Below are 57,671 nucleotides of genomic sequence, written 5' to 3' on the forward strand. Positions count from 1 at the left end.
AAATATTTATATACTTATAGTCTATATATACTTTTTCAAAACTATGATTTTTTATATATTCTATGTTTGAAATTATAGTATTTATATTATCTTTTAATATTTTTTCTATGTCTTTTGTTATGAGTTCTTTATTTATAGATAGGTAATTTGGTTTATAATTTACGTCTTCATTAAATGCTTTAACTAAAAATTTATTAAATAAATTTTCTAGTTTATCTTCTTTTGCTTTATCTTTTAATTGTTTTTGAATTGGTACCTGGATTTTATCTAAATTTATATTAGTATCTATTTTTTGATAAATGACATCTTTATTGAAATTTGATTTTTTATAAATTATATCATATATATTACTAAAATCATTATTGCATTTATTTTGCAAACTTATTATATGGTCCTTTATTTCTATATCTATATCTTTTATATAACTTAGAGCATCCTTTTTTATATTATCTAAGGTGTATTTTAATTCATAATCTATTTCATTATATATAGATAAGTCTTTGTATAATTCTCTCTTATGTGAGTATATAGATTGTAGTATATTACTTTTAGTTATATATAAATTTTTGTATTTGGATTCTATTTGCTTATTTTCACAAAGTTTTTTAAAATTAACATCTATACTTTTATATAATTTTTCTATATTGCTTTTCTGTATATAATAATAATCTTCATTTAATATTCCTTTTATAGCATCCTTAGCTGATATGTATACAATGTCTTTAAACTTATCTTTAAATAATTCTTCACATTTATCTTTAACTTTATCTAGATCTTTTTCTTTTATTATATCAATCTTATTTACAACAGCTATTATATTTTTGTTAGTGTAATTTTTATCTATATCATTAATTTCATTTATAAGCTTTGTATTTTCACTAGATACTATATTTTGAGCATCTATTACCCATATAATTCCATCTGCTATCTCATAATATCGCTCTACTTTTTTATCAGTATTTAATAGACTTTGGTTAAGTCCCGGTGTATCTACTATAGTAAAATCATTTATTAAATTTCCTTCTTTTAAGTAATATTTAACCTTACATATTTGAGGTTTATATAAATATTTCTCTTCTAATTCTCTTTTGTATTCTTTAAGTTCTTTTTTTGTTTTTGTATTTTCTTTTTTAAGCTCTTGAACTAATCTATATATTTTTTCTTTAGATTTTTTGTACTTATCTTCTTCATCTTTCAGTAATCTATATCCACCTTGTATACTTTTTAAAATTTTTTCTTCGTTGTCATATATTATCTCTATTTTTTCTAAATTACTCTTTAAAAAAACATCAACCTTCCAAGTACTTGGTATATCTTTTGTAGCTACTACCTCCCTTTTTATTAATGAGTTTATAAGAGTTGATTTTCCGTAGTTCCCACAACCCACTATACAAAGTACAAATGGATTTTCTAGCTCTTTTACATTGTTTTTTAATTTATTTATCTCTTTTTGTATATAATCTATAATATATATTGATTTTGTTTTATCTTTGGTATATATATACTTTGTAATATTATTTATTTCATTTTCTATAGGTGTAATAATTTTCATAATATTGTTTAATTCTTCATATCTTGAATTATACATAATATCATCCTTTTTTGGTAAATTAATTTAATTATATTTTTACTTTAATAAGTGTAGTGTATATAAATTTAATATATAGACAAAATTAAAAACAAAACCATATTTAAAGTATATGATCTAATTATCTTAAATATTATACTAACTTGAAATATTATTGTATATATGATTTAATATTTGTATAAATTTGTAATATTTTGAAAGGAGATTTACTATGAGAAAAGCATCATTATTTATAGTCGTTAATGCTATATCCTTATATATAGTATCTTTACTTTTAAATAGCGTATATATAAGTTCTTTTAAGTCATTAATAATACTTACATTAATATTTGGATTACTTAATTTAACTATAAAGCCTATACTTAAGTTCTTTTCATTCCCTATAACAGTTTTAACTTTAGGGTTATTTTCACTAATTATAAATGGATTAGTTTTAAAGCTAGCATTCTCATTTGTTAATGGAGTTTATATAAATAGTACTTTAAGTGCAATAGGTGCATCTATATTGCTATCTATTGTAAATAGTGTTTTATATAGTATATTAGACTAATTAATAATATAAAAAGGGACTAAAAGCCAACTTTAGTCCCTTTTTATATTATTTTAATTGTTTATATAAAATAAATACAAGTATCAAATTATTTTTGTATATTTATATTTTTTGATTTTATCTTATTATTTATATACCCACCACATAAAGTATATATCATACTAAAAAGAGGTACTCCTATTAGAATTCCTAATACTCCAAACATTGATGAACCTATTATTATAGGAACTAATATCCAAAATGATGATAATCCTATGGAATTTCCTACTATAAATGGATATATAAAATTCCCTTCTACTTGCTGAATTATAACTATCATTATTATAAAGTAAAGTGCTGTTACAGGTTTTATCATAAATAATATCAAAGCAGAAAGAGCTGCTCCTAAAAATGTACCAAATATAGGTATTAAATCTGTAATTCCTATTAATGTACTTATTAATATAGCATAAGGCATATTAAATATGGTCATACCTATAAAGCATAAACTTCCCATAACTATACCATCTGTACATTGTCCTACTATAAATTTTGAAAATTTAACATCGCCTAATCTAATAATGCTCATTATTTTATCTGCCATATTTTCACTTAAAAGACCATATATCACCTTTTTAAATTGAACTATAAGCTTGTCTTTGCTAAGTAACATATATATGGCTATAACAAAACCTAATAATAAGTTAGTTATTATAGATGTTATTGAAAAAGTAATTCCAACTATATTAGATATAAAATAATTTAAAGTTTTTATCATAAAGTCTGACATCTTATCAACCCCTGATAATAAACTGTGATGTAAATTATCTGATATATTTATATGAGACATATAAGTTGTTATATAAGACTGTAATGAGTCTATATCCTGCGGAATACTACTTATTAAACTTGAAGTACTTTTTACTAATTGTGGTATTACTAAGTTTATAAATGCACTTAATAATAGCCCTATTGTTATAAGTGTTAATATTAATGATATTATCCTTATAATAATTTTTGAATTCTTTATATTATATTTTTTAACAATTTTTCCTATTAATCTATTTTCAAAAGATTTCATAGGTACATTTAGTAAAAATGCTATAGCTAATCCTATTATAAAAGGTTTTAATATAGATAATGTAGTGTTTAAAACATTTCCTACAGTTTTTATATTTAATAATAAAAAGGATAATATAATTATATAAGTTGCTAGTATAAATTGATTTTTCAGTTTAAAATCCCTCATAAATTTTGACTCTCCTTTTGTTGATTGTTTATTATTAAATTATACAACAAACAAGTTTAAATTAGTATGTTTTCAAACAAGATATAATATTTTATTATTTTTTATATAATTTTTTATTGCATTTAAATATTTATTGACTATATAAGATTTATAAAGTATTATTTTAGTTATTGATATTTATTTTCATTTATTTTTAATTAACATCTAATATTGATTCGCAAGGAGGTTTTATGAGTAATTGGTTATTTTATGCACTTTTAGCGGCTATCAGTGCAAGTTTTGTAACAGTTTTTTCTAAGGTGGGAGTAACTAACTTGTCTCCTTCACTAGCTACTAGTGTTAGAGCAGTTATAATGGGAGTATTTTTAGTATTAGTATCTTTTATAAAAGGGGATTTTTCTAATCTATCTTCTCTTTTAAGTCATAAAAAAGACTTACTATTCTTAATATTTGCTGGCGTATCTGGTGCTTTGTCTTGGTTATTTTTAAATATAGCACTAAAGACGGGAAAAACTTGGCAAGTAGCTCCTATTGATAAGTTATCTGTAGTTTTAACTGTAATTTTTTCTATTTTAATATTTAAAGAACAAATAAGTGTAAAAGGTATAATAGGCGTTTTATTTATAGCTATTGGTACTATATTTGTTGCCTTAGGATAAATTTTATATTACATATCAAGACAATAAAAATATTAACTATATATTTCATAGTACATAGTAATTAATTTTTTATTTACTATATACTATGAATTTGTTATTTTCTGTAGAAACAAATTAACTTCTTTTGCTTTTTTCAAAACTACTATTTTATTCTTAAAATTTTTTTCTATTTGTTTATAATGATTGCGTATTTTTTTAGTGCGACCTTTATAAAGAATCCACCAAATAAATTCTAAATCGATTTTCTCTATACATCCTTTAGCCATATCTTCACGAGTTGTGTTTTTGTATCTAAAATATCTCTTTAATGCTCTATAAATACAAATTCTACGTGGAAATTTCAAAAAAATTATTTTATCAGCTTGTTCTAATCTTTCTTTTTGAAAAAAATCACTATAATTTCCATCTATTATCCAAGAATCATTTTTCATAAAGTCACATACTATTAAACGCCCCTCATCTCTATCACGTTCAATCCAATTTGGCAAAAAATTAACTGTGTCGAGAAATAAAACAGGTGCCTTATAATATTTTGCAAGCTTCCTAGCAAGTGTGGATTTTCCACTTCCACTATAACCAATTATTGCAATTTTCATTTTATCCCCCCAATATTAATAAATTAAAATAATAGTAAATACATTAAAAACCTATTGCTAGTTATTTATAGCCATAGGTTTTTAATGTATTTTTATAGCAAAATATTCTTGTTTATTTTATAAATTCTTTGTTTACTATACTAACCATTTTGTCTAAAGCTTCATTTACTATTAGTTCTCCTTTTTCTTTAGAACTAGTTCTTCCTATGGCTAATAATCCTGATTTTGGAACTAAATTCTTTGGTATTGGATATACATGATAAGTTGGTACTTCTTCTATTTTTTCATCTATTAATCTATCCATATGAACTAGTTGTGGAGCAAATTTAAGTATTAATGAAGTCTCTGTTATAGCTGCATGTTCTAATGCCCACCCTGGAAACTCTATTTCATCAAATACTTTATCAATAGTATCTTGGCTTATTAAGTCCCACCAGCTCATCATTATTATTTTAGTATCATTTGGCATAAATTTGCTTACTAAATCTATGGCTTCTAGTAAAAATGCTTGATTTTCAAAATGAGAGTTTACTATAGCTATTTTTCTTACACCATCTCTTATTAACTCTTCTAAAATATCTTTTACTAACTCTATTAAAGTAGTTCCATTTAAATCTATAGTACCTGGAAATAATGGACCTCCACCTGATGCCGGTTGAGATTTATATCCATAATTTATAGAAGGCATTACTATAGAATTTGTTTTTTCTCCTAATAATTTAGAGAATCCCTCAGATATTATAGTATCTGTAGATAATGGTAAGTGTGGTCCATGTTGTTCAACAGACCCTATAGGTAATATTACTACATCTTTGTCTTTTCTTTCATTAAACTCATACCATGTCATTTCTGCCATTAGTGTCATAAAAATCACTCCTTTATTAATACTACTGTATAAATTATATCATATAAAAAAATGTATTTAACAAGTTTAAATAATTAAATTTACCAATAATAAAAATTTAATTTTTATACTTTAATAAGAGAGGGCATATACCCTCTCTTATATTTATCTTATTATAATTTTAAATATAGCTTTCTTTACATATTCTTTTTCATTTACTTTTATAGCTGTCATGTGAGCATCTTCTGGATAGCAAATCAAGAAATTTCCTTTTCTTAATTCTACATATCCATTATTTTCACCTTCTAGAGGTAAAAAGTCCGATTCTTCTTCATAATCTTTTTGAGTTAATTGTTCTATGAAATTTAAGTCAATTCTTTCGCATCCATCTATCATTAAATGAATATCTATGTACTTTTTATGAGCTTCCCAAAATCTTTCTTCTTTCTCATAAGTTTCATATTCTACTATATTTACAAATATATCTTTTCCATCTATAGTGTATGTCCCTTTTTCATAGCTTTTTAAATCATTTTCATTAGCATATTCAAAACACCTAAGTAGGTCTTTACTTAAATTAGGATAATTTTTTATATGCTCTATATTGCCAAATATCATAAATCTTCCCCCTATCTTAAAAGTCTTTACTTAAATTTATACCTTGATAGCTACTCATTAATTATTGTTCCTACAAAAGTTCTTTCTGTTCTAACACCTGGTTTTACTTCCCCATTTATTGAATATATCTTATTTCCATTAAGTATTAGACCTGCTCCACAAGGTGCATTAAATGGAATTTCTCCTACAGTTTTCCAGCTATCTTCTTCTGCATTATATATTAATATATTTTCATTCCAATTAAATTCCTGAGGATCTGCACCAAAATATTTTTGTCTAAAGGCTTGTAATTCTTCTCCTTTTAAGTTATCTAGATTATAAACTGCATCATCATATATTTCTTTATTAAATCCACCTATAACTAACATTTCTTCTTCATTAAGTTTCACTGAGCTTGCTCCTAATAAAGATATTTTATTATCATTTATTTTAATATCAGAAACCTTTTCCCATTTATTATTTTTTATGTTATATTTATATCCATCTGTATATGCTACTTTATCTCCACCACTAAATACATATATATCATCACCTAATATTTGAGCTACAGCTTGGTTTCTAGTTGCTTCTCCTGGCATAGGTGCTAACTCTTTAGTCTCACCTTTTTTTATGTCAAATCTATACATCTTATTACTAGGTGTTCCATTTTGCTTTCCTAAACCAATATATATATATCTATCTTTTTTAACTGCTATTCCATCGCTAAGTGTAAATGGTAAATCTCCTATGTGCTTTTCTTTAAGTTTTCCTTTTTTATTAACTGTAAATAAAGTTACATTATCAGCTTCTTTTTCATTACTACTTCCACCTATATAGTAAACTCCATCTTTATCAGTAATTGAGCTCCCATATCCAATTTCATAATTTAGTTTTTCATGGCTAACTTGCTTCAGTCTTCCATCTTCTTCCTTTAGTACATACACATCTGGATAAAGCTTTTTAGCCCCTCCATCTAAAACTGGTTTATCTGGGAAATTTGCTCCTCCACCAGCTATTATATATTCGCCATCTTTACCCGCAAGTAAACCTGCAGTACCTATATTTTTATCTTGTCCAAATTGTGCCTCTAAGTCACCACCATGTTCCCAGAGTATTCTATCTACATCATTTCCACCTGCATTTCCAGTATAATTCATAGTACTTGCACCTAGTATAAACGTAGATGAAATTGCAATTGCCATAGCCTTTGTTAGCTTTCTCATTACTTACCTCCAATAAATAATATATTTTTAAAACTAAAAATTATAGATATAATTTGTAGAGGTATTTATTTTAGTCAAAAACTATTTATCAATTTTATATACTTTAAGATTTATATATACTGTTATTTATAAAAATGACATAACTATATTTTTAGTTTTTTTACTTTTACAATTAGATTGTACTAATAAAAAATATTCTTATCAATAAGATTTTTATATAACTTCTATATAAAATTAATTTTATGTTTAATGTAATAAATACATAAACTATAATAGAATTTTTTATGTATTTTTTAACTAAAATTTAATATTATATATATAGAAAAAGTTATGAAAATAAATATTCTCATAACTTTATATATTTAAATTTTATATACTATCTTTTTGAATATCTTAATATGACAATCCCATTGTCTGAAATATACTCATCTAAGTGTAAATCTATTTTAGGGTTATTACCCAAGAATAATGGTCTACCTTTTCCAAGTATTGTAGGTATTATTCCTATTATATATTCATCTATAATATCTGCTTTTATAAAGTTGTCTACTAATTTCCCTCCTCCAAATAAAAATATGTTCTTTCCTTCTTTTTTTCTTTCTTCTTCTATTACTTTACATATATCGCCATTTATAAAATGTATATTTTCATAATCTTCTAGCTCCTTTGATGTAGCTACATACACCTTTTTGCTTTTGTAGTCATTATGAAAATTTTGGTCATAACATTTTTTTCCCATTACTACAGTATCTACTTCACTTAGAAATTCATTAAAATCCCACTTTTTATCACTATTTAAAGAATTATCTCCATCTCCAACTATCCAGTCAAATCCTCCATCTTCACTTGCTATATATCCATCTATGCTAATTGCTAAGTTTAATATTATTTTTCTTTTCATATTTATGTCTCTCTTTCTTACTGATTTTTTTAGTTTAATTTACATTTTATCATAAAATATTTTAAATTATAAATATATTATAGTACATAGTTTCTTATATTCTATTAAAAATAGATATTATATTAAATTATCAACTTAAAATCATTAATTGTTAGTATTACTATATAAAAAGAGCACCTCTTTTTTAGAGGTGCTCTTTTTTAGCTTATATTAATTTATTTTACATAGCTAATTCAAGATATCCACTTGGGTGGAAGTAGTATATATTTGATGTATTTTTATCTACAAAGAAACCTAAGTCAGTATCATAGTCTGGGAAAAATACATATCCACTTAATCCTTTTTCTTTTAATGCACTAAAGTTATTTTCATCACCTTGGTATGTATAGTTTGCATCTTGATTATACATTTTTAATAAATCTTTAGCTTGTTCTTGATTTAATACTTTTATAACTTCAACTTTACTTTCTTCTTTTATGTCTGGTTGTACTTTATCATTTGAAACTACTACATTTTCTTCTTGTACTTTATCATCTTCAGTTTTTTGTTTATTTTCAACTTTTGCATTTTCATTAGTAGTTGTATTTTCTTCTTTAGCTACTTGATTATTTTCTTGTTTGTTTTCTTCTTTATTTATTTTATTATCATCTTTTTTAACTTCTTCTTTATTTTCAACTTTTACTGATTCATTATGTACTTTATTATTGCTTTCATTTTTTATTACTTGTTTATCTATGTTGTTATTTTCTTCTTTATTTACTTCTTCTTTTGTATTAGTGTTTATACCTTCAACTGCTTCTACTTTAGGTTTGTTATTAGAATTTTGTGCAAATATTATGTTGTTTATTGGACTTACAAATAACATCCCTCCACATAATACTGATAATGCTGTTATAGCTCTTTTCATTTTAATCACGTCCTTTTAATTTATGTAAATTTATGTAAGTTTTTATTTTATTTCCTTCTATGTATTTATATTAACATATTAAAATTATATATAACAGTTACACGGCTGTTACCTTAGATTACAAGTTCGTAATTAAAGTAACAAGGATGTAACTTTTATATTTATACTTTTTGGGTACAACAAAAATTCGCTTTGCTTGAGCGACGTGTCGGCAAAACACTTCATGTCGCCCACGACTTCGTCTGTTGCTCAAAATATCTTTTTTTGCATTTTAATCTTATTGATATATGTTGTCTATGTAAGCTATCAACAGCTTTATGCTTAATATAAAGTACTGGTATATAAAAAAGATAGCATAAGCTATCTTTTTAATAAATATCTACTGTTTTAGCACTAACTACATCAATACCTGTGTCTAGTATGTTTTTAACTATAACATCTCCTACACTTATTGGTGCACTTACCTTTATAGTATCTAATTCTCTCATTATTTCAAACATCATATCTTTTGGTATAGATTCTTTTGTTTTTACTGGCAGTAGGTTTAAATATGAATTTTCAAGTCTTACAGTAGTAGTTATAACTCTTTTAGGATTAGTTAACTCTTCTACTCCATACTTTTCTCCTCTTTTACAAGTATTTCCTTCTACTTTATATCCATCATCAGTCTTAGTTACTACTAATGGACATCCCATAGGACATACTATACAAGTTATATTTGCCATATTTAAGCCTCCTTAACACTTACAGTTATATTTTCTTTTATATCTTTAAATAAATCTTTAGATAATTTTATATTTTCCATTTCAGATGGTATCATATGTTTTCTTTTCTTTTCTAATATTACTTTACCATTACTTTCTACTACTAATTTTTTGTTACTGTATATATTTCTAACTCTCATAAATAAATTTATATCTTCATCACAAGTTGTGTCTATATTTTGTGGTACTATATAAGAAATTCCTTCACTTGCTAAAGTTTTTACACTTTCATTATTTTTTAATTTATTTAATGAGTATAGAGCTGCATTTTTACCAGCTATTCTACTTTCTTTTGTAACAAAATCTACTAAGTCATGTACATGAACTACATTACCACAAGCAAATACACCATCTATATTAGTTTCCATGCTATTTCTAACTATTGGTCCACTAGTTTTACTATCTAGACTTACTCCTAAATCAACACTTAACTCATTTTCTGGTATAAGTCCTACTGATAAAAGTACTGTATCACATGGTATATATTCTTCTGTTCCTTTTATAGGCTTTCTGTTTTCATCAAGTTTTGAAAGTGTAACTCCTTTAACTCTTTCTTTTCCATGAATATAACTTATACCTGTGCTTAACATTAAAGGTATATTAAAATCATCTAAACACTGTACTATATTTCTAGTAAGCCCACTACTGTGAGGATTAACTTCTACTACTGCCTTAACTTTAGCGCCTTCTAATGTCATACGTCTTGCCATTATAAGACCAATGTCTCCTGATCCATATATAACTATTTCTTTACCTACCATATACCCTTCCATATTTGATAGTCTTTGAGCTGCTCCTGCGTTGTATACTCCTGCACATCTATATCCTGGTATATCGATTGCACCTCTAGTTCTTTCTCTACATCCCATAGCAAGAACGATTGAATCTGCACTTATATTTATAAGTCCATCTTCTCCAAGTGCTTCTATAGTTTTATCTTTAGTTATATTAAGTACCATAGTATTTAGCATATAATCTATATTTTCTTCTTTTATCATTTCTATAAATCTATGAGCATACTCAGGCCCTGTTAGTTCTTCTTTAAATTCATGAAGTCCAAATCCATTGTGTATACATTGATTAAGTATTCCACCTAATTCTCTATCTCTTTCTATTATAAGTACATCTTTTGCACCATTTTTCTTAGCTTCATAAGCTGCTCCAAGACCTGCTGGTCCTCCTCCAACAACAACAACATTATATTTCAACTAACTCACCCCTCATTTCCTTAACTTTACCTACTACCATGTTTGATTTGTCATAATCTTTTAATACATCTTCAACGTTTATATTAAGTTCTCTAGCTATTATTTCTATAACTTTAGGACCACAAAAACCACCTTGGCATCTTCCCATTCCTGGTCTTACTCTTCTTTTAACTCCATCTACAGTTTTAGCTCCACATGGTGATTTTATAGCATCTATTATTTCCCCTTCTGTTACCATTTCACATCTGCATATTATCTTTTTATATCTTTCATCTTTTTTTGCTATTTCTTCTTTTTCTTTGCTACTCATATGTGAAAATGGCTTATTTTTTCTTCTTATTGGGTTAAAATCTGTGTTTTTCTCTAAGTTTAATCCCTCTTCTTTTAGAATTTCTACTACATATTTTGCAATAGCTGGTGATGAGGCTAACCCAGGTGATTCTATTCCACCTACATTTATAAAGTTTTTGCATTTATCTGATGCAAATATCATAAAGTCTCCTGTATTTGGTGTTGCTCTAAGTCCTGCAAAAGATGTTATTGTCTTTCTAAAATCTATATTTTCTATACTTTTTCTTGAGGCATTAACTACTTCTTCTATACCTTCTCTACTTGTAGATATATCTTCTTTGTCATCTACAACATTTGCATTTGGACCAACTAATAAGTTTCCATGAACTGTTTGAGTTACTAATACACCTTTACCTTTTTTTGTTGGGCATTGGAATAATGTATGATTTGCTATTTTCCCTTCAGATTTATCTAGTATTTTGTACTCTCCTTTTCTAGGTATGATATAATACTCATCTCCGCCTATCATATTGTTTATTTTGTCACTGTATACTCCAGCTGCGTTTATTACATATTTTGATTTTATTATTTTGCCATTTTTTAGTTTTATATTAAATTCATCATCTATTTTATTAATATCTACTACTTCACTTTCTAATTTTAAATCTACTCCATTTGTTATAGCATTTTCCATAAGAGCTATATTTAAATTAAATGGGCAAACTATACCTGCTACTTCACAAAGTAGTGCACTTACTACGTTTTTATTTACACTAGGCTCAAGTTTTAATACTTCTTCTTTGTTTAGTATTTTTAGACCTTCTACACCATTTTTTATTCCTCTATCATAAAGTTGTTGTATATGTTTTTTATCTTCTTCATCAAAAGCTAAAACTAAAGAACCATTTTGTTTAAATTCTACATTTAGCTCCTCACAAAGTTTAGGATACAACTTGTTACCTTCTACATTTAATCTTGCCTTTAAACTTCCTTCATTTGCATCATATCCACCATGTACTATAGCACTATTTGCTTTAGTAGTTCCTTGACAAACTTCAACTCCCTTTTCTAGTACTACTGTTTTTAAATTATATTTAGATAATTCACGAGCTATAGAGCTTCCCACAATTCCAGCTCCTATTATTGCTATATCATACATAACTTTCCCTCCAACTTATGTTTTTTCTAAAAAAAGACAGAGAGCCCCCTATACGTTGTATAGAAGGCTCTCTCATCTCTTAGCCAAAAATATTTAAATATTGTACTTAATAAAATTCACTTTGTTATAATTTGTAAATTATAGATATTACTTTAAAATTGTAAACATTTTCCTCGATATATTAATTATATACTATAAAATATTTTTTGTCACTAATTTTATATTAACTCTCAACTGATGCTAATTCAGATTTAAATTCTTCATCTTCTCTTGCCCAATCAAGACTTCTTTGTACTGCTTTTTTCCATCCTTTATATAATAAGTTTCTCTTTGCATCACTCATACTAGGAGTAAACTCTTTATCTATTATCCAAGATTTCTTAATATCTTCTTTGCTATCATAAAATCCTACAGCCAATCCTGCTAGGTAAGCTGCTCCTAGCGCAGTAGTTTCTACTACCTTTGGTCTATTTATATTTGCATCTAATATATCTGACTGGAACTGCATTAAGAAATTATTTGCACTTGCTCCTCCATCTACTTTAAGCCCATTTAGCTTTAGTCCTGAATCTTCTTGCATAGCATTTAATACATCTTTAACTTGGTATGCTATTGATTCAAGTGTTGCACGAACTAAATGTGCTCTATTAGCACCACGAGTAAGTCCCATTACACTACCTCTTGCATACATATCCCAATATGGTGCTCCAAGCCCTGCAAATGCCGGTACTACATATACTCCATTAGTATCATCTACACTTTGAGCATAAAATTCACTTTGGCTAGCATCATATAATATTCTAAGCTCATCTCTTAGCCATTGTATAGATGCACCACCTATAAATATACTTCCTTCTAATGCATATTCAACTTTCCCATCTACACCCCAAGCTATTGTTGTTAATAATCCATTTTTAGATTCTACCATATTTTCTCCAGTATTCATTAACATAAAGCAACCTGTTCCATAAGTGTTTTTTGCACTTCCTTCTTCAAAACAAGTTTGCCCAAATAGTGCTGCTTGTTGGTCTCCTGCACATCCTGCTATTGGAATTTCAGCTCCTGCTAACATTTCTTTGTCTGTGTGTCCATATACACAACTAGATGGTTTTACTTCTGGTAACATACTCTTTGGTATGTTTAACATTTCAAGTATTTCATCATCCCATTTTAACTCTTTTATATTATAAAGCATAGTTCTAGCAGCATTTGAGTAATCAGTTACGTGTACCTTTCCACGAGTTAAATTCCATATTAACCAAGTATCTACTGTACCAAATAATAGATCTCCATTTTCTGCTTTTTCTCTTGCACCTTCTACATTATCAAGTATCCATTTTATTTTAGTTGCTGAAAAATATGCATCTAGTATAAGTCCTGTTTTTTCTTTTATAGTATCTTTGTATCCTTTAGCTTCTAATTCATCACATATCCCTGATGTTCTTCTACATTGCCAAACTATCGCATTGTATATTGGCTTTCCTGTATTTTTATCCCAAACTATTGTAGTTTCTCTTTGGTTAGTTATACCTATTGCACAAACTTCATCTGGTCTTATAGAATTAGTTTCTAGAACTTCTCTCATAACTCCACTTTGGCTTCCCCATATTTCCATAGGGTTATGTTCTACCCATCCTGCATTTGGATAAAATTGAGTAAATTCTTTTTGGGAAGTTGCTATTATGTTTCCACTCTTATCAAATAATATTGCTCTTGAACTTGTTGTTCCTTGATCTAGCGCCATTATATACTTTCTTTCCATACAAATCCCTCCCGGAAATTTTAAAATTTATATTTATAATTATTGTTGTATTTAATGTTTCTACTTAGATGCTTCTGTAACCTCTTCATCATCTAAATATCTTTTTACACCTTTGTCATATACAAATCCTGCAAGTAAACCACCTATAATTGGACCTACTATTGGAACTAAGAAATACATATTTTCTCCTAATGCATTAGTTCCCCATCCTGCTATCATTGCAAATAATTTTGGTCCAAGATCTCTTGATGGATTCATTGCAAATCCTGTTAATACTCCAAAACTTGCACCTATTATAGCTATTGTTAAACCTATCATAACTGGTGCTAAATTAGCATGAGGCTTGTTTGAGTTTTTAGCTTCTCCAACTGCAAGTATAACCATAACTAAAAGCATTGTTATTATTATTTCTGTAAATAAAGCTGTCATTATACTTATATCAGCATGTGGGTATGTTGAGAATATTCCCGCTGTAGCCATACCACTTGCACTTGCTCTTACTATATTATTAGCATTTTCAAAAGATATGAATAAGTTCTTAAATAAAAAGTAAACTGTAGCAGCTCCTACAAAACATCCTAGTATTTGAGCTATTATGTACGGTAAGACCTTTTTCTTTGGAAAATCCCTATACACCATTAAAGCTATAGTAACTGCTGGGTTTATATGTGTACCCGACACTGCTCCTGTAACATATATTGCCATGGTAACAGCAAGGCCCCATATTATACCGATTTCCCACTGTGAAATACTAGCTCCATTTAATACAAGTGATGCAACTGATCCACAACCTATAAATATTAGTATCCAGGATCCTATAAATTCAGAGATACACTCTCCCATCAATGTTTTTTTCAACTTAATTCCCCCTTAATTTTTATAAAATCAATTTTTTGTAAAAAAACAGAGAGAGCTCATAGTAAAAAAACTATTAGCTCTCTCGTCTCCAGCCTAGTATTGATTTAATTAAATAATAATAAAAAAACTTTTTCCCGTCAATATTTTTTAAGGTTAAGTTTTTAACATTGCAGTTAAGTTTTTAACAGCCTTTTTTTAATCCTTACCATATACTTTTATCTGTAGTTGAAACTGCCATAGCACCACAAGATAATATATTTATAACTTCTTCTTTTTCATCTATAAGTCCACCACATATTATTGGTATATTAGGATAAGTTTTATTTATCCTTTTTACTATCTTTGGCATTATTCCAGGCATTATTTCTATAGCTTGAGGCTTTACTTTCCTTAAGCTTTCTATAGCATTTTCAAGTGACATTGAGTCTATAAAGAAAAACCTTTGCACAACATCTAGGTTTAGCTCTAATGCCCTTTTTACAATATTAGTTTTAGTAGTTATTATTCCATCTAATTTTACTTCTCTTTTTATATAATCAACAATAACCGGATTTGATGCTATTCCAGATATCATATCTATATGAACAAATACCTTTTTATCATATTTATGAAGATATTCGATTATTTTTTTTAAATTAAGTATATCTCCATTTAATAAAAATACAATATCACAATCTGATTTTGCTACAGCTTCTAAGTTTTCGTCATTTTTAATTGCACCTATTATAGGATTTACTTCTAAAATTTCTCTCATTTTTTCCCTCCAAATTTGTATGCGTCTATATTTATTATACATTAATAAAAAAAAGTGCAATATTAATTATTTTTTTAACAAATTTTAAAATATAAAAGAGGAACGATTCGTTCCCCTTTTATATTTAGCCCATTTAATTATTTATAGTCATTTTGATTTCGTAAATCATCCCAAAAATTTTCTACATTAACTACTTCTTTATTTATCCCTTTATAACCATCCTAATAAAATTTTTGATTAATATGTATTCGACTTTTAGTTACATTAGCTTTATATAATAAAAAAGTTGGTCTATAAATTAGCCCAACTTTTATTTATTCTTAATATTAGTATATTTTTATAAATTCTTCTAATAATGAACTAGCATTTTTAGCTGCTATTGGTAAGAATTCCTCATATGATAAATCAGCTTCTCCATTTGCTTTATCAGATATTGAACGAAGTATAACAAATGGTATATCATTTAAGTAAGCTACTTGTGCCATAGCTGCTCCTTCCATTTCTACTGCCTCTACATCTTTAAAATTATCTTTTATTTTTTTAGCAATATCTCCACCTGCTACAAATTGGTCTCCTGTAGCTACCATTCCATCTACTATATTTACACCTTTTACATTCTTAGCAGCTTCTTTTGCTTTATTTATCATATTTTTATCTGCATCAAAGAATCTTTTATTTAATCTTGATATTTCTCCAAGTGGATCTCCAAATGCTGTTGTATCAAAATCATGCTGAACTGTAGTTGTTGATATAACTACATCTCCTTGATTTAAATCTTCATTCATAGTCCCAGCAACTCCAGAATTTACAAGAGCTGATACATTAAATTTATCAATTAAAACTTGAGTACACATAGCCATATTAACTTTTCCTACACCAGAACGAACTAACACTATATTTTTATCATGTAATGTTCCTTTGTAAAATTTTATACCTGCTATAGTCGTAGTTTCTTTTATATCCATCTTTTCTTTTAATATTTCTACTTCTTCTTCCATAGCCCCTATTATACCTAATACATTTTCATTTCCTGTTTCTGATTGTGATGTGCATCCTACCATTAAAAATATTGATAATAATATTGTTGGTAGTAAAACTAATATTTTTTTCATTTTCTAATTACTCCTTAATTTTATGTCAAAATCATTTTACAATATTATTTATATCATTATTTTCATACATTTTCAATATTTTTTTATATTTTTTATGTATTATTATGAATTTTTATATATTTAAATTAAATAAAGTTCGTTTTTTTACTTTATAATATATCTATTAGACACTTTAATTTTTATAAAAAAATAGATATAATAAGTTATTGAAAAACTTACTATATCTATACTTTTATCATATATTTTTTATGTTTTGATTATATGTACTTAAAATAACTGACTAAATATATGTGTATGTTCATTAAATATATTTATACCTATGCCTATAAGTATAATTCCACCTATAAGTTCTGCATATCCATTAAATACGTTTCCTATTTTTTTACCTATAAAAACTCCAAATAAACACATTATAAATGTTATAACACCTATAGCTATTGATACCTCTACTATGTTTATACTTAAAAAAGCAAAACTTATTCCCACTGCTAAAGCATCTATGCTAGTAGCTACAGATAACACTAAAATATCCTTTGTAGAAAGTTCTTCTTCAGATGTAGCAGCTAACAAAGTATCTACTTCATTTGCTTCTTTTCTTTCATCTATGAATCCTTTTATCATTTTATATCCTAAGTAACTTAATAATATAAGTGCTATCCAATGATCTATAGATTTTATGTACTTTTCAAATCCAATACCCATAACCCACCCTAAAAGTGGCATTCCACCTTGAAATATTCCAAAGAATAAGGCTATTTTTATACCTAAAGATTTTGTTAAATGTTTAATAGTCATTCCTTTTGTTACCGATACAGCAAAAGCATCCATTGAAAGTGCTAAAGCTGTAAATAATACTGCTGTAATACTCATAATTTCCTCCTAATTTTTTATTTTTGCAAAAAAATAACGAGACTCTAGGTATGCAAAATAAGCATACCTGAGTCTCGTTTTTTAAGATTAGACCAGACTATTTAGTCATTATGTTGACCTAATCACACAATACGTGCAAACTACTCCCTCAGTATGATAGGATATACATCTTATTATAATACAAATTTATATATAAATAAAGTTTTTAATCATTTAGTATATAAAAAATAGATAGACTTATTTTTATATAAGTCTATCTATTTTTAACTAAGTATATATTATTCATTTATAGGCTTTTTTAAAGCTGCTAATGCTATCATACCTACTACTGAACCTATTGCTATTGCAGCTAAGTATCCTAAAGGGTTACCAACAACTGGAACAACAAATATTCCTCCATGTGGTGCTCTTAGTGTTGCGTTAAACATCATACTAAGTGCTCCTGCTGTTGCTGAACCTAATACACAAGCTGGTATAACTTTAAGTGGGTCTGCTGCTGCAAATGGTATTGCCCCTTCTGTTATAAATGATAATCCCATTACATAATTAACCTTACCTGATTCTCTTTCTTCTTTTGTAAATCTATTTTTAAAGAAAGTTGTAGCAAGTGCTATTGCTAAAGGAGGTACCATACCACCTGCCATAACTGCTGCCATTATTTCAAATTGGCCTGATTGTAGTGATGCAACTCCAAATACATAAGCTGCCTTGTTTATTGGTCCACCCATGTCTATTGCCATCATACCCCCAAGTATTAATCCAAGTATTAATTTAGAACTAGTTCCAAGTCCATTTAAGAAGTTAGTTATACCTAAATTAAGTGCTGCTACTGGAGGTATTATTAAAAATGTCATTATAATACCCATTAAAAGTGTCCCAAATAAAGGATATAAAAGTACTGGCTTTATTCCATCTAATGAATCTGGTAACACACTAAATACTTTCTTAAGCCCTACTACTAAGTATCCTGCTATAAAACCAGCAAGTAATGCTCCTAAGAAACCTGAACCACCAGTATTTGCTAGTGCTCCTCCTACAAATCCTACTACTAAAGCTGGTCTATCAGCTATACTATATGCAATATATCCTGCTAGTACTGGTAACATAAATTTAAAAGCAGTATCTCCTATTGATTTAAAGAATGCTGCAAGCGGTGTGTTTGAACCAAAAGTATCTGGATTTATTGAGTAATCATCAAGTAAAAATGCTAAAGCTATTAGTATACCTCCACTTACTACAAATGGTAGCATGTTTGATACACCATTCATTAAATGTTTATATACTTTTCTAAATGTACTTTCGTCACTACTTTCTTCTTTTATTTCTACATTGCCGCCGTGATTATATATAGGTGCATCTCCATTTTCTGCTTTAGTTATTAACTCTTCAGCTTTGTGTATTCCATCAGCAACTTTAGTTATTATAACTTTCTTTCCATTAAATCTAGCCATATCAACTTTTTTATCTGCTGCTACTATTATAGCTGTTGCATTTGCTATTTCTTCTTTAGTTAATACATTTTTAGCACCAGATGAACCATTAGTTTCTACTTTTATGCTAACTCCCATTTTCTCAGCTTGTTTATTTAAGCTTTCTGCTGCCATAAAAGTATGTGCTATACCTGTCGGGCAAGCTGTAACTGCTAATACTTTTGGGTATTTTGAAGTTTTTTCTTTAACCACTTCTATTTTTTCTTCTTTTTCTTCTGGGAATTTCTCTTTTTCCTTTTTATCTATTAAACTTAAAAACTCATCTTCGCTTTTAGCATTTATAAGTTTTTCTCTAAATTCTTCATCCATAAGTATTGTAGATAATCTTGATAACACCTCTAAGTGAGTGTTATTAGCTCCTTCTGGTGCTGCTATCATAAAGAATAAGTGTGATAGGCTCCCATCAAAAGATTCATAGTCTACACCATCTTTGCAAATAGCTGCAGCTAAACATGCATTTTTAACTGAACTAGTTTTAGCATGAGGTATTGCTATTCCTTCACCTATTCCTGTTGTACTTTGATTTTCACGAGCTATTATTGCTTTTTTATATTCTTCTTTATTATTTAAATTGCCACTATTATTTACTAAATCTACTAGCTTGTCTATAGCATCACTTTTATCAGTTGCTTTTAAGTTAAGGCTTATAGACTTTTTATTTATTAAATCTACTATCTTCATAGCTTATCTCCTCTCTACATTTATTTCATCTATTAAACTATATATATGTTCTTTATCTGCTAAATCATTAGAAAATGCTGTTGCACCTCCACTAGCTGCCCCTAGTTTTAAAGCTTCTTTGTAGTCTTTTGAATTTAGATATCCAGCTATAAATCCAGCTACCATAGAATCTCCTGCACCTACTGAATTTTTAACTTTTCCTTTTGCTACGTTACTTATAAATATTTCTCCATTTTCTGTTATAAGTAATGCTCCATCTTTCCCTCTTGATATTAATACATTTTTAGCTCCCATATCTTTTAACTTTCTAGCATAAGTTATTATTTCATCAGTAGTTTCTAATTTAACATTAAATAATTCTTCTAATTCATGGTTGTTTGGCTTTATTAAAAATGGTTTGTGCTTTAATACATTAATTAATAAATTTTTAGTTGCATCTACTACTATTTTTATATTTTTATTTTCTAGCCTTTTCATTATATTTTCATAAAGAGAAGAATCTAAAGTATTAGGTATACTTCCTGCTAGTACTAATATATCGTTTTCCGTAAGGGTGTCTAATTTTTCATATAATTTATTTAAATCTTTTTCATTTATATTTGGTCCTTGACCATTTATTTCTGTTTCTTCACTGCTTTTAACCTTAACATTTATTCTTGTAAATCCATTTTCTATATTTATAAAATCTTCATTTAGTCCTTTATCTTTTAATACATCTTTTATATAATTACCTGTAAACCCACTAACAAATCCTAGAGCTCTACTTTCATATCCTAGTTCTTTTAATATTAAAGATACATTTATACCTTTACCACCTGGATATACATACTCTTCTTTAGTTCTATTTACCTCTCCATTTTTTAGATTATCTAGCTTTATTACATAATCTATAGATGGATTAAGTGTAACTGTATAAATCATTTTATCACCTCATTGTGTTATCTTATATACTTATAATAAGCTAGAATACCTTTTCCTAAAAGACAAAAAATTTCTCTTAGTTAAAAGAGAAATTTATCTATTAAATATAAAGGTGTATTTTCACCTTTATTATATTAAATTTTTTTAGATTATAAATTAAATATATTTATTTAAACATAGCTATAAATTTATCATAATTTTTAGATTCACATATACTTATAACTTTAGCTATAGAATCTATTCTTTTATATATGCTTGAAAGTAAATCTTCATAGTTTAATATACTATCTTTTTGTATACAAAGCATTACTATAAGCCTTACATCCCCTACTTCCCACTTTATGCTTTTTTTAAGTATTCCTATTGCTATAGTATTTTTATATACCTTTCCTTTAGCACCATGAGGAATAGCTACCATATTTCCAATTTCTGTTGTAGCTATCTTTTCTCTATCAATATAAGATAGTTTCATTTCTTCATCTATATAATTCTTTTTAAGTAATTTATCAGACATATAATCTATTGCATCATATTTATTATCAAAATCTAAGCCTGTAAAGAATAAATCCTTATCAAATATTTCAGATAAATTTATATTATAATAAATTTTACCTGTATCTATAAACTTTTCTATTATCATTATTTCCTTTTCATCTAAAAATGGTGATACATTTATAACAGGAATATTTTTAATATCTATAGGTACCGTAGATATTATAAAATCTACATCAAGTACTCCTATAAAATCTATTAAGTAAGAAGGAATTACTTTTAGTATTTCAATTCTTTTATCAAATTTAGCTTCAAGCTTTGCCTTTATGAGCATAGATGTTCCAATGCCTGATGCACATACTATTATAGCTTTTAATACTTTTTTGTTTTCTTTATGAGAAATTCTTTGTAATGCTCCTCCTATATGAATTGCAATATTTGCAATCTCATTTTCATCTATTTTAATATCTAAATCTTTTTCTAATGTATTTTTTGCAATAGTTGCTAGTTCAAATGCAAATGGATACTTAGCCTTTATATCGCTTGCTATTATACTTTGAGTATTTATGTTTAGTTCTTTGTTAGTATAAAAGCTAAGTATATGCTTATATAAATACTTTTTAAATATATTATCATTACTTAAATCTATAGATGTAGCTAATTTTAAATTTTTAATAAACTCATCTATAGAGCTTAGTACTTTTTCTTCATATTCTTTATTGTAATTACTGTTTATTTTTTCTTGGTAGTTATTAATATATATTTTTATAAATTCTTTATAATTATTATTATCTTCTAATGATAGTGATAGTAGTATATAATTGAATATATTATTAAATTCATAATCAGTAAATATTATATGTTTTTTATGTATATTGTATAATATTTCACTTCTTATTGAAGATATATTTGAAGCTACAATGTCACTAAAAAAGTCTTCAATATTTATGTTTTTGTACTTTAAGCTACTTTCTATTATACACTTTATTATATTTTTAGTATCTCCTGAAATACTAATACCTAGCTTATGTTTTGATATAGTTTTTAAATTATAATTTTCAAGTATAACTTTAACTTCTTTTAAGTCATTTTTTATGGTAGATAGACTAACATACATTTCATCTGCTAAACTTTCTATTTTCAATGTTTTATCTTTATAAAGTAGTAGTATCTTTTTTAATATATATCCTACTCTATCTATATTAACGTTAGTTTGTTCATCATCTTTATCAATAATAGAATCTACATTTCCAACTAATATATATCCTTTTCCTCTTATAGAATCTATTTTTACATTTTCTAAAGTAGAGTTTATCTCTTTTATTTCTCCTTGAACTGTTTTTGTAGAACAATCTAGTTCATATGCTAAAGCCTTACTAGTTATAGGTTGTGTACTTTTGTTTAATATATTAATTATCTTAACTTGTCTACTGTTTAAAATATATGTCAATATCATCAATCCTTATTATAATTTTTTATCTATTATTTTATTCTACTATAAGTGTAATTATAGTTTCAAATAAAATTAGTTTTCCTTTACTAATTATTTATCATTTATTTTAAAGTAAAGTAACCTATACATAAGCATCTTTAAAGCTTATATACAGATTACTTATTAATATACATCAGACATTTCTAAATCTACTATTTTATTTATATCTTTTATACTTGAACCTTCATTTTGCATTTCATTTACTTTCAAATGTCTAGGAAGGCATATCTTAAAAGTAGAACCTTTATTTATTTCACTTTCTATTTGTATTTTTCCATCATGAATATCTATTATTTCCTTTACTATACAAAGTCCTATTCCACTACCTTCATTGTGTCTAGTATATAAGTTGTCCACTTGATAAAATCTATGAAATATATAATCAACCTTTTCTTTTGATATACCTACTCCATTATCTTTTACTTCAATAACTACATTTTCTTTTTCTTTATAAATATACACACTTATAACTCCATTTTCAGGTGTAAACTTTATAGCATTTGATAACAAATTTAATATAACTCTTTGAATTTGAAATATATCTATAGCTACTTTTACCTCTTCACATTCTGTGTCAAATACCATATCAATATTTTTTCTTCTTGCAAAATCTATACTAGACTCAAATATATCTTCTACAACACATACTATATTGCAATTTTCTAAGTTTAATTTTAACATTCCAGATTCAGCTTTAGTCATATCTATTATATTATTTGATATTTTAAGCAGTCTATAGGCATTTTTATCTACATTTTCTAGCTTACTTAATATATAATCTTTATCTAGATTTCCTTTTTCAAGACTTTTTTCTAATACTTTAGTTGTTCCTAATATTATATTTATAGGTGTTCTTAATTCATGGCTTAGATTAACTATAAAATCTGATTTTAATTTCTCTCTTTCTTTTGCTCTTTTTTGTATTTCTATTCTTTTTAATTTATCATTTCTAAATCTAATAAAAATTATGATTATACCTATAATAATTATTATTGATATGATTTGTAAAAATATTAAAACTCCTTTCATCCATGTAGGAATTAGTAATTCAAAAGGATCTTTATTTAAAACAACTACATCCTTTATTACAGAAAAAGGATTAATATTATACTCATATATACTGTTATAATCTACGTATGATTTTACTTTAGGTTCTGGAACACTTTTAATATTTTCTATTTTTTCTCCATTTTTTAATTTAATTATCATCTCTCCAATTATACTACCTTGTTCTTGACCTATATCTATACTACCTCCTAATATACCAGCATTCATATAGGTTTGATCGTTAGAGTATATTGGTGCACTGCTATAATTTTTTATCGTATTTATAACTTCTATAGGAGTTTTATACTTTCCTAAATTTTTACACTGAAATTCTCCTCCAATTATATTAATAGTACTTTCTGAATTTTTAATCTCACTTAATTCTTTTGTTATATCTTCTAAATAATTACTTTTTATATGTCTTATTTTTACTTGATCTTTTAAGTATCTATCTACTATCCTTGTTACTTCCTTATAAATAGAATATCCATATCCTGATTCTTCCGTTATTATATTTATATATCTTACTTTAGGAGTTAAGTCTTGCATTAAAATCATTAAATCTAATGTATCATCACGGTGATATACACCTGTCATGTTTTCTTTTTCTTTGTTGGTTTCTTCTAAATTATTATCTACACCACTAAACAAAAGAGGTAATTTATAAAAATTGCTATTTATATTTTTTACTTCCTTTTTAAAAACTTCATAAGATTCATCATTTACTGCGTATATAAGATCTATACTTCCCTTTGGGTACTTTTTACTTAACATATCTTTTAATGATTTTATATATTCTTTATCGTGATTAACTCTAAAATCTAAATATTCAACTTTAAAGTTTATATTTGGCTCATTATTATTTGATATATAATTTTTAAGCCCCATTGCTATATTTGATTCCCAGTAATGTCCTTGATGATAAGAGTTTAGTACTAAAACGTTAAATGACGCATCTTTTGTACTTTTTGCATGTATTTTAGATATAAACATCTGTGTCATTAATATAACAGTTAATATGTATATTATTTTCTTAAATTTTGTCATTTATTAAATCTCCCTGTCCCAAAATATACTCAAGATTTAATAATTCTACATTATTTGTTTTTTTCCTTTATTATTTTTATTTAAAATAAATAAACCTAAGGAAATAATCCTTAGGTTATATATTAATATTTATATTTATTCCATAGATAATTTAAGTATTTCTTTTATTTCTTCATGAGTAGCAGTTATTGGATTAGTTAAACCACAAGCATCTTTTAATGCATTAGCTGCTAAAGTGTCAAAATCTTTTTCTTTCACTCCAAGTTCTTTAAGTCCTGTTGGTATATTTACAGCTTTTGATAATTTTTCTATAGCATTTATACAAGCATTAGCTCCTTCTTCATCATTCATATTAGATACCTCTATACCCATAAACTTAGCAACATCTTTTAATCTATTTGCACATACTTTAGCATTAAACTTCTCAACTCTTGGAAGTAATACTGCATTACATACTCCATGAGGTGAATCATAAAATCCACCTAATTGATGAGCTATAACATGAACATACCCTAATGATGTATTGCTAAATGCAACTCCTGCTAAACACTCAGCATATGCCATATTTTCACGAGCGATTAAATTTTGTCCATCATTAACTGCGCATATTGGAGTCATATTTTTCTCTACTAAAGCCATTTTAACATGTCTTTCTTCATCTGTTATTATAGAGAATATTGTTAACTCACTACCTGTTCCTGCTGTTGTGTTTACACATATTAGTGGTAATTGAGGTAGTTTTGATTTATTAACACCTTCGTAATCTTTTATTTCTCCTCCATTAGTTGCAAGTATAGCTATTATAGATCATAAAAAGATAGTTGGGCCTATACTATCTAGTAATATTAATAATTTAAGTTTATGCTGTAATAACTTATTTAAGTCTTTGAATTTAAAAGAAGTAGGATATGAATTTATTGCTCAAGGTTCATTATTTAATAGGAATTATATTAAATAATGAACTATATATTCTTAATAGCAATATTTTCTATAGATATACTTTTATTATTAAAGCTTTTATTGTTACATTTGGTAATTATATCGACTGAATAACTTTCGCTATCTTCAAAAACTAAGACGTGTTGTTGATTTAATTGTATAGTTAAAGGTTCTGTTTGAGTAATATAAATATCAAATATATTATGAATAAGCTTTATATCATTATTAGTTAATGGTCATCTTACTATAACTTCACTTATACCAATGATATCATTGTCTCTGCTATTTGGAATCATATATTCATTCATAAACTTTCGAGATTTTTCATCATTCATTTGTTGAAATCCAATTTGCAATGGAACTCCTTCAAAAAAATTAATATAACTATTTTGCCAAGGCATAGTTCTTGTAAGCATGTTGAAAAACCATTTAAATTTTAAATGCTCAGGTTTTGTAATTTCAATACTTTTTTTATTTAATAAGTTATAAACTTCATCTATATTAACTACATCTAACATAATACAAATTAATCCTCTATGCCCATTGTTGTATAAATCTACCCATTCAGTTTTCCAACCACCTCCATCAGATCTTAAAATATTTATCATCTCAAAATATTCATTTCCAATCCATAAGTTAGAGGCTTTGTTAATAATAATGATATAATTTTTTTCAAGATATTATCCTCCTTATCTCACTATCTTAATTACATATTTTATTTTCTAATTACATTGTAATCATAATACGTATCAAAAAGTTTGAATTTTAGAAATATATTTTAAAATTAGTATAAAATAGGAGCATCTGCTACTATTTTTTATTTAATTATTAATAGATTTAACAAACTCTTCTAAAAATTTAAAATCTATGTTTTTACCAATAATGTTGTATCTAGATACAGTGCTATAACTTAAACTTTTAGCTTTGCCCAGTATTATTTCTAGTAATATACTTTCTTAAAATATGACTATTTTCACTTTTTATTAATTTGTAATTGTGATTACTTTTGAAGTAGAAAATAAGGAGGAACGATTCGTTCCTCCTTGTAGTTTTAGAATTTATAAAGTTTGATTATTTTAATTTTATTCTATTATAATCAAACATTAAGAAACTAAATTTTTTGTTTAATATTCCTCATTACAAATCCACTTTTAGGCAACGTAGGTATCCTTTCTAGGCTATAACTTAAATCCTGATCAGGTACTTCAAACTCAATACTATTAATAAGGAAATCAATACTAGCTTTCATGATTTCAATTGTAATTTTTTCTCCTGGACAGCGATGACCTTTTGCAGGATCTCCGCCACCTTGAGGAATAAAATCAAATAAGCTCTCATTACGCTCTTTAAAACGCTCTGGTATAAATTCAAAAGGCTTCTCCCATATTCTTGAATCATGATTTGTACCATAAATATCAAGAATAACAAGCATATCTTTTTTAAATTCGTATTTATTCCAAGAAAAATCCTTTTTTACTCTTGCCCCTAAAAATGGCCCAAATGGGTAATAGCGTCTAACTTCTTGCACAAACATTTCAAAATCTTTACTGTTACCAGACAAAAGTTTTTCTTTACACTCTGGGTGCTCATATAAAGCTAAGGCCGAAAATGTAATGAATGTTGAGATAGCAACAATTGGACGTAGTATGTTGATAAGTTCCACCGCAGCAATTTTAGTATCTAGTTGACTACCATCTAACTCTCTATGAAAAGCCATAGCATAAAGTGCTGAGCTTTCTTCAACCTTAAGCTTACCAGAACGAACATCTTCTATGACTTTTTCTATCCACTCTTCGGCTCTAGATCTAGCTATTTTACCTTTCCAATATCGTGGTCCTACTGCTCCAAGAGCATCAACCATTGCACTAAAATCCTCTGCTCTCTCTTTTACCTCAGATTCTAAGAGAGGAACCCCAGCCCAATTACATGCTACCCAGCATAAAATATACTTTGCCTCATCAAAAAGTACAATCTCCTTATTACCTTCCCATTTACTAATTGATGATTGCAATTTATCCATTAGAAGTTTTGAAATTTGATTTTGATGATGTGAGTTAGTCAATGACATGAAAAGATTTTTACGATGCCTATGTGATTCTCCATCCATAGACTGTACACCACCTATACCAAACAATGTTTTTTGTACTCGTTTTGGAGCAGCACCATTTCGCTTAAATAATTCTGAATCGTAAAAAATCCTTGCTGCTTCTTTTCCAACTATACAGATTGCTTTTTCTCCTAGCAAATGTGTCTCAAATATATCCGACTGATATTTATCTACCCTATTTTTTATAAATAGATATGCCTCCTGGGACATAGCTATAGTATGGTCAATACCTTTATCGTGAGGAACTTGTTCTTTAATTGGCATTATCTTATATACTCCTTTATATTACATGTTTTAAAATCGCTTTGCTCTTTTATTTTTTCCATACCAATTATAAGCTATTCTACTTGTTTATAAAGATATAATAAATGAGGGTGTTCTATATAGCTTATTTTTTAATTTCACTTTTTTATTACCTAAGCTTATCTATAACAGAGCCAATTATCTTGATTCCTTTTTCAATATCCTCAAAATCAAGCCTTGAAAAACCAAGTCTTAATGTATCATGTCCACTATCATCTATATAGAATACATCTCCACACATAAATATAACACCTTTTTCATAACATCTAGATAATAATTCTCTACTATTTATATTATCTAATTTTAAAAATATATGAAGTCCCCCTTCACCCATAATATAATCTGTATGTATATATTTTTTAACACATTCTAGTGCAAATTCATATTTTTCTTTATAGAACTTTTTTATTTTTTTCATATACTTTTCAAAAGAGCCATTATTTAAATAATCATACAAAATAGCTTGGTCTAAAAAAGATACATGAATATTTTTACATCTTTTAACACTTTCTAATTTACTTATAATACTCTTATCCGCTAATATCCAACCTATTCTCATACCAGGAAAAAGTACCTTTGAAAAACTTCCTATATACAATACTCCATTAGATGAACCATCAAGGGCTGCAATTGGACATATATGAGAACCTGTATGAAGTAATTCTTCATTAAATCCATCTTCTATTATAGGTACATTATACTTTTTCATAAGATTATATAATTCATATCGTTCTTTGTGTCTCATGACTATACCCGTTGGATTGTGATAAGATGGAACTACAAATGAAAGCTTAACATCATTATTTTTAAGCTCTTTTTCTAAAACCTCTAAGTCCATTCCATTGTTAGTCATAGGAATTCCTACTATATTTAAATCATAAACCTTAAAAAGCTTTATAGCAGTATTGTGAGTAGGATTTTCACATATAATAGTGTCTCCTGATTTAGTAAGTGAAGATAGTATTATATCAAGCCCTTCTGTAAATCCATTAGTTATTAGTATGTCTTTATTAGAAGTATCAACTCCCTTATCCTCCATATATGAAAGTAGATAGTTAATAAGTGGTTGATATCCTTTTGCATAGCCATAGTTAAGTAGCTTATGACCTTCAAGGCTTATTCTATTTAAAAATGATTTTTTTATTTCATCAATGTCAAATAGTTCTCCTTGAGGAGATATGCTTTTAAAAGATATTAACTCCTTCTCCCAAGGTATTTCACTTTTTACTATATCAAGTTCTTCGCATAAATTTGCGTAGTTATTATACTTTTCATCCCAATTTATATTCCAAGTATTTTCCTTATGTTCATTAGATATACTTACAAAAGTTCCCTTTCCTTTTTCAGAGTGTATAACTCCTTCAGCTTTTAAATCTTCAAAAGCAGATATAACTGAATTTCTACTTACATTTAGTATTTCACTAAGCTCTCTAGTAGAAGGAAGTTTACTTCCTTTAGTAAGCATTCCTTTTGATATCATATCTTTTATGTTATTTTTTATTTGTATATATATTGGTTCTTCATCATTAAAATCTATATTTGAAAATATCAAGTGTTATATCACCTCTATCTTATTAATTATTTAAAATCCTATTTAAAAGGAAAGTTATAACTAATGTAATTAGTGAAAATATTAGCCCAATCATTAAAAAAGATATTGTGTATATGTTAAATTTTATAATTGAATCTAATAAAAAAATACTTTCATTTTTTAACATTGTACTAATTATAGTTAGTATTATAGATATAATGTAGCATATAACTAATCCATTTAAACTTCCTTGTATATCTTTTTTACTTAATGTCATATGAGTTGAAATAAAGTAAACTAATATAAGCATTATTATATGACCAATACTAAAAATATTTTTAGTTAGAAACATACTATCTATTATTACTTTTGTTTGTAATAATAAAATATTTATTATACTATTTATATCTATATTATTTAAACTATTTAAATACTCTATAACATTTATATTATTTATAAGATCATTATAAGTATTAGGAGTTAAAGCCATCATTATTAACCATATTAAAGCTGTTCCAAATATCATAGGTGCTATTCCTATAAAAAAGTCTCCTGCTCTTTGATACAAACTATTTGATTTATAAGAATGCTTAACGTATCCAAATACTCCATCTGAAAGTGCTTTTTTAGGTCTAAATAATTTAAAATCAACTATTTTATGATTAAATATTTTTGCCATTATCATATGACTTAACTCATGTACTACCGTTCCTATATATCCTGTAATTACTAGTCCTTTAAATCCAAATGTAGATACTATAAGTCTTTCATTTATAATTTGAATTACATTAAATATAAATCCAAAAACTATAAAAGTACCTAAAATTCCAAATAGATTTTCAAGGCTAGTTATTAAAATATCTATCATTTAATCACTCCTTTTTAATCTTATCCATACAACAAACATAGGAGGAACGATTCGTTCCTCCTTATAGTTTTAGAATTTATAAAATTTTATTAATTATTTTTAAGCTAATGAATATTCTATTATCTTATCTATTAACTCACTATACTCTATACCTCTAGCTTTTGCGCTTTGAGGTATTAAACTAGTAGCTGTCATTCCTGGTAATGTGTTAAGTTCTAAAACGTAAGGTACTCCTTCACTTATTATAACATCAACTCTCACATAAACTCTACAGTTAAAAGCATCCCAACATTTTTTAGAAACTTCATTTACTTTTTCTTGTAAATCTTTATCTAAGTATACTACTTCTTCTTTTGCACCTTTTCCACCTTGTGAGTATTTAGCTTCATAGTCAAAGAATTCATTTTCTGTTTTTATAGATATTGTAGGGAATACTTCTCCATTTAATATAAATGAAGTGTATTCTTCACCTTTTATATATTTTTCTATCATAGCTTCTTTATCATATTTTAATACTTCTTTAACTGCGTCATATATTTCACTTTTATCTTTTATTAAAAATGTTGCTACGCTAGAGCCTCCACTATTTGGTTTTATAAATAAAGGATAACCTATTTCTTCTATTTTGTCATAATCTATTTTATCTAAATCTTTTACAGTAGTCCAAGGAGCTGTTGGTATGTTTCCTTCTTTTAATATTTTTTTACTCATATTTTTGTCCATACATAAACCACTAGTTAAAGGTCCACATCCTGAGTATGGTATATCCATTGCTTCAAGTATTGCTTGAACTGTTCCGTCTTCTCCAAATTCTCCATGTAATGCAAGTAGTGCAAAATCTAATCCTTTTGCTTTTTCAAATATATCTTGTTTTGAATCTAGTATTACTTCTACTACTTCATATTTATTTTTATCTATACTACCTAGTATTCCTCTTCCTGATTTTAGTGATACTTCTCTTTCTGAAGATACACCACCCATTATAACTCCAACTTTCATCATTTTATCCATCTCCTATATGTCAATTAGTTCTTTTCTTGTTTATATTAAGATTATATGATTAAATGAGCTTTATTTAAAGTACCACATATATATAAGTTTTAAGTAGTAGTGGTACCACTGTTATTTTCATATAAAAAGCCATATATAAGTATGAATATATTTCTACTTATATATGGCTTTTATTTAAATTAATATTATTTGCAAAGTTATATTAAGCATTGTTTAGTTTATTTTTATTACTAATACAACATTTATTTTAGTATATACATCTATATTTAACATTAAAATATCATATTGTAAATAAATGCTGAAACTATAGCTCCACATATAGGTGCTATAACTGGTATTGGAGCATATTGCCAGTCAGAATCTCCTTTATTTGGAACTGGTAGTATAAAATGTGCAAGTCTTGGCCCTAAATCTCTAGCTGGATTTATAGCATATCCTGTAGGTCCTCCTAAACTTAAACCTATGCCCCATACTACTATACCTACTGCAATCGGACTTATTCCTTCAGCTAATGGATATGCTCCTATACCTAATATTGCAAACATTAATATAAAAGTTCCTATAAATTCAGTTATAAAGTTTGACTTTAAGTTTCTAACTTCTGGAGCTGTACAAAATACACCTAATTTAATACTTTTATCTTCAGTTAATTTAAAATGGTCATAATAAGAAATTAATACTAATGAAGCTCCTATAAATGCTCCTATAAATTGTGCTATTAAATACATTGGAACATCTTCCCACGGAAACTTTCCAATAGATGCAAGAGCTAATGTTACTGCTGGATTAAAATGAGCTCCACTTATATTACCAAACATAAATACTGGTATGGTAACTGCAAATGCCCACCCAGCTGTTATAGATATTATTCCACCATTTACACCTTTTGTTTTTTTAAGTATTACATTAGCTACAACTCCGTCTCCTAGTAATACTAATATCATCGTTCCTACTAATTCTGCAAAAAATCTTAAATCCATAATATTTCTCCCATTAAATTCCCCCCTCATTTCTGAAGGGGGATAATACTAGCTAATAATGATACATAAGCCATATTTATTCTAGCTTATAAATTCTCACAAATATCAACTGCTTGTCTTATGTTATTAGCTATTAACTTTATGAAAAGCATCAACAGCAGCTTGTGCTATTAATCTATCTTCTTCTACTGATCCTCCACTTACACCTACAGCTCCTACAACTTGTCCATCTACTACAATTGGTAGACCTCCACCAAAAGGAACTATCCTAGCATTGTTTGTAAGTTGAAGTCCATATAAAGATTCTCCTGGTTGAACAACTTCACTTATCTCATGAGTTCCTTGTCTTAGACAAGCAGCTGTAAATGCTTTGTTTATTGATATTTCTATACTTGTTATAAAAGCATCTTCCATTCTATGCATTAACATAAGGTTTGCACCTTTATCAACTGCTGAAAATACTACAGGTACATTTATTTCTAAAGCTTTTTTTTCTGCTGCTTTAGCCATTTCTTTAACTATTTCTAAGCTTAATTCTTTGTATTCATTTAATTTTTTCAAGTAATATCACCTCTTTATATTTTCTTAAGTTCAATTCCTTTAACTAATCTTGCTCCGTTAGCTCCTAAGTTTCTAAAATCTTTTAATTCTTGATTAAAATCTATGCAAAATAATGGTTTATCTTTTTTTAATTTATTAGTGGTTAAGATTATCTTTTCTTTATTTATACCAATTCCTATAGATAACCTAGATTTTAAAGATGCTTCATGACTTAAAGTTTCAGAATCGTCAAATTCCATTTGTTTTACTATATACGGAATTTCTTCTTCTTCTATTCCCCACAAAACTTCCTTAAATTCATCTATATCTGTATCAGCTGAATGATATACATATATACTAGGTGTATCTAAATCATAACTCTTTATAATCATAGCTTGCTCCTTATTTAGATGCTAATATAAGTCCTGTTGCTACTGCATTTCTTGGACCTTCTATTCCTCTTATATTTCCTCTACCTGCTACAACCCCATAGTGAGATAGTGCATCAGTTATAAGTTGTGGTACTTCAAAGTCTAGGGATGAGCCTCCAACTAATACTACAAATTCAATATCTCTAATATTGCCTGTAGGAGACACTATACTAAGTGATCTTAGACAGTTAGTAACAAACACTTTTTCTTTAGCTAATCTTCTTATATTTTTTATTTTTTCAACTGAATTTTGACCATCTATAGGAATCAGTTCATTATCTTTTATAATTACAACTTTTGCAAAAACTGATGGGTCTAGTGGTTTTTCAAAAAATTCTACACTTCCATCTTCATGTCTTATATTAAATAGCGATTCTACCTTTGCTAAAGAATACTTCTTTATATCTTCAGCTGTTGAAAAATCTTCAAGACCAAGTTCTGATTTTATAAGCATAGTTACCATATTTCCTGCACCTGCTAAATGTATTGATTTAACTTCACCTTTATTGTTCATTATAGAAGCATCCGTTGAACCTGCTCCCATATCAAGTATTGCAAGAGGTACGCTAGTACCTGGAGTTGTTAATGCTCCTTTTATAGCAACGTCAGCTTCTACTCCACCAACTTCTACTTTTATCTTTAGCTTTTCTTCAAGTTCATCTGCTATCATTTGCATTTGAAGTTTATCTGCTTTAACCATAACTGCTATTCCTACGGCATTTTCCATTGAAAACTCTTTTGCAAGACCACCCTTTACTTTTTGTGGTATGAATGTGTCTACAGCTAATAAGTCTTGTATTTTAATATCACATATGTTTTGATTAGTAAGCTCACTCATTACTTGCCTTACTCTTTCAATCATTCCACCTGCATTAGTTCCAGCTTCACCTTTTATATCACAAACTGGTAAACTTAAATTAACTCCATCCATTATCTTCTTAGCACCTTGGTCAACATCAACTATTTCTTTTCTTCTTTCCCCTTCGATAATTATCTTACCAGCAGGAATTTTTTTCTCCTTAACATCCCCTTTAGGAGTCTTTATAACTACTGCAGATCTATTTCCTATAAGGGCTCTAGATATAGGAACAATCATCTTAGTTTCTTCAGAAGTTAAATTAAACACAGTCGCTATTCCATAAGGATTTGACAACTTATCTATAACCTTTCCTTGCATAGCAACTTCAACTGCACATAGCATTCCTATAGGTACTTTTTCAAGTAGAGTTACTTCATCTACTATTGGTATTTTTTTATCTAACCTATTATTTATTAATACTGCATCATCTCTTTGAACAATGGCACCAGTTATATTTATTCCTCTTTCAACTGCAAAATTTATTCTATATGATGCTTCTAAAAAATTTATATCTTCTAACACAAGAGGAATATAACTTTCTTTTAAATCTATATCTTCTAAATTTTCTAAATCTCTTATATCTATGGTTTTACCTATACCTAAACCTTCTCCACCAGGTGTAGCTGGGTTATGCCCTATCATAGTTGATTCAGTTATTATAGTTTCAGTTATAGTTTCCATAGCTACATCTCCTATAACTGGAGCTGCTTCATTTATTTTTACTAAATCTAAATCTTCCATTTTTAGCTTTGCATTATTAAGAGCAATATTTAAAGATGAAATTACACCATTTATATTCTCTTTTGTTCCTTTTATTCCACTAGTTGGGACAATACTACTAGAAATAAAATCTACTTTATCATCATAAACTTTTGCAAGTGCTACTTCAGTAGTAGCATTTCCAATGTCTACACCTGCTATTATTTTCATTTTGCTTACATCCTTTTATTTATTATTCTATTCTTAGTTTTTTTCTAACTTCATAAACCTCTGCCGCTTCTCTTATAAAGTCTGCATTTACTTTAGCGTCATAAATGTTTTCAAGTTCATCAGCTATTTCAAGTAATTCTTCTTTTGTAGATCTAAAAGGTCTTAATGCATTATATATTTCTAATATTCTTTCATCAGGAACACTTATAAGTTCACCTGCTCTTCTAAAATTTCTTGCTATTGCATTTCTATTCATTCCTTCAGCTATTTGAGCTTGCATTTCTAAAGTTTCTTTAGATATTCTTATATCTTCAGGCTTTATATCTTGTGACATAACACTTTCTAATGTTATATCTTCTAGTTTTTTACCTGTTGGAGTCTTTATAAGATTTGGTATCTTAGTTGCTAAAGGATAATCCTTAGGTGTTATTCTATTTTTTTGCATGAAATTTCTCCTTTCTATAATTAGAATTTAACTTTTATCTCATTTGGTTTTTTATTTTCTATAATATGTTTCGTTTCCTTTATATGAAGTAATGCAGCTATTGCCATAAACTTTGGTCTAGCCATTTGATCATTTTTAGTTGGTACTGGATTTGGTGATTCTCCCTTTGCGTATTTTGCTGCATTTTTTCCTATTGCTCTAAAAGTATCTAAATCTAAAAGAGGTGCTTGTGGAAAAAGTTCTACATTGTTTAGTGGAAGTAAATCCTTTTGATGTATAACTGTTGTTCCCTTAGATTGAATACCTATACCAATTCCTGAACCACTTAATTTCGCAGCATCATTTGCCATAAATGAGACATCAGAAGTTCTTAGTATTCTAACAACACGAGCATGTAATCCCTCTTCTTCTATACCTGCTATAAGTTCTCTTAATACTTCATCATGTTTTATATTAACTATAGTTTTAGTTTGATATTTTAAAAATGCAGGTCCTATCCCTATAACTACTTCATCTGATCTTGTTCCAACACTAGCTTCTCCCATTTCTTCTATTTGAAGAGTTGGCATTATAAACTTATCCATCTATATCAACTCCTTAATCTATATCTTCTGGTTTTATTACATTAGGTATATTCTTTATTTCATTCCATCTTTCTTCACTTAATCTATATCCTGTTCCAGGACCTTTATAGTCATTAATGTCATTAACGGCACTTATAACATCAAAGTTTTCATCTAATATAGCTGATGTTTGTAAATAATCTCCTGTAACTCTTTGCTTAAGCATGTTTAATACATTATTTGCAACATCATCAAATCCATGTTTACTTAACGCTTTAACTATATCAAGTCCAGTTATTTTATTTTTTAACATTTCTTCTGCTGCTTTTAAATCTTCAACTATGTTTCTTTCTGGCATATCTTTACTTCCATGTGCATAAGTTGCAGCTTCTACCTCTTCATCAGTTACATCAGGGAATCCTAATTCCTTAAATACTGCTTGTATAGCTTTTGCTGCTTTATTTCTGATAGCTATTATTTCCTCTTCACTTACTGGTCTAAGTCCACCATCTACCATTAAATCTCTTTGAAGTATATTATAATCATCAAAATCTTCTGCATCGAAGTTTGATCCAGCGAACATATTATCATAGTTTGGAACTGCACTATATCCTGAGAATATAAAGTCCGTTCCTGGAAGCATTTGCATTAAAGTTCTCGCAGTTCTTCTTATATCAGAATGTGAGAATGTTTGATCATTTGCAGATGCTACTTCTATATCTAACATAGATGCAATTAGATTTTCTGCAAGTACAGCTCTTATTCCTGATGGAACAGCTCCTGTCATACCTATACAACTAACAGCTCCATTTTGAAGTCCTTGAACTCCAGCACCTTTAGTTATATATATACATCTTGCTTCTAAATAAAGCATTGATTTACCTTCTGCATATCCCATTAATGCTTCTGATCCAGTACCTGATGTATATCTCATTTTTAATCCTCTCGAAGCATAAGCAGATGCTAAAAATGCTTTTGACCAAGGTGTATCATCTCCATCTGTAAATACTGACTCTGTTCCATATACTGAAACTGTTTCAGCATAACTTGTAAGACCTCTCATTCCTAAGTCAAGTTCTGTAGCTTCTTCAACAGAACATTGAGTTAATATCCCTCCACGGCCAACTTGAGAACCTACAAGTATAGCTAATGCATTAAAAGGTGCATATCTAACTATTGCAACAGTAGTTTCTTGTTCTGAAAATCCTCTTTTTGCTGCTTCTGCTGCATCTGCTGCTATTTGAACTGGATTGTCTTTTAGGTTAGTTACATGGCATTGATTTGACGGAGTTTTTCTTGCTCTAGTCTTTTGAAGTGCCATCATCATCTCAACAACATTCATATGAGATACAACTTCAACAATCTTAGCAGGTGTTATAGCTGTACTTATATCAACTATTTCCTCTCTTGAAACATTTATATCTACTAATTTTTTAGCTATTTCAACTGAATCTAAATTCATGTATTCTTCTGCTTTTTCTAAATTTATAGCGTAGTCTGCTATAAATCTATCTATCATATCAAAATCTTCTCTTTTTTTACTATCTAACTCAACTACCTTACCATTTTCTATCTTTATAGAAGGCTTTGGATCATTTGGGCTACCCATTGCTATTAATCCTTCATCTGCCCACTCTCCAATAAGACCATCTTGATTTACTGGGCGCTTAGCTAAAACTTCAAATCTTTTTGACTTCATATTCTCATCTCCCTTAGTTAAATCGTTTTCTCGGTTTCACTTGTTATAATTTTAACTTATTTTTATATTTATTCCATTACAATATTTTGCCTTTATATGTGATTTTTTTATCAATTTATACGTATTTAAATAAGATTATTTTGTCTTTTATGTATTTTTAAATAAAAAAATAGTCCTATATTTAAATAGAACTATTTTTAATATGTAAATCTCTATATTTTTTTGGGGTAATGTTTTCTGACTTTTTAAATACTCTTATAAAATAACCACAATCTTCAAATCCAAGATTTATTGCTATGTTATTAATTGGCTCATCTGTACTTACTAGTAATTCTTTTGCTTTAGATATTTTTTTAGAATTTAAGTAGTTTATAAAATTTAATCCAGTTTCTTTTTTAAATAACTTACTAAAGTAACATTGGCTTAAATTGCAAACAAGTGATATCTTATCCAAAGTTATATTTTCATTTATATTATTATCAATATATTCAATAGCTTGTATTATAGGTGACTTAATTTCATTTTCTTCGTTAATCTTTAAATTAACATTTTCATCTATGTTTTCTTCTTCTATTTCTATATTCACTTCTTCTAATTGGTTTTTCTTATTTTCTTCTTTTAATTTATGACTAGCTTCATTTAATGACATTTTAAGAATTGCTTCTTCCACTATATAGTTACTAATATGAAACATCATTTGTGCTATGGCTTTTATCTTCGTAATACTAACAACAGGTAAGTTTTTATATTCTTTTTCTAGCTCTTTTTTTAAATCTTCACCTAAATTATCAAAGTCTTTATTTACCCGTACAATTTCTTCTAATTCGATATTTTCATTATCTTCAAGTAGAACTTGACCAGCCATAACAGCACCTAAGTATTGATCTTTAACTATTATTGGTGCAGCAAAGTCTACTAAACCTTTATGGCATATATATATATATGAATTTTTCATTCTTACAGATTCTAGTCCACCTCTTGAATCACATTTTTCACAAATGGCTGAATATCTATCTATTTTTCTAATCATAGAACAAAATTTAGTACAATTACTATGATTTGTTATTGCCTTTCCCTCGTAATTAACCATTATTATAGCTATTCCTGTAGCTTGTGCTATATCATCTTGTATTTTTTGGAATGATTCTATGTTTATTATTTTTTCTAATGATAATGTATTGTTCAATGTGACACATCCTTTTTACATTTTATAGACTCTTTTTATGTCTTTATTATATTGTTATGTGCAAACTTTTTCAATACCTTAATACTAAGCATACTAAATAAGGAGGAACAATTCGTTCCTCCTTTAATGTATTATCTATAAACTAAATAGTTCATTAATATCCTCTTCACATAAACTAGATAATAATGAAGAGTTATTCATATCACCACTTATAATATTTTCAATTAAATCTTTTTTATCATCTTGAAGCTTTATAATCTTTTCCTCAATAGTTCCTTTAGCTATAAGCTTTATGACTTCTACAACATTTTTTTGACCAAATCTATGTGCTCTATCAGTTGCTTGGTCTTCAATAGCTGGATTCCACCAAGGGTCAAAATGTATAACAATATCTGCACTTGTTAAGTTAAGACCTGTTCCTCCTGCTTTTAGTGATATTAAAAATACTTTATCCTTATCACCTTCATTAAACTCATTAACAAGGCTTATTCTCTTGTTTGCACTAGTTGAACCATCTAAATAAGAATAATTTATATTCTCTTTATCTAATCTATCTCCTAGATTTTTAAGTACTGATGTAAACTGAGAAAATAGTAATATTTTATGCCCTTCATTTATATTTTCTTTTATTAATTCTAAACAAACATCAATTTTAGAACTTCCACCACTATAGTCTTCTATTAGTATAGATGGGTCTAGACAAAGCTGTCTAAGCTTTGTTAAATATGAAAATATGGTTATTTTATCTTGTTTGAACTCTTCATTTTCCCTTTTTTTGTTTATGTCATTTACAAGTGCTGTGTATGCTTTTTTCTGAGGTTTGTTCATTTCAACGAAGAACTTCTTCTCAATTTTTTCTGGCAATTCTTCTAAAACATCTTTTTTAAGTCTTCTTAATATAAATGGATTTATCATTTTCTTAAGTTCATCTATATTTTTATTATTACCTTTTATAAATTTTTCTTCAAAAGACCTTCTATTGAATAAATATCCTGGCATTAAAAAATCAAATATAGACCAAAGTTCTATTAAATTATTTTCAATAGGTGTTCCAGTTAAAGCAAATTTAACTCCTGCATTTATATTTTTAACACATTCTGTATTTTTAGCAAATGGATTTTTTATATTTTGAGCTTCATCTATTACTAAATAATCAAAATACATTTTTTCATAATACTCAAAATCATTTCTAAGAGTTGAATATGTAGTAAGTACTACATCTACTTCACTAATTTCCTTAAATAATTTAATTCTTTGATTTTTATCTCCATGCATAATTAGTACTTTCATACTTGGAGCAAAGTTTTCTATTTCATCCTTCCAGTTATGCACTAGGGAAGTTGGAGTTATTATTAGACTTTTTTTATTTTCCTTTGAAAGTAAAAAAGATATTGTCTGTATAGTTTTACCAAGTCCCATTTCATCAGCAAGTATACCACCAAATTCATAATGATTTAAAGTGTTAAGCCACTTATACCCATCTATTTGGTAATCTCTTAATATTGCATTTAGATTTTTAGGTACTTTAATATCTATACTATCAATAGTATTTATTTTATCTGATATTGATTTTAAATACTCTTTTCCGCTTATAAATTCTAATTCATCATTTTTTAAAAGTTCATTTAAATATATAGCTTTGTTATTATTTATCTTTAACTTACTACTACTTATATCTTTACTTAAATCACCAACTAATGTATCTAATAGTTTAAAAAATTCTTGTGCTTTATCATCTTTTAAATCTATTATAGTATCATTTTTTAACTTGTAAAATCTTTTCTTTTCCTTAAATGCTTTTAATATTTTTTTATACTCTTTTTCATCGACATTTTCAATATTAAAGTTAATTTCTAAGTACTTTCTATCATTATTTTCATTTATACTTGCATTTATATTTGGATTTATTATATTATATTTAAATTTATCAGAATAATAAACTTCACCAATTTCTTTTAGTTCTCTTATTTTATCGCTTAATAATATATATAAATCAAGTTCACTTCCTATAAATACAAACTTATTATCAGTTTCTTCTTCAAATTTTAAATTATTTAAAACTTCTTTTATATTATTTTCTTTGTTAACATCTCTTATTATATAGTAATCTTTATTTTCTTTTTCATTACCATATATAAATTTTAAATCAAGAATTATTAAATCTTTTTTTCTATCTAAGTAAATCTTAGTATTTAAATCTTTTCTTATCTTTTTACTTATGTTTTCATCAATTGATACATTTAAACTAGCTTGTTCTAACTTTGGTATTACTTTAGTTATAACTTCTTGTGCTTTTGATTTATCAAATTTTATACTATTATCTTCTTTTAAATGCTTATAAAAGTGCTTATATGAACTATATTGATTTATTGAAGGTAGGTATATATCTCCATTGTAGAAAAATACATCTGCCTTTTCATTTAAAGGAATTGGCATATTTTCATCACTACTTATAACTAATTTATCATTTTTATCTTCTATATTAAAAGATATTGGTAAGTCTTTATAAAGTATATTAGGTTCATATATTATGTCGTCTATTTTTATCTTAATTCTTTTATTTCCTAAAGTAGTTAAAAATCTTTTTAAAGAATCTCCAATTATATTTAAAATTTTTCCCTCTACTAATTCTATTTGATCTTTATCTTTTTGTAATACTTTAAATTGTTCGTTTATAGTTACCATTTCATCTATATATGAAGCTATTGCCTCATCTTGTGATGAAAAAGTATGTTTTTTAGGCTCATATTTAAAGTCTTTTCCATAAATTATGCTACTTCCAAATTTTCTAGCTTCTGTAAAATCACTTAGGCTTTTTAAAACATACATCTTGTTTTTTCCTATCTTAAATTCAACTTTTGCATATTGTTGATTTGTAGATGTATCTATTAATACCTCTAGATTTATTTTTTCTTCAGTCTCTATACTTTCAAGTATCATATCTTGTGGAGTTTTCTTTTCTATTATATCTATTGTTTCTATACTTTTTATATTTTCATGTAAAGTTTCAAGTGGAAACTCTTCTTTTGATTGTTTTATATCATAAATAGCTTCTAAAAATGTTGCTACTAAGTGTTTACACATATATGGATGACCATCAGGCTTTTTATTTTTAATATAATCATCACATGTGCAAGAGGTATCTTCAAGGGCTAAGTTTTCTAGATTTAAAGCTAATTCATTTTTATAGTCTATATATGCCTTAGATCCTTCTACTATTGAATGTATGCATATATATTTACCTTCTATAAATATATTTAGGTTGTATACATTTCCTATTTCATAGTATTCTTGTCCTCTACTCCATCTAGTTATATTAGTTATTTTTTTTGCATTTGAATTTATTTTATCTAGTATCACGAATTCACCCCTAACTACCTTTTACTATTTTGTATTATATCATACATTGCATTCTTTAATACGATATAAAAGGTCTACCCCAATAAATTAGGCATAGACCTTTTATATATTTTTAAATAACAATCTATATATTATATTAAACTTTAAGTAAACAATATAATTAAACAAAATATTGTTATAATATTACAAATTGCACTTACTATCCCTTCGTGCTTACCAGTTTTAATATTTGCCATACTTATTCTATGTTTGCTGTATGGGTAAAGTATTGGTACACCTGTTGGGTTTAGCATATCTAAAAGAAGATGACTAATATATCCAACAGTTACTCCCCAAGCAAATATGTCTAAACTATTATAAATCATATTAGAAAATATTGTACATAAAGCTATTAACACTATTAAAGATGGATATTCTAAATCTAATAACTTTTTTATTTTTTTGTTATGTACAAATTTAGGTCTCATTGAGTTTAGTGCTGTATCTAATGCTATCCATATTAAAAAACCACTAATTATTCCTATTGCTACTCTTGATGTTATGTCTTTAGTGTAGAAATTTTTAAGTATATATATGCCACCAAGGGAAAGTATAGCTACTATAAGTGCTGCTACTAAGGTATGTGTAAATCCTCTGTGTTCTGTATGCTTTGCTACAAATTTAGATATTGGCTTTAATTTTTTACCTACCTCACTACCTTTATGGTCTATATCTGGTAGTAATGCTCCAAAAGATGCTCCTGTAACTAACATTACACCTTGTTCTATTGATATATTTTTAAATCCCCCTAGTGCTACCACCGTAAGAGTTGCTAGCGCTACTCCACCACACTTATGTGTTGTTCCATTCATTATATTTCTCCTAGTCTATATACTATCTTTTATTTAGCTTATCCTAAAGCTATTAATTCTAATTTTAATACTTATATAATATACACATTAAAATCTACTTTAGTCAAATAATTATTATATAATAAAAGAGCTTCTTAAAATATTTAAAATTTTAAGAAGCTCTTTTAATTTTATTTAATTATATTAACTAAGCATTAAATTTAATACAGATAATGCTCCTATTATCCAAAGAGTTACACTAATCTTTTCAGTTTCCTTAGAAACAACATGCATTATAATGTATGAAATAAATCCAAAACATAATCCTATACTAATGCTATAAGTAAGTGGCATTAATAAAACTGTAACAAATGCACTAACAGCAATCTTGCTATCATTAAAGTCAACTTGTCTAATACTTGAAAACATAAATACTCCTACCATTACAAGTGCTGGAGATGCAGCATAAGATGGTACTACACCTAAAAGTGGTGTAAATAATAATGTTACTAAAAATAATGAAGCTGTAACTACTGATGCAAGACCTGTTCTAGCACCAGCTGCTATTCCTGCTGCTGATTCTCCAAAAGTAGTAACAGTACTTGTTCCAAGCATAGAACCTATTAAAGTAGAAGTAACATCTGCATATAACATTCTTGATAAACCTTTTATGTTACCATCCTTATCTTCAAGTCCCATTTGCTTACAACAACTTATTAAAAATGCTAAAGAATCAAACATATCTATAAACATAAATGAAAATATTGGTCCTATTAATGAAAATTTAAGTGCCCCTAATATATCAAGCTTAAAAGCAACTGGCGCTATACTTGGAGGAGCTGAAATTATAGATGTAGGAAGTTCTACATATCCTAATACTATAGATAAAACAGTTGTTACAATAATACTTATTAAAATTCCACCTTTAACTTTTTTAACTTCAAATATTCCCATTAAAACAAGTCCAAATAAAGCTATTAAAACTGTTGGTGTAAAATCAGCTAAAGCAACTAATGTATCAGGATTACCAACTATTACTCCCATACCTTTAAGTCCTACAAATGATAAAAACAATCCAATACCTGCAGCTGATGCTATACTAAGCTCTTTTGGTATTGCATCTGCAATATATTTTCTAACCCCAGTTACTGCTAAAATTAAAAATATTGTTCCAGATATAAATACAACTCCTAGAGCTTGTGTCCAATGAGTTCCCTCACCAATAACAAGTGAGTATGTAAAAAATGCATTAAGTCCCATACCTGGTGCAAGTGCAAAAGGTGCATTAGCTAAAAATGCAAATATTAATGTTCCAATGGCTGTAGCAAGTATTGTTACAGTTATAAGTGCTGATTTGTCCATACCTGCATCAGATAATATTGCAGGATTTACAAATACTATATAGGCCATAGTTAAAAATGTTGTAACTCCACCTATTACTTCAGTTTTTGCATTTGATCCACGTTCAGTGTATTTAAATATTTTATCTAAAAAAGATAAAGATGCCTTACTTTGTTGTTTTTGTGCTATCATACTTTCCTCCTAGATTTTAATTTTAAAAAAAGATATATATTCTAATTGAATAGAACATATATCTTACAAATCTAGTCTATAAGTATGTGTAGCTATTCATAGCAAACTCATTTACGGCGAGCTCGTAGAAACATATGGACCATATCACCATATTATACGAATAATATATCTATATTTTGAATTAATTATACATCATAACTGAATTTTTATCAATATTTTTATTTAAAAGTTTGTATTTTAAATAGAACTTTAGTTATATTTTGATATTTTAATATATATTTTTATATTATATTTCAAAAATTAAATTAAAATCCGAACTATTTTATGTAATTATAAATTATATTCATAAAATCTAAATCATACTTATCTACACACTCATTAATATCATCATTTATATAGTTTTTTTCATCTACATTCTCTTTTATATATTTTTCTTTGTCAATTTTATCAATTACATCTTTTTTAACTATCTCTGACTTTATTATTTTTCCTCTGTAGATAATATACATTTTATAAGTGTCCTCACTAACTTCATTTAATGCAATTTTTATATTTTTGTCTATACTACTATTTATTACTTTTTGCTTATTAATTAAGCTTTTTATCTTATCCATATCGTCTTTTATCTTAGATGCTTTTTCAAAGTTAAGACTCTCTATTTCTTTATTCAAATTATCTTTTAGTATGCTAAGTATATTATCGCTCTCACCTTTTAAATCACTTATTACTAATTTTATTATTTTATCATATTCATCTTTAGATATTTTTTCTCTACAAGGTCCTATACATTTATTTAAGTCATAGTTTATACACTTATTCATTTTTTTGCATCTTCTTAGTTTATAGTTTTCGTTTAGTATTTCTTTTATTTTCTCTAGGTTACTTAACTTTGTATATGGACCAAAGTATATGCTATTATCATCTATTTCTTTAGCTACTTCAAGGTATGGGTAGTCTTTATTTGTATCTATTTTTATATATGAGTAATTTTCATGGTTTTTCATTAGAGTATTGTACATTGGCTTTATTTTCTTTATATACTCACATTCTAGTAATAGTGCATCTAGTTCTGTATCTGTCTTTATTATTTCTATATCATGTATTCCCTTTACCATTCTTTGTATCTTTCTTGAGTGATTTTTAGAATTTGTAAAGTAGCTTTTTATTCTATCTTGAAGCTTTTTTGATTTTCCTACATATATTATGTTGTTGTTTTTATCTTTCATAAGATATATACCTGGTGTTTTTGGAAAGCTATTTATTTTTTCTTTTAAATTCATAATATCCTCCAATAGCTTATTTTTTATGATTATACAATAAAAATGTAGATAGTTTAATGATTTATTGATTTAAATGTCTTATTTTGTTAGACTATTATATATTATTGTTTAAAGGAAGGATATATTATGGGGAAAAAAATTTATACATTAGTAGTTATTGCTGTAGCTATAGTAATTATAGCTATTCCTGTGTACTTCATATATTCTATATTTTTTGTAAAGTCTACTTCTAAAAACTTTGAAACAACAGGTATTATTACTGAAATGGAGTATGAAGAGGGTAAATGGGAAACAAAAGAAGTTACTAAAAAGGTTAAGCAAGAAGATGGAACAACGAAAAAAGTAAAGGAAAAGAAAAAAATATACGATTATGAAGAATGGGACTTAGAAATTGAATATACTGATAGTGAAGGTAGGGAAAGAGTTTATAAAGAGGAGCCAATCGAAAAGTCTGATTTATATAAAAGCTTAGAAAAGAATAATTTAAAAGTTGGAGATAAGGTGAAATTATTAATTGAAGAACGTTTTAGAGGAGATTCATTGGTAGGAACAGATATAATAAGTGTAATAGAAGATAAAAAGTAAGGAGGAACGATTCGTTCCTCCTTATCTATATATTATCTGATATGTAGTCTACTATTTCACTTTTTATTATGTCATTTGATATTATATATGAAGATATCATGTGTTTAATATCTTTTTTTATCTTATGTTTGTATAGTTCATCTGAGTAGTTTAACATTTCACTTAAGTCCATGTTATCTATTATTTTATTTATTGCATCATAGTCTTTAACATTTTCTAAAGTTATTACTTTTTTTTCTGGAGAATATATAAATATATCCAGTCCATTTTCTCTATACTCTTCTATGTTTAGTTTGTTTAATGATATATGACCTTCTAGTAGTGAAAATACTGAGAATATATATCCTTCTTCTTTAAATGCTGTTTGTAGTGATTTTTGTATTAGTTTATCTATGTTGTCGTATCCAAAATCACATAAAATGATTTGCGCATTCTCTAATGTCATTTGTTGTTCCTGCCTTTTAATTTTGTTTATTATTTTAATCTTTTGGATAACTCATTCTTTAAAATGTCATTTCTTTTTTCTATAAACTCCTTGAAGTTTAATATATTTAAATCAACATTAGGTATATAGTGTTTTGTTATATAGTCATTTCTACTTTGATCATTTTCAAACATTTCATTAATCCAAATACTGAACTCTTTATCATTTTTTTCTATGTTAGTTTGACCTGCTAAAAGTTGTAGATTTCCTAGATTATTTACATTTTCTTTATAAAACTCAATATCTTCCTCATTTACTCCAATGTTACTTAATCTTCTATTAGTAAATAATGATTTAGGATGTATATGGTCTACATGGAATTTATTTTTAAAATCAAAATATGGATAAAGAACTTGTAAAATAGAGAATGTATGACCACTACCATATCTAGAATATACTAAATTCTCAATATCTTCATCTGTAAATATAATAGTTTTATTTGTTCCTCTAAACCCATCTATTAGCTGTTCTATAGGAAACTGACCACTATTTTCTTTTATAATTTTTCTTAGAAGTCTTAATACATTATCTACTTCACCACTAAATACTCTTTTTATTAGAGCTTTAACTAACCAAATTTTTATATTATTCCTATCATCTTTAAAGTTTTTTGAATCAATAAATTTACTATCTAGTCTATTTACATATAAATAATATGCTATTGGTATTACTGCATTATTTGATGTTAGGTTATCTCTATCATATCCAAAGCTACTGATTAATTGAAATGCTAAAACAATAGAATTTGTAATTTCATTCCATTTATTTTCTATAATTTCCATATTCTCTTTGTTGAAGTTTTTAACCTTAAATGCTATATCTTTTATATCTGCTAAAACTAATGCTGATTTTAGTATAAAGTCTTTATCTATATTAAATCCATTTCCAATAGAATTTACTTTATCAGTAACTTCTATTATAGATTCTCTTGCATTTAAACTACTCCATTGTGCAGTAGCTATTGATAATAATAAATCTGAGTAACTTAATTTTGTTCCTCCAGAATTTATTCTTATGAATATGTCTAATACTCTATCTAGATCTTGATTCTTTTCTAAATAATATGATATAGTAGACTTTTCGCAGATTACATCTCTTAGCTTAAATAATATTTCACTTGCTAGTTGTGCATCATTATCAGTTAATTCTTTTTTCGAAAACAAAAACTTATTAACATCATATGGTTGCTCAAAACTAAGTATGTCTTTAACTAAAAACCAATAGTTTTTTTCATTACATACTATAGATTCTTCATCAGTTAAAAATCTAAAATCATATTCTTTATCTCCATCATTTGATTTTGATAATAAATTTATATAAAGCCTTCTTTTCGGATATGCATTAGGATTATCATATCTTTTTCTCGGTAATTTATAAGCATATGTACCTGTTAATCCTATATATAAAGATGTTAATCTCTGTTATCCATCTAATATAGCAATAACTTCTTCTTTCCCTATAGTGTTTGCTATTTGGTTATGCGATTTTATCTCATGGTATTCTCTTAGAAACTCATAAAACTTATAATTTTGCACACCTTCCTTTTTTACCTCCCAGAATAAAAAAGAGTTTATTGGATAATCTCTCATAAGACTATCAAATAACTTTTCTATTTGTGATGTGTTCCATACGAACTCTCTTTGTATAGATGGTAATAAGTATTTATTTGAACTTATATCATCTATAACTGATTTTATTGTTTTTGCTGTTTCATAAGACATTATTTTTCCCTCCAATATGCGATAACTTAATAATATATTATTTATTTTTAGTGACTTCTATTTTATCCTCTTCTACATTTATTAAATTAACACCTACTACATCTTCAACATACCAGTAGCCTCTTTTTTCTGCCTTTTTCCATATTCTAAATATATATCCCTCTTTATTAACCAATTTCTCAAATAAATTATACCACTTACTATCATAATCTAGCGTATATGAGTCTGTTTTTTCTATGTTATACTCACTATCTAAGTCAAAAAATATTTCTATTATATTTTCTTCATGATTAGGATAGAACCACTTACAATGTCCTCTATGAGCTATTTCCCATCTATGTTTAACTTCTATTTCTTTTATCATATCTTTCACTCATTAAAATTCTAATATTTCATCTTATCTGGTATAACTCCTCTTACCCCACCTTTGGTACAAGATGTATCTCCAATATATCTTGGTATAAGGTGAACGTGAACATGCATAACAGTTTGCCCAGATACTTCACCACAGTTTACACCTACATTGTATCCATTAGGAGGATATCTTTTATCTAATAGTTTTTTACCTTCTTCTACTAAATTAAATATAGCTTCTCTTTCTTCTTTAGTTATGTCAAAAAAGTCTTTTACATGCCTTTTAGGGATAAATAGCATATGCCCTTTGTTAACTGGGAATTTATCAAATATAGCATATGCTAATTCATTTTCTAGTATATAATTATCCATTTCACAAAATATACAATTCATAATTTTCTCCTTTTACCCCTATGTCATGTTCCGCGACACAGGATCTAAGCTATTTATTTTACTTATTTTTAAATCTATTTTTATAATACTCTTTAGTTCTAAAGTCTATAGCGTCCTTTATATTTTTAATGAAGCTCTCATTATCTAAGTACTTACCTAACTCTTCATTTAAACAAACATAGTCTCCATCTAAATAGAAAAATTCACTACTACTTTTACATAAAAAGTGTATAGGATTTTTTCTAGCTAGATTTACGTATTGCTTTTTCTCCCAAGTTTCAAACTTAGATGTTGATTTATCTTTTAGCATATCAACCTTATTAGAACCTTTGCTATAAAAATCTTTAAAAGATTTATATAAGTCTTCATCATCTACTTTAAGCTTCATATTACTATTATTATAAAAAGCAAGTAATACTGGCAATTTATAAGTCTTACTCATACTAGTATTTTCTATAAATTTTATAAAATCATAAGCAATAGTGTCAGTGATAATTTTTTCATATTCATTTAATTCATTTAATTTTTCTAAAAAGCTTATATAGTCTCTAAATGGATTTATCTTAGCTTTTTTCTTTATATTATTATATAAATCATCATCCATATAAGTAAATAATTCTAATCTTGAAGGTCTATGTCCTAAATCTCTTTTTATATTATAAAATTCTTCTTTAATCATATCTTCAATCTTTTGACTTTCTTTTCTCATTCTTTCAAATATATCTCTAAGCCTAAAATCAAAATCTATAATGCAGTCTTCGGGATAATCTTCTTCTTGTAAATATGATTTTAATGATGATTCTTTAGTTTTACTTTCTCCAGTTAATAAATATGGTACTAAATTAGCTTTTTTATAATTTCCTATAAAATCTAAGACATTTAGATATTTCTTATTCTTATCTTTTCTAAGACCTCTACCTAATTGTTGTAAAAATATTGTTGGACTTTCTGTTGGTCTTAAAAACATTACCATATCTATACTTTTTACGTCTAATCCCTCATTAAACATATCTACTGAAAATATAACATTAATTTCTTCTTTTCTAAGTTTATTTAATGCAATACTTCTTTCTTCGTTATACGCTCCATCACTTCCACTATATACTGCACATGAAGGTATCCCATTTTCATTAAAATATTTTGCCATAAACTCTGCATGAGATTTACTTGTACAAAATCCTAATGCTCTACTTGATTTATATTTTTTATAATGATTTAATATTAAATTTGCTCTATTATTTATACTTAGAGCTTTTTCCAATTCTTTATCATTATACTTACCATTTTTATACTCAACATCATTGTAATCTATACTATCATCATATATACCATAGTATCTAAATGGAACTAAAAACCCTTTGTCTATGGCAGTTTTTAGTGTAGCTTCATACACTGTGTTATAATTACATACACTAAATACATCTTTATTATCTAGTCTATCTGGTGTAGCCGTAAGCCCTAGCATAAATTTAGGTTCAAAGTAATTTATTATATTTTGATAGTTTTTAGATACTGCATGGTAAAATTCATCTACCACTATATAATCAAAATAGTCTTTTGAAAAATATTTTTCATTTAAATATTCTTTTTTTCCTAAACTTTGGACAGATGCAAATATTATATCTTTATCATTATCCTTAATAGAATTCATAAAAAATCCCATATTATATCCATCTTCATTATATGTATTAGAAGGTAAGCTATTTTCAATATTATCTGCTACTTTATCATAAACTTCAATATCATTTATACACTTATCAGTTCTTACATTTTTAAAGCTATCATAGGCTTGTTTTAGTATTTCTTCTCTATGTGCCACAAATAATACTCTATTAAACTCTCTACTATCAAATGCTGCTAGATATGTTTTGCCTATACCAGTAGCTGCTACTACCAATCCCTTATCATTTCCATCTAATCTAGTCTTTTTTAACTCATATAACGCTTCTATCTGAGCTTCTCTTGGTTCAAATATAGATGTTACTTTATTATTTTCTTCATATACATAATTTATATCTTCTTTATCATTATTTATATTGGCATATATTTTAGGCTTTTTCCAAGTTTTCGAGTATTTTTCTAGTTCTATATCATTTACTATTATTGATTCATTGTGGAATAAATCTTCAAATACATCTTTAAAATATTTAAAATCATCATGATTGGCTTTTTTATCTATTCTATAGTTCCATTCTATACCACTTGTTAATGCACTTCTTGAAAGATTAGAAGATCCTATAAATATTTCTCCTTCGTTTTCTTTTTCAAATATGTATGCCTTAGCATGAAAGCTTCTTTTTGTATCATTATAAAATCTTAAATCAACATTATCCCCTAGTATGTCTTTTATAAGGTATAATGCTGATGGTTGTGTTATGTTTAGGTAGTTTCCTGTTAGTATTCTTATTGGTATATTTTTATTTTTTATTATTTCTAGGTCTTTTTGTATTAATTTAACTCCGCTTTCCATCAAAAATGATACTATTATATCTATTGATGAAGCTGTATGGATGCTTTGCTGTATTCGTTTATATAAATGGTCATTATGACCTGTTATACAATTTATATTTAAATTCATTAGTTTAACCTTTCCATTGTATTTTTGCTTATTATTTCCAATTTGTATAACTATATTTTATCATGTTTTGACAAGTGTTTTAGTTCATTTTATAATTTAGTTATTATCTTATTTGGAGGTATTTTATGAAAGTTTATGATAAATTAGTTAGGGATAGGATTCCTGAAATTATAGAGGCTAGTGGGAATAAGTGTGAAATTGAGAGGGTTTCTGATGAGTTAGCTCTTGAGTATCTTTATAAGAAGCTTGGTGAAGAGGTTAATGAACTTTTAGAGGATAAGAATTTAGATGAAATTGCTGATGTTATGGAAGTACTTTTTGCGATTGGTAAGAAGTATGGTTATAGTGAGGATGATGTTTTAAATAAAAGAAATGAGAAAAGGAATTCTCGTGGCGGATTTTATGATAATTTAGTTTTGAAGAAAACATACTAATTATATAAATAAGAATGATATCTCACATTACTTCATTTTTATGAAATTATATAAATCATGTATTGAATTTGAGTTTTGGAGAAACATTTATAAATCTATCAAAATAATTAAAAAAAGGCTTTGTTTATAATTAACAAAGCCTTTTACTTTAATCACTGTTCAAAACAATAACACATATTATTTGTTTTGGTATTTTATATAAACTTGTGAAATTATCTTCATATGTTATTTTATCTCAAAATACCATCTACTTCTCATATAATTTTTCGACTTTACTCCAATCAATTACATGCCATATATTTTCAACATACTCAGCTCTACGATTTTGATAGTTTAAATAATAAGCATGTTCCCAAACATCTATTGTAAGTATAGGTGTTAACCCTTGTTCAAGAGTTGTATCTTGATTAGATGTAGCTTTTACATATAAATTTTTATTTTCATCCATAAGTAAAGATGCATAACCTGAACCAAACTTAGATATAGCAAGTTCGTTTAACTCACTCTTTAAGTTCTCAACACTACCGAAAGTATCATTTATCTTATTTAGTAAATCTCCTTTTGGTATTTCGCAAGGGTTTGGAGATAAATTTGCAAAATATAAATTATGATTGTAAACTCCACCACCTTGATTTATTACAGACTGTCTAATTTCTTCTGGTAAACTAGATACATTTTTTAATATATCTTCTAATGTTTTTCCTTTAGTAAATTCTTCATAGCCTTTTAATATATTGTTTAGATTATTAACATAAGTTTGAAGATGCTTTCCATAGTGAATTTCTAAAGTATCCTCGTCTATATACGGTTCTAAATCGTGAAATCCATAAGGTAATACTATTTTATCAAACATTTTAAACACCTCTTATTTTAATGCTCGTACTTATTAAAAAAATATAAGTATCTAATTCCTATTGATTTTTAGTAAATACTTCATTATTATATTTTTATTTCCTTATATTTATACCCAAGTAAAATATATTTAACAATATTTTAGTTTGTTTTCTAATTTATTGATTAATTTTTTTTATAATACTTTATATCATAACTTAGTATATACATATGCTACTTTAGTCCAGCGTTTCTTAATAATACACTCTAGACAAAAGGTTATGATATTATAAAAAAGGAAAATATTTAAAAAAATATTCTAATTATAGTTAATCTTGGCCCTTATGATAGTATTCAACTTAATAGAAATTAATATATTATACAAAAATTAAGACTATAATTTTTTAGTTATAGTCTTAATTTTTGTATAGGTTTACCAGTTTACTCCTATCTAGCTTACCTCTAAATCATATTCACTAGTTCATTTCATAAGATTTCATTATATACTTTTGAATTTCTTCAAACTGCTTTATATGTGTAAATCTTATTTCTAAATTTCCAGTTCCAAAGTGTCCGATATTTGTTACATCTCTAGTAAATCCTTCTTTAAGTTCTACTTCATTTATATTAGCTTTAACATATATAAGTACTGTATTGTTTTTAGGGTGAATTTCTACACAAGCAAAATTTTTAATTCTCTTAAACCCAAAATAGTTTTTTAATATTTTTTGCTGAATATCATCTCCAAGGCTTAATATAAAATCTTTTAATATATTGTATCTATTTTTTAATTCATCACTGGCCTCTCCATAATAATCTTCTACTGTTTTATATTTATTCTTAGCCTTATTTATTTCTATTGGCTTATTTTTAAGTTTGTTATTTTCCTCTACAACTATATTTGTATGTACCATTTCTAGTAATAGTAGCTCTTCTTTATAGTTTTTGTATTTTATAAGATCTACATTTCTATTTATCTGCTTTACAGCATGTATATCATACTTTGTAAAATCATTAGCTATGCATATAAGTCTTGGGCTAGACCATTCAATATTTTCACAAACCTCAGCTCCTAGTTTTTCCATAACTAAAAGCTTAAATTCTGCTCTATGATCCATTAGCCAATCTAAATAATATAATCCTTGGTTTATCACATTTTCATTTATAGCTCTCTTATATTCTATTATTACAGGACAGTTATTTTCATCTATTCCAAGTGAATCTATTCTACCATTGTGTACCTTGCCTGTTGAGTATTCTGTTGCTAAAAATTTTACTCCTAAGAATACCTCCATATTTTCTTCTATTATATTTTGTAGATGCTTTTCTAATTGCATTGAATTCCCTTCTATTTCTTCTACTTCATCTTTTATTTTAAATAGCTTTATATCTCCCATAATTACTCCTTTAATATATTATATTAAAACAAAAAAGCATAGGTATAACCTACACTTTTATTATGTACTTTCTTTATCGAGCTAAAAAATTCGTCTATATATTGCTATATACTATCCAGCATTTTAATTTATGCTTTTTTATAAAATCTCAATATTTTACTAATATTTAATTAAAAAAAATATCATTAAATGATTGATTTCTGTCACACTTGTGTGCATGACAATAACATTATTCTCTAAGTAGCGACTCGCTACCCATTAAAGGTTGTAACCTCTCCAATACTATAGACATTTCATCTATTCTCATTATATATAAATTTTTTTATATATTCAATACTAACTTACAAACCTTCCATCATTTCAAATAACTTTCTACCTTTTTTCCAATTTATTCCCTTTATAAAACCAATTTTACCTCTTAATTGATTTATATATTCTTCCTCTGATATATCAATATTACTATATTTTAAATGCTCTTTAACTCCATATTTTTTACAATAATAGATTTCTTGTCTAATATTTTTTATATACTCTTTATTTGCTCCAACTTTTTCATTAACAACAAGACCTGTAACTATTTGTCTAGTATTGTTAGATAACAATCTTACTTTATCGTAATTTATTTCAAATCCTTCTTCTATAATTATATTTTCTATACTTTTAATATATCTTTTTATATTCTTATTATTGCTTGATATTGTTATATCATCTGCATATCTAGTATAATCAGCATCTATCATATTACAAATAGAACTTATTCTTTTATCTAAATTAATACATACAATATTAGATATATATGGACTAGATGAGGCTCCTTGAGGTATTCCTCCATTATATGTACATATCCTAGTATATTTTAAAGCTTCTCTATGAGGTATATTTTGTGACTTGAATATATTATAAACTCTTTCTTTCCCTATATTGTTAAAGAAGTCTTTTAAATCCATATTTAAAACATATTTTTTATTTACATGTTTCTTTGCATTATCTTTTATAGTGCTACCTTCTATAAATGCTGTTGAATAAGATGATATTTCTATGCTTTTTAATATTAACTCTACTATAAGCCTTTGAGCATCTTTCAAAGATTTATTTGGTGATTCTATAGTTCTATATCCACCTCTTTTTTTAGGTATTTTAAATGTTTTATAGGATACTTCAACTTCACTTTCTAAGTAATTAAATAACTTTATATTATTTATTATAGAATATTCTATTTCTTCATATCTACAATAGTAAATGTCATTAGTAAAATCTTTTTTAGGCTCATATCCATTTTTTAATAAGTTTAAGTTATATTTCATATTATCATCAAAGTTTAAACTTTTATTATTTATATATATATTGTTTATTAATTTTATCAATTCTTTTTTAGGTATTGGGGCTCCAAAATCTTCTCCAATATATATAAATGTATATTCTTTATTATCTATTCTTGTAGTGTAATGATTATATCCATATCTCATATAATGCTTTATTGGATGTCCTTTTATATAAAGTATTTTTCCTTTTCTATCTTTGTTTATAATTATTTTTTCTAACTTTAGTTTATACTTATTAAAAACATTGATAAAATCGATAATATCGATTTCTAATTTTGATACGATACTTTTAAAAATATCATCATTTATCCACTTTTTATAATCATTTGGATATTTTATATTTTTGTCATTTAAAACTACTTTTATTTTATTCATTTTTATCCCCTAGCTTCTAATGTCTGCTATCTTAATAGTTTATTTTCTAAATAATATTTTACCATATTTTGTATATAAATCTCATCTAAATTTATAGCAATTATTTTTTGGTAGTGGTAAAATATCCCTAAAGTCTAATATAAGAGAGGCATAATTATGAAGAATAAAAATAGTTCATTTAAAACAGTTATTAAAGATGTCATAAGCTTTGAAGTAGATATTCAAACTGCTAGTGACTTTAGACGCTTAATTAATTCTCTAGAAGAAATGGGCGTTTGTATAGATTTTTCTTGGTATATGGACTCTAAATTCAATTCAAATGATACACAATTTATACATATTGAATCTAATAGTAAAAATAGAGACTTATCTGAAATAGGGTATGAAAAGTATCACTATTATAAAAGTAAAATTGTTACTGTCAATTTAGATTACCACGAGGAGTTATATTCTATTTTTTCTGCACTGTATTTTGAAAATTTTACTGATTCAATCTATAACTTTTATGAAGGTCCTGAAGCTACATTTGTAAGTTTCTTCATTGATAAATCTTTTTATAAATCAGAAATGGATAAGGAGAATGATGAATTTGATCAGTCTGAAATATTAGAACTTGATCCTGATGAGTTAAAGTTAATTGAGTATTAATTTAATAGTTAAAACAAATTATGAATATTAAAAGATATATTTATAAATAAAGGAGGAACGAATCGTTCCTCCTTGTAATTTATTTTTCTGAAAATTCATTTTCTAATACTTCT

52 protein-coding genes, 1 pseudogene and 1 riboswitch (1 of these 54 running past the window's edge) are annotated in these 57,671 nt (G+C 26.7%); of the genes and pseudogenes, 5 read left to right on the forward strand and 48 right to left on the reverse strand.

What is annotated here, in order from left to right:
• Window positions 1-1,588: dynamin family protein (locus ABHC41_RS00005; protein ID WP_347553564.1), on the reverse strand; the 1,588-nt coding region annotated here is incomplete at its 3' end.
• A 211-nt stretch (window positions 1,589-1,799) separates the two neighbouring features.
• Between ABHC41_RS00005 and ABHC41_RS00010 the strand changes: the two genes are divergently transcribed.
• Window positions 1,800-2,138 carry a phage holin family protein gene (locus tag ABHC41_RS00010; protein WP_092926290.1) on the forward strand — a complete coding sequence of 113 codons (339 nt, stop codon included), beginning with the start codon at window positions 1,800-1,802 and terminating at the stop codon, window positions 2,136-2,138.
• Window positions 2,139-2,226: 88 nt separating this feature from the next.
• Here ABHC41_RS00010 and ABHC41_RS00015 read toward each other — a convergent pair whose 3' ends face one another.
• A complete protein-coding gene (locus ABHC41_RS00015) occupies window positions 2,227-3,366 on the reverse strand; it encodes an AI-2E family transporter (RefSeq protein WP_271891807.1) in 1,140 nt (379 codons plus the stop codon).
• 230 nt (window positions 3,367-3,596) lie between these two features.
• Between ABHC41_RS00015 and ABHC41_RS00020 the strand changes: the two genes are divergently transcribed.
• Window positions 3,597-4,025 (forward strand): EamA family transporter, encoded by a 429-nt coding sequence (locus ABHC41_RS00020; protein WP_092926294.1) that lies wholly within the window; start codon window positions 3,597-3,599, stop codon window positions 4,023-4,025.
• An 83-nt stretch (window positions 4,026-4,108) separates the two neighbouring features.
• Here ABHC41_RS00020 and ABHC41_RS00025 read toward each other — a convergent pair whose 3' ends face one another.
• The 36 genes from ABHC41_RS00025 to ABHC41_RS00200 all read right to left on the reverse strand — a co-directional run bounded on the left by ABHC41_RS00025 (window position 4,109) and on the right by ABHC41_RS00200 (window position 46,436).
• Window positions 4,109-4,621 (reverse strand): DNA topology modulation protein, encoded by a 513-nt coding sequence (locus ABHC41_RS00025; protein WP_271891809.1) that lies wholly within the window; start codon window positions 4,619-4,621, stop codon window positions 4,109-4,111.
• A 112-nt stretch (window positions 4,622-4,733) separates the two neighbouring features.
• Window positions 4,734-5,486, reverse strand: coding sequence for a creatininase (locus tag ABHC41_RS00030; RefSeq protein WP_271891811.1), 753 nt, complete (start codon window positions 5,484-5,486; stop codon window positions 4,734-4,736).
• 144 nt (window positions 5,487-5,630) lie between these two features.
• A complete protein-coding gene (locus ABHC41_RS00035; RefSeq protein WP_092926298.1) occupies window positions 5,631-6,083 on the reverse strand; it encodes a YhcH/YjgK/YiaL family protein in 453 nt (150 codons plus the stop codon).
• A 50-nt stretch (window positions 6,084-6,133) separates the two neighbouring features.
• Window positions 6,134-7,285 (reverse strand): cyclically-permuted mutarotase family protein, encoded by a 1,152-nt coding sequence (locus ABHC41_RS00040; protein WP_271891812.1) that lies wholly within the window; start codon window positions 7,283-7,285, stop codon window positions 6,134-6,136.
• Window positions 7,286-7,661: 376 nt separating this feature from the next.
• Entirely contained in the window at window positions 7,662-8,186 is a 525-nt protein-coding gene (locus tag ABHC41_RS00045) for a dihydrofolate reductase family protein (protein ID WP_166505242.1), read from the reverse strand.
• A 220-nt stretch (window positions 8,187-8,406) separates the two neighbouring features.
• Window positions 8,407-9,093, reverse strand: coding sequence for a hypothetical protein (locus ABHC41_RS00050; protein ID WP_092926302.1), 687 nt, complete (start codon window positions 9,091-9,093; stop codon window positions 8,407-8,409).
• Between the two features lie 368 nt (window positions 9,094-9,461).
• Complete coding sequence (locus ABHC41_RS00055) at window positions 9,462-9,818, reverse strand: DUF1667 domain-containing protein (RefSeq protein WP_166505241.1); 357 nt, start codon at window positions 9,816-9,818, stop codon at window positions 9,462-9,464.
• 2 nt (window positions 9,819-9,820) lie between these two features.
• Entirely contained in the window at window positions 9,821-11,065 is a 1,245-nt protein-coding gene (locus ABHC41_RS00060) for an FAD-dependent oxidoreductase (protein ID WP_092926306.1), read from the reverse strand.
• The gene (locus tag ABHC41_RS00065) at window positions 11,055-12,515 is read right to left on the reverse strand and encodes an NAD(P)/FAD-dependent oxidoreductase (RefSeq protein ID WP_166505240.1); all 1,461 of its coding nucleotides are present in this window, start codon (window positions 12,513-12,515) and stop codon (window positions 11,055-11,057) included. The genes ABHC41_RS00060 and ABHC41_RS00065 overlap by 11 nt, the downstream gene beginning before the upstream one ends.
• Window positions 12,516-12,738: 223 nt before the next feature.
• Window positions 12,739-14,277: a glycerol kinase GlpK gene (gene glpK / locus ABHC41_RS00070; RefSeq protein WP_195237073.1), complete on the reverse strand. Its 1,539-nt coding sequence runs from the start codon at window positions 14,275-14,277 to the stop codon at window positions 12,739-12,741.
• 60 nt (window positions 14,278-14,337) lie between these two features.
• Window positions 14,338-15,135 carry an MIP/aquaporin family protein gene (locus ABHC41_RS00075; protein WP_195237072.1) on the reverse strand — a complete coding sequence of 266 codons (798 nt, stop codon included), beginning with the start codon at window positions 15,133-15,135 and terminating at the stop codon, window positions 14,338-14,340.
• Between the two features lie 202 nt (window positions 15,136-15,337).
• Entirely contained in the window at window positions 15,338-15,889 is a 552-nt protein-coding gene (locus ABHC41_RS00080) for a glycerol-3-phosphate responsive antiterminator (protein ID WP_092926313.1), read from the reverse strand.
• 326 nt (window positions 15,890-16,215) lie between these two features.
• Window positions 16,216-17,001 carry a 5'-methylthioadenosine/adenosylhomocysteine nucleosidase gene (locus ABHC41_RS00085; RefSeq protein WP_271891816.1) on the reverse strand — a complete coding sequence of 262 codons (786 nt, stop codon included), beginning with the start codon at window positions 16,999-17,001 and terminating at the stop codon, window positions 16,216-16,218.
• A 267-nt stretch (window positions 17,002-17,268) separates the two neighbouring features.
• Window positions 17,269-17,871, reverse strand: a complete 603-nt coding sequence (locus ABHC41_RS00090) for a manganese efflux pump MntP family protein (RefSeq protein WP_092926315.1) — start codon at window positions 17,869-17,871, stop codon at window positions 17,269-17,271.
• Between the two features lie 278 nt (window positions 17,872-18,149).
• Window positions 18,150-20,042 (reverse strand): PTS fructose transporter subunit IIABC, encoded by a 1,893-nt coding sequence (locus ABHC41_RS00095; RefSeq protein WP_271891817.1) that lies wholly within the window; start codon window positions 20,040-20,042, stop codon window positions 18,150-18,152.
• Between the two features lie 3 nt (window positions 20,043-20,045).
• Window positions 20,046-20,963, reverse strand: coding sequence for a 1-phosphofructokinase (pfkB, locus tag ABHC41_RS00100; RefSeq protein ID WP_271891819.1), 918 nt, complete (start codon window positions 20,961-20,963; stop codon window positions 20,046-20,048).
• Window positions 20,964-21,129: 166 nt separating this feature from the next.
• On the reverse strand, window positions 21,130-22,905 hold the full coding sequence (locus ABHC41_RS00105; protein WP_271959424.1) for a BglG family transcription antiterminator: 1,776 nt from the start codon (window positions 22,903-22,905) through the stop codon (window positions 21,130-21,132).
• Window positions 22,906-23,070: 165 nt separating this feature from the next.
• A complete protein-coding gene (locus ABHC41_RS00110; protein ID WP_271891821.1) occupies window positions 23,071-25,041 on the reverse strand; it encodes a HAMP domain-containing sensor histidine kinase in 1,971 nt (656 codons plus the stop codon).
• A 135-nt stretch (window positions 25,042-25,176) separates the two neighbouring features.
• The gene (locus ABHC41_RS00115; protein WP_330678045.1) at window positions 25,177-25,845 is read right to left on the reverse strand and encodes an iron-containing alcohol dehydrogenase; all 669 of its coding nucleotides are present in this window, start codon (window positions 25,843-25,845) and stop codon (window positions 25,177-25,179) included.
• A 371-nt stretch (window positions 25,846-26,216) separates the two neighbouring features.
• A complete protein-coding gene (locus ABHC41_RS00120; RefSeq protein ID WP_271891822.1) occupies window positions 26,217-26,588 on the reverse strand; it encodes a hypothetical protein in 372 nt (123 codons plus the stop codon).
• A 503-nt stretch (window positions 26,589-27,091) separates the two neighbouring features.
• A complete protein-coding gene (locus ABHC41_RS00125) occupies window positions 27,092-28,351 on the reverse strand; it encodes a cytochrome P450 (RefSeq protein WP_271891824.1) in 1,260 nt (419 codons plus the stop codon).
• 148 nt (window positions 28,352-28,499) lie between these two features.
• Window positions 28,500-29,942: a PLP-dependent aminotransferase family protein gene (locus ABHC41_RS00130; protein WP_271891825.1), complete on the reverse strand. Its 1,443-nt coding sequence runs from the start codon at window positions 29,940-29,942 to the stop codon at window positions 28,500-28,502.
• Window positions 29,943-29,964: 22 nt separating this feature from the next.
• Window positions 29,965-30,789, reverse strand: coding sequence for a hypothetical protein (locus ABHC41_RS00135; protein WP_271891826.1), 825 nt, complete (start codon window positions 30,787-30,789; stop codon window positions 29,965-29,967).
• Between the two features lie 99 nt (window positions 30,790-30,888).
• The gene (locus ABHC41_RS00140; protein ID WP_271892069.1) at window positions 30,889-31,788 is read right to left on the reverse strand and encodes a D-alanine--D-alanine ligase; all 900 of its coding nucleotides are present in this window, start codon (window positions 31,786-31,788) and stop codon (window positions 30,889-30,891) included.
• A 284-nt stretch (window positions 31,789-32,072) separates the two neighbouring features.
• On the reverse strand, window positions 32,073-32,780 hold the full coding sequence (locus tag ABHC41_RS00145; RefSeq protein ID WP_166505228.1) for an MIP/aquaporin family protein: 708 nt from the start codon (window positions 32,778-32,780) through the stop codon (window positions 32,073-32,075).
• A 126-nt stretch (window positions 32,781-32,906) separates the two neighbouring features.
• Window positions 32,907-33,341 carry a heme-binding protein gene (locus tag ABHC41_RS00150; RefSeq protein ID WP_271891827.1) on the reverse strand — a complete coding sequence of 145 codons (435 nt, stop codon included), beginning with the start codon at window positions 33,339-33,341 and terminating at the stop codon, window positions 32,907-32,909.
• A 14-nt stretch (window positions 33,342-33,355) separates the two neighbouring features.
• Complete coding sequence (locus tag ABHC41_RS00155) at window positions 33,356-33,712, reverse strand: glycerol dehydratase reactivase beta/small subunit family protein (protein ID WP_271891828.1); 357 nt, start codon at window positions 33,710-33,712, stop codon at window positions 33,356-33,358.
• A 10-nt stretch (window positions 33,713-33,722) separates the two neighbouring features.
• Complete coding sequence (locus ABHC41_RS00160) at window positions 33,723-35,540, reverse strand: diol dehydratase reactivase subunit alpha (RefSeq protein WP_271891830.1); 1,818 nt, start codon at window positions 35,538-35,540, stop codon at window positions 33,723-33,725.
• A gap of 22 nt (window positions 35,541-35,562) precedes the next feature.
• The gene (locus ABHC41_RS00165; protein ID WP_195237064.1) at window positions 35,563-35,985 is read right to left on the reverse strand and encodes a diol dehydratase small subunit; all 423 of its coding nucleotides are present in this window, start codon (window positions 35,983-35,985) and stop codon (window positions 35,563-35,565) included.
• Window positions 35,986-36,005: 20 nt separating this feature from the next.
• Window positions 36,006-36,569, reverse strand: coding sequence for a propanediol/glycerol family dehydratase medium subunit (locus ABHC41_RS00170; protein WP_092926344.1), 564 nt, complete (start codon window positions 36,567-36,569; stop codon window positions 36,006-36,008).
• 13 nt (window positions 36,570-36,582) lie between these two features.
• Window positions 36,583-38,247, reverse strand: a complete 1,665-nt coding sequence (locus tag ABHC41_RS00175) for a propanediol/glycerol family dehydratase large subunit (RefSeq protein ID WP_166505226.1) — start codon at window positions 38,245-38,247, stop codon at window positions 36,583-36,585.
• Between the two features lie 181 nt (window positions 38,248-38,428).
• Complete coding sequence (locus ABHC41_RS00180; protein WP_166505225.1) at window positions 38,429-39,433, reverse strand: PocR ligand-binding domain-containing protein; 1,005 nt, start codon at window positions 39,431-39,433, stop codon at window positions 38,429-38,431.
• A 135-nt stretch (window positions 39,434-39,568) separates the two neighbouring features.
• The gene (locus ABHC41_RS00185; RefSeq protein WP_271891833.1) at window positions 39,569-42,793 is read right to left on the reverse strand and encodes a DEAD/DEAH box helicase; all 3,225 of its coding nucleotides are present in this window, start codon (window positions 42,791-42,793) and stop codon (window positions 39,569-39,571) included.
• A gap of 143 nt (window positions 42,794-42,936) precedes the next feature.
• A complete protein-coding gene (locus ABHC41_RS00190) occupies window positions 42,937-43,644 on the reverse strand; it encodes a metal-dependent hydrolase (protein ID WP_271891834.1) in 708 nt (235 codons plus the stop codon).
• A 183-nt stretch (window positions 43,645-43,827) separates the two neighbouring features.
• Window positions 43,828-45,156: an NCS2 family permease gene (locus ABHC41_RS00195; protein WP_271891836.1), complete on the reverse strand. Its 1,329-nt coding sequence runs from the start codon at window positions 45,154-45,156 to the stop codon at window positions 43,828-43,830.
• 79 nt (window positions 45,157-45,235) lie between these two features.
• A riboswitch (purine riboswitch) is annotated at window positions 45,236-45,336 on the reverse strand.
• A 137-nt stretch (window positions 45,337-45,473) separates the two neighbouring features.
• Window positions 45,474-46,436, reverse strand: a complete 963-nt coding sequence (locus ABHC41_RS00200; RefSeq protein WP_271891838.1) for a GIY-YIG nuclease family protein — start codon at window positions 46,434-46,436, stop codon at window positions 45,474-45,476.
• A gap of 126 nt (window positions 46,437-46,562) precedes the next feature.
• Here ABHC41_RS00200 and ABHC41_RS00205 point away from each other — a divergent pair, with 126 nt between their 5' ends.
• Window positions 46,563-47,021, forward strand: coding sequence for a hypothetical protein (locus ABHC41_RS00205; protein WP_271891839.1), 459 nt, complete (start codon window positions 46,563-46,565; stop codon window positions 47,019-47,021).
• Window positions 47,022-47,046: 25 nt separating this feature from the next.
• Here the strand turns inward: ABHC41_RS00205 and ABHC41_RS00210 are convergent, their stop codons facing one another.
• The 6 genes and pseudogenes from ABHC41_RS00210 to ABHC41_RS00235 all read right to left on the reverse strand — a co-directional run bounded on the left by ABHC41_RS00210 (window position 47,047) and on the right by ABHC41_RS00235 (window position 52,551).
• On the reverse strand, window positions 47,047-47,466 hold the full coding sequence (locus ABHC41_RS00210) for a hypothetical protein (protein ID WP_271891840.1): 420 nt from the start codon (window positions 47,464-47,466) through the stop codon (window positions 47,047-47,049).
• Between the two features lie 29 nt (window positions 47,467-47,495).
• A complete protein-coding gene (locus tag ABHC41_RS00215; protein ID WP_271892071.1) occupies window positions 47,496-48,287 on the reverse strand; it encodes a DUF1524 domain-containing protein in 792 nt (263 codons plus the stop codon).
• Between the two features lie 192 nt (window positions 48,288-48,479).
• A pseudogene (locus ABHC41_RS00220) lies at window positions 48,480-49,226 on the reverse strand (DUF262 domain-containing protein); the annotation flags it as partial.
• Between the two features lie 37 nt (window positions 49,227-49,263).
• The gene (locus ABHC41_RS00225; RefSeq protein ID WP_271959425.1) at window positions 49,264-49,599 is read right to left on the reverse strand and encodes a hypothetical protein; all 336 of its coding nucleotides are present in this window, start codon (window positions 49,597-49,599) and stop codon (window positions 49,264-49,266) included.
• Between the two features lie 11 nt (window positions 49,600-49,610).
• Window positions 49,611-49,973 (reverse strand): HIT family protein, encoded by a 363-nt coding sequence (locus tag ABHC41_RS00230; protein ID WP_330678043.1) that lies wholly within the window; start codon window positions 49,971-49,973, stop codon window positions 49,611-49,613.
• 58 nt (window positions 49,974-50,031) lie between these two features.
• On the reverse strand, window positions 50,032-52,551 hold the full coding sequence (locus ABHC41_RS00235) for a DEAD/DEAH box helicase family protein (protein ID WP_271891843.1): 2,520 nt from the start codon (window positions 52,549-52,551) through the stop codon (window positions 50,032-50,034).
• Window positions 52,552-52,676: 125 nt separating this feature from the next.
• On the opposite strand from ABHC41_RS00235, the gene ABHC41_RS00240 reads away from it, so the two are divergent.
• Window positions 52,677-52,985: a nucleoside triphosphate pyrophosphohydrolase gene (locus ABHC41_RS00240; protein ID WP_271891844.1), complete on the forward strand. Its 309-nt coding sequence runs from the start codon at window positions 52,677-52,679 to the stop codon at window positions 52,983-52,985.
• A 247-nt stretch (window positions 52,986-53,232) separates the two neighbouring features.
• Here the strand turns inward: ABHC41_RS00240 and ABHC41_RS00245 are convergent, their stop codons facing one another.
• From ABHC41_RS00245 to ABHC41_RS00255, 3 genes are all read right to left on the reverse strand, one after another.
• The gene (locus ABHC41_RS00245; protein WP_271891845.1) at window positions 53,233-53,838 is read right to left on the reverse strand and encodes a superoxide dismutase; all 606 of its coding nucleotides are present in this window, start codon (window positions 53,836-53,838) and stop codon (window positions 53,233-53,235) included.
• Between the two features lie 454 nt (window positions 53,839-54,292).
• Complete coding sequence (locus ABHC41_RS00250) at window positions 54,293-55,213, reverse strand: DUF5655 domain-containing protein (protein WP_271891846.1); 921 nt, start codon at window positions 55,211-55,213, stop codon at window positions 54,293-54,295.
• A 341-nt stretch (window positions 55,214-55,554) separates the two neighbouring features.
• Window positions 55,555-56,910 (reverse strand): reverse transcriptase family protein, encoded by a 1,356-nt coding sequence (locus ABHC41_RS00255; protein ID WP_271891847.1) that lies wholly within the window; start codon window positions 56,908-56,910, stop codon window positions 55,555-55,557.
• A 156-nt stretch (window positions 56,911-57,066) separates the two neighbouring features.
• On the opposite strand from ABHC41_RS00255, the gene ABHC41_RS00260 reads away from it, so the two are divergent.
• Window positions 57,067-57,558 (forward strand): hypothetical protein, encoded by a 492-nt coding sequence (locus tag ABHC41_RS00260; protein ID WP_271891848.1) that lies wholly within the window; start codon window positions 57,067-57,069, stop codon window positions 57,556-57,558.
• A 79-nt stretch (window positions 57,559-57,637) separates the two neighbouring features.
• Here the strand turns inward: ABHC41_RS00260 and ABHC41_RS00265 are convergent, their stop codons facing one another.
• Window positions 57,638-57,671: the final stretch of a tetratricopeptide repeat protein gene (locus ABHC41_RS00265; protein ID WP_271891849.1), read on the reverse strand. 2,762 nt of this gene lie beyond the right edge of the window; only the last 34 of its 2,796 coding nucleotides appear in the window; the start codon falls outside the window, past its right edge; the stop codon is at window positions 57,638-57,640.

Source organism: Romboutsia sp. 1001216sp1, assembly GCF_039841805.1.
In the GTDB taxonomy this organism is placed as follows: domain Bacteria; phylum Bacillota; class Clostridia; order Peptostreptococcales; family Peptostreptococcaceae; genus Romboutsia_C; species Romboutsia_C hominis.

Coding starts and splice junctions, on each gene's coding strand:
- ABHC41_RS00235 (WP_271891843.1), bottom strand. CDS start 52,551: ATGAATTTAAATATAAATTGTATAACAGGTCATAATGACCATTTATAT.
- ABHC41_RS00050 (WP_092926302.1), bottom strand. CDS start 9,093: ATGAAAAGAGCTATAACAGCATTATCAGTATTATGTGGAGGGATGTTA.
- ABHC41_RS00025 (WP_271891809.1), bottom strand. CDS start 4,621: ATGAAAATTGCAATAATTGGTTATAGTGGAAGTGGAAAATCCACACTT.
- ABHC41_RS00175 (WP_166505226.1), bottom strand. CDS start 38,247: ATGAAGTCAAAAAGATTTGAAGTTTTAGCTAAGCGCCCAGTAAATCAA.
- ABHC41_RS00085 (WP_271891816.1), bottom strand. CDS start 17,001: ATGAAAAAAATATTAGTTTTACTACCAACAATATTATTATCAATATTT.
- ABHC41_RS00155 (WP_271891828.1), bottom strand. CDS start 33,712: ATGATTATAAAGAGTTATGATTTAGATACACCTAGTATATATGTATAT.
- ABHC41_RS00140 (WP_271892069.1), bottom strand. CDS start 31,788: ATGAAAGTTGGAGTTATAATGGGTGGTGTATCTTCAGAAAGAGAAGTA.
- ABHC41_RS00210 (WP_271891840.1), bottom strand. CDS start 47,466: ATGACATTAGAGAATGCGCAAATCATTTTATGTGATTTTGGATACGAC.
- ABHC41_RS00145 (WP_166505228.1), bottom strand. CDS start 32,780: ATGGATTTAAGATTTTTTGCAGAATTAGTAGGAACGATGATATTAGTA.
- pfkB (WP_271891819.1), bottom strand. CDS start 20,963: ATGATTTATACAGTTACACTTAATCCATCTATAGATTATGTAATAAAG.
- ABHC41_RS00010 (WP_092926290.1), top strand. CDS start 1,800: ATGAGAAAAGCATCATTATTTATAGTCGTTAATGCTATATCCTTATAT.
- ABHC41_RS00205 (WP_271891839.1), top strand. CDS start 46,563: ATGGGGAAAAAAATTTATACATTAGTAGTTATTGCTGTAGCTATAGTA.
- ABHC41_RS00080 (WP_092926313.1), bottom strand. CDS start 15,889: ATGAGAGAAATTTTAGAAGTAAATCCTATAATAGGTGCAATTAAAAAT.
- ABHC41_RS00195 (WP_271891836.1), bottom strand. CDS start 45,156: ATGATAGCACAAAAACAACAAAGTAAGGCATCTTTATCTTTTTTAGAT.
- ABHC41_RS00170 (WP_092926344.1), bottom strand. CDS start 36,569: ATGGATAAGTTTATAATGCCAACTCTTCAAATAGAAGAAATGGGAGAA.
- ABHC41_RS00090 (WP_092926315.1), bottom strand. CDS start 17,871: ATGAGTATTACAGCAGTATTATTTACAGCTTTAGCACTTTCAATGGAT.
- ABHC41_RS00165 (WP_195237064.1), bottom strand. CDS start 35,985: ATGCAAAAAAATAGAATAACACCTAAGGATTATCCTTTAGCAACTAAG.
- ABHC41_RS00120 (WP_271891822.1), bottom strand. CDS start 26,588: ATGATAAATATTTTAAGATCTGATGGAGGTGGTTGGAAAACTGAATGG.
- ABHC41_RS00040 (WP_271891812.1), bottom strand. CDS start 7,285: ATGAGAAAGCTAACAAAGGCTATGGCAATTGCAATTTCATCTACGTTT.
- ABHC41_RS00110 (WP_271891821.1), bottom strand. CDS start 25,041: ATGACAAAATTTAAGAAAATAATATACATATTAACTGTTATATTAATG.
- ABHC41_RS00035 (WP_092926298.1), bottom strand. CDS start 6,083: ATGATATTTGGCAATATAGAGCATATAAAAAATTATCCTAATTTAAGT.
- glpK (WP_195237073.1), bottom strand. CDS start 14,277: ATGGAAAGAAAGTATATAATGGCGCTAGATCAAGGAACAACAAGTTCA.
- ABHC41_RS00190 (WP_271891834.1), bottom strand. CDS start 43,644: ATGAATGGAACAACACATAAGTGTGGTGGAGTAGCGCTAGCAACTCTT.
- ABHC41_RS00215 (WP_271892071.1), bottom strand. CDS start 48,287: ATGGAAATTATAGAAAATAAATGGAATGAAATTACAAATTCTATTGTT.
- ABHC41_RS00030 (WP_271891811.1), bottom strand. CDS start 5,486: ATGACACTAATGGCAGAAATGACATGGTATGAGTTTAATGAAAGAAAA.
- ABHC41_RS00055 (WP_166505241.1), bottom strand. CDS start 9,818: ATGGCAAATATAACTTGTATAGTATGTCCTATGGGATGTCCATTAGTA.
- ABHC41_RS00260 (WP_271891848.1), top strand. CDS start 57,067: ATGAAGAATAAAAATAGTTCATTTAAAACAGTTATTAAAGATGTCATA.
- ABHC41_RS00095 (WP_271891817.1), bottom strand. CDS start 20,042: ATGAAGATAGTAGATTTAATAAATAAAAAGTCTATAAGCCTTAACTTA.
- ABHC41_RS00020 (WP_092926294.1), top strand. CDS start 3,597: ATGAGTAATTGGTTATTTTATGCACTTTTAGCGGCTATCAGTGCAAGT.
- ABHC41_RS00125 (WP_271891824.1), bottom strand. CDS start 28,351: ATGCCAATTAAAGAACAAGTTCCTCACGATAAAGGTATTGACCATACT.
- ABHC41_RS00045 (WP_166505242.1), bottom strand. CDS start 8,186: ATGAAAAGAAAAATAATATTAAACTTAGCAATTAGCATAGATGGATAT.
- ABHC41_RS00065 (WP_166505240.1), bottom strand. CDS start 12,515: ATGTATGATATAGCAATAATAGGAGCTGGAATTGTGGGAAGCTCTATA.
- ABHC41_RS00135 (WP_271891826.1), bottom strand. CDS start 30,789: ATGATAGATATTTTAATAACTAGCCTTGAAAATCTATTTGGAATTTTA.
- ABHC41_RS00015 (WP_271891807.1), bottom strand. CDS start 3,366: ATGAGGGATTTTAAACTGAAAAATCAATTTATACTAGCAACTTATATA.
- ABHC41_RS00250 (WP_271891846.1), bottom strand. CDS start 55,213: ATGGGAGATATAAAGCTATTTAAAATAAAAGATGAAGTAGAAGAAATA.
- ABHC41_RS00245 (WP_271891845.1), bottom strand. CDS start 53,838: ATGTTTGATAAAATAGTATTACCTTATGGATTTCACGATTTAGAACCG.
- ABHC41_RS00240 (WP_271891844.1), top strand. CDS start 52,677: ATGAAAGTTTATGATAAATTAGTTAGGGATAGGATTCCTGAAATTATA.
- ABHC41_RS00255 (WP_271891847.1), bottom strand. CDS start 56,910: ATGAATAAAATAAAAGTAGTTTTAAATGACAAAAATATAAAATATCCA.
- ABHC41_RS00230 (WP_330678043.1), bottom strand. CDS start 49,973: ATGAATTGTATATTTTGTGAAATGGATAATTATATACTAGAAAATGAA.
- ABHC41_RS00200 (WP_271891838.1), bottom strand. CDS start 46,436: ATGAATTTAAAAGAAAAAATAAATAGCTTTCCAAAAACACCAGGTATA.
- ABHC41_RS00160 (WP_271891830.1), bottom strand. CDS start 35,540: ATGAAAATAATAGCAGGTGTAGACATTGGAAATGCTACTACTGAAGTA.